The following is a 57,671-nucleotide window of genomic DNA, read 5'->3' as shown; positions in this document are numbered from 1 at the left end:
GTCGTCGGCGGGGGACTGCTGCTGCAGATCGCGGTCAGCGTGTCGGCGTCGTACTCGCTGGCCCGCAAGACGTTCCCGCTGATGAAGCTGGTGTTCCTGCTGGTGCTCTCCACGATGATGCTGCCCGAGGAGGTGCTGGCGATCCCGCTGTCGCTGGTGCTGTCGCGGGTCAACCTCACCGGCACCCTGCTCGGCATGATCATCCCGGTCGGCGCGTGGGCGTTCTCCATCCTGGTCATGACCGAGTTCATGAAGGAGATCCCGGTCGAGCTGGAGGAGGCGGCGCGCCTGGACGGCGCGGGCGACCTGCGCGTGTTCTGGTCGGTGGTGCTGCCGCTGTGCCGTCCCGCACTCGGGGTCGTCGGCATCTTCGGCTTCACCATGATCTGGGACCAGTACCTGCTCCCGCTGCTGGTCGCCACCGACGCCCAGCAGTTCACCCTGCCGCTGGCCCTGCGCACGCTGCGCTCCGACGAGCAGGTCGGCATCGGCGTCCTGCTCGCCGCCGCGCTGCTGGCCCTGCTGCCCAGCGTGCTCGCGTTCATCGCCATGCAGCGCCAGTTCATGCGCGGCCTCACCTCCGGCGCCGTCAAGGGCTGAGGCCGCCACCCGAAAGTCCGCACCGCCACCACCGAGGAGAACCACCATGCGCCTGCAGGGGCTGCTCTCGTTTCCGCTCACCCCGTTCACCGGCGACGACAAGGTAGACCTGGCGGTCTTCGCCGAGCACGTCGAACGCCAGATCGCCGCCGCCCCCACCGCGCTGTTCGTCGCCTGCGGCACCGGCGAGTTCACCGCCCTGTCCGCCGACGAGTACCGCGACGTCGTGGCCACCGCGGTGCGGGTGTCCGACGGCCGCCTGCCGATCTTCGCGGGCTGCGGCGGCGGGCCCCAGCAGGCCCGCGAGTTCGCGCAGATCGCCGCCGCGTGCGGCGCGGCCGGGCTGCTGCTGCTCCCGCCGTACCTGGTCTCCTCGACCCCGGCCGGGCTGGTCGAGCACGTGCGCTACGTCGCCTCGGCCACCGCGCTGCCGATCACCGTCTACCAGCGCGCCAACGCGGTGCTCGACCCGGCCGCGGCCGTGGCGCTGCTGGACATCCCGACCGTAGCCGGGATCAAGGACGGGCGCGGCGACGTCGACGCGATGCTGCGCCTGGTCACCGCCGTACGCCAGTCCGGCCACCCGCGCGCGGCCGGGTTCGGGTTCCTCAACGGACTGCCCACCGCCGAGATGTCGGTCCAGGCGTACGAGGCGATCGGCGTCGACAGCTACTCCTCGGCCGTGCTCTGCTTCGCCCCCGACATCGCGACCGCGTTCTACCGTGCCGTACGCGCCGGGGACCAGGCCCTCGTCGCCCGCCTTATCGCCGCGTTCTACCTCCCGCTGGTGACCCTGCGCGACCGGGTCCCCGGCTACGCCGTCGCGCTGGTCAAGGCCGGGGCGCGGCTGGACGGCCAGCCGATGGGGCCCGTGCGCCCGCCGCTGGTCGACGTCACCCCCGAGCACGAGGCCGAGCTCGCCGCGATCATCGCGCGCGGCCGCGCGGTGCTGGCCGAGGCCGCCGCATGAGGATCCGCGAGGTCGTGCTCACGCCGGTGGCGTTCCCGGACCCGCCGCTGCTCAACTCCGCCGGGGTGCACCAGCCGTGGGCGCTGCGCGCCGTCGTCGAGCTGCGCTGCGGCGACGGCCTGATCGGGCTGGGGGAGACCTACGGCGACGCCCCGCACCTGGAACTGCTGCGCGCCGCCGGGCCGACCCTGGTCGGGCTGGACCCGTTCGACACCAACGGGCTGTGGCGGCGGGTGTGCCAGGCGCTGGGCGGCGCCGACTCGCCCGACCGGCACGGGCTGACCGGCGGCTCCAGCCCGCAGAAGACGGCGCTGCGGGTGTTCGCCCCGTTCGAGGTCGCCTGCCTGGACCTGCAGGGTCACCTGACCGGGCGGCCGGTCGCGGACCTGCTCGGCGGGAGGGTGCGTGAGCGGGTGCCGTTCTCGGCGTACCTGTTCTACAAGTGGGCCGCCCACCCGGCCGCCGACGGGCCCCCGTCGCTGGTCGGCGGGCTGCCGCCGGTCGACGACCCGTATCCGGCCGCACTCGACCCGGCCGGGATCGTCGCCCAGGCCCGGCAGCTGATCGACGCGTACGGCTTCGGCTCGATCAAGCTCAAGGGCGGCGTCTTCCCGCCCGACGAGGAGATCGCCGCGATCCGCGCCCTGCGCGAGGCGTTCCCCGACCTGCCGCTGCGGCTGGACCCCAACGCGGCCTGGAGCGTCGAGACCTCGATCCGCGTCGCGCGGGAGACCGAAGGCCTGCTGGAATACCTGGAGGACCCGACGCCCGGCATCCCCGGCATGGCCGAGGTCGCGCGGGCCGCGCCGATGCCGCTGGCCACCAACATGTGCGTGGTCAGCCCCGCCGACATCCCGCCCGGGTTCACCCAGGGCGCCGTCGGCGTGGTGCTGGCCGACCACCACTACTGGGGCGGGCTGCGCCGCAGCGCCGAACTCGCCGCGATCTGCCGCACCTGGGGCGTCGGGGTGTCCATGCACTCCAACAGCCACCTGGGCATCAGCCTGGCCGCGATGACGCAGCTCGGCGCGGCCCTGCCGGAGCTGACCTACGCCGCCGACACGCACACGCCGTGGCAGTGCGGCGTGGACGTGCTCGAACGTCCGCTGCCGATCACCGGCGGCGCGGTCACCGTGCCCGACACCCCCGGCCTCGGCGTCAGCCTGGACCGCGACGCCCTCGCCCGGCTGCACGAGGACTACCTGCGCTGCGCCGTCCGGGAACGCGACGACACGTCGTACCGGCAGCTCTTCGAGCCGGAGTACACCAAGCGGAGGCCGCGATGGTGACCAGCGTGCACGCCTTCCCCTGGGACGTGCTCGGCGACCCGGGGTTCACCGACCGGTTCGAACAGACCGGGGCGGACGCGGTGACGCTGGCGGTGACGTACCACTCGACCCGGGCGGCGACCCCGCTGCACCCGTCGCGCCGGCTGGTCGACGCCCGGTATGCCGCGCTCTACCGGCCCGTACGCGAGCAGGCGTGGGCCGGGCGGCGGCTGGTGCCGCAGGCGCCGGACTGGCTGCCCGGCCACGAGGACCCGGCCGCCGAGGCCGTCGCCGTGCTGCGGGCGGCCGGGATCGCGGTCAACGCGTGGATCGTGCTGGCCCACAGCACCCGGCTGGGCCTGGCCCACCCCGACCTGACCGTGCGCAACTGCTTCGGCGAGCGTTACTCCTACGCCCTGTGCCCGGCGCAGCCGCAGGTCCGCGAGCACTGCGCGGTGCTGGCGGCCGAGGCGCTGCGCGGGCTGCCGGTCGGCGGCGTGTCGCTGGAGTCGGCCGGGCAGATGGGCGTGGCACATGTCGGCTGCCACGAGAAGACCGACGGCGCGTTCCCGCCGCTGGTCCAGCGGGCGCTGAGCGTCTGCTGCTGCGACGCCTGCGCGACGGCCTGGACCCTGCGCGGCCTCGATCCGGCCCGCGTGGCGGCCGCGCTGCGCGAGTCGATCCAGACCGGGTCCTGGCTGCCCGACGACCTGGGCGCCGAGCTGCTCGCGGTCCGCCGGTCGGCGACGGCCGAGCTGATCGACGGCGTCCTCGCGGCGGTACGGGAGCAGGCCCCGAACGCCGCGATCACCCTGCACGGCCACCCCGACCCGTGGGCGGCCGGGCCCTCGCCGGGCCTGGCGCCGGAGCTGCTGTCCAAGGTGGACAACGTGCTGGTGCCGTGCTGGCCGACCGACCCGGCCACCGCCGGGCTGGTGTCGGCGCTGGCCGGGCAGACCACGGTCGACGCCTACGTCACCGTGCTCCCGCCCGCCCACCCCGACCACCTCGCCGACCACGTGGCCCGGTTGCGCGACGCCGGAGCGGCCCGGCTCAGCCTGTACCACCTCGGCCTGGCCCCCGCGGACCGCCAACCCCACCTCGCCACCCTGACCAGGCACTTCCGCCCCTGACCCCCACCCGTCCCGCCGCCGCTGCCGCCCGCCCTGGCACGGAGGGTGCAGTTTCGGGGAAAGTGCGTGAATTCGCGGTCCGATTCCTGCACTTTCCCTGAAACTGCACGCAAGGCGGCCGGGTCGGGATCGCGATAGGAGATTCCGATGAATGTCATGGACGTTATGAAGGCGGTGGCGCGGGCCGTGCAGGCTGCGCCGACGATGGCGGCGACGGGTGCGGGCGCGCGGCGGGACATGCTGCACGCGTGCGCCGATGCGGTGCTGGCCGCCGGGGACGAGGTCGTCGCGACCGCGCTGGCCGAGACGGGGCTGACCGAGGCGCGGCTGCGCGGCGAGCTGGACCGCACCGCCAACCAGTTCCGGCTGCTCGGCGACCACGCGGCCAAGCCATGGCGGCGGGTGTCGGCCGGGGTCGCGGCGGGCGGGGCGGACTTGGTGACCGTGCCGGTGCCGGTCGGCCCGGTCGCGGTGTTCGCCGCGTCGAACTTCCCGCTCGCGTTCGGGGTGAGCGGCGGGGACACCGCGTCGGCGCTGGCGGCGGGCTGCCCGGTGGTGGTCAAGGCCCATCCGGCGCAGCCGCGTACGGGGCGGCTGCTGGGCCGGTTGCTGGCCGCCGCCCTGCCCGATGGCGCGTTCTCGCTGGTGGCGGGCGGGCCCGAGGTGTCGCTGGAGCTGGTGCGCGCACCGGGGGTGAAGGCGGTCGGGTTCACCGGCTCGTTGCGGGGCGGCCGGGCGCTGATGGACGCGGCGTCGGCCCGCCCCGACCCGATCCCGGTGTACGCCGAGATGGGTTCGCTGAACCCGGTGCTGGTGCTGCCGGGGGCGAGCGGCGACGCGACCGTCGCCGCGCTGGCGGCCGCCGTGACCGGTTCGGCCGGGCAGCTGTGCACCAAGCCGGGGCTGGTGCTGGCCGGGTCGGCGGCGTTCGCCGACGCGCTCGCGGCAGCGGTGGCGGCCGCCCCGGTGCACCGGATGCTGACCGAGCCGATGGGCCAGGCACATCAGGGCTGGCTGGCGGCCGCGTCGGCCCGGCACCGGGTGGTCGCCGGCGCGGGCGAGCCCGTCCCGTTCGCGGTCGTCGTCGACGTCGCAGAACTGGCGGGGGAGCTGCTGGAGGAGCACTTCGGACCATCGGTGGTGATCGGCGTCGGCGCGCCCGAGCAGGCATTGGACAGGTTGGACGGATCGCTGACCGCGTCGGTGTACGCCGCCGACGGTGACCGCGACGCGGCCGCCGCGCTGCTGCCGGGGCTGCTGGCCCGAGCCGGGCGGATCGTCTGGAACGGCGTGCCGACCGGGGTCGCGGTCTGCGACGCGATGCACCACGGCGGCCCCTGGCCCGCCACGTCGGCGCCGTGGTCGACGTCGGTCGGCACGGAGGCGGTCGAGCGGTTCCGCCGCCCCGTCGCGTTGCAGGGACTGCCGCCTGAGCTGCTGCCCTGAGGGTGCTGCCCTGAGCTGCTGATACGTGATCCCTCCAGCACGGCGTCCATATACATGGACGCCGTGCCAGTTTGTAGCAGGCTATTGACCTGTTGGAAACGTGTCAGCAGAATGGGCGATCACAGGAATCCACAGCAGACACCCGTCCCCCTTCGGAGCAGTGATGTCTCGACGTTCCGTCCCCGTACCCCTGCTGGCCGGCCTCACCGTCGCCGCCCTGGCCGCAGGCACCCTGGCCCTGGTCCCGGCCCGCCCCTCGCTCCACCCGGCCGCCGCCCTCACCACCCTCGACCTGTCCGCCGCCAACCGCCGCGCCCCCGTCGCCGGTCTCTACGACTGGTCCAAGGCCGGCTACCGGGGCGGCGCCAACCTGCCCGGCGCCGCCGAGACCAACCCCGACGCCGCCTGCCAGCTCACCCCCGCCGAACTGGCGAGCCAGTACGCCGTCACCCCCGACGACGGCGCCGACGACTCGGCCGGGCTCCAGGCCGCCATCGACGCGATCCGCACCGGCTGCTCGCCCACCGCGAGCTACACCAAGCTGTCCCTGATCACCCTGCCCGCGGGCACCCTCAACGTGTCGCGGCAGCTCGGCGTCGACGCCGACTACCTGATCATCAGAGGTGCGGGCAGCGGCGCGGGCGGCACCAAGCTGGTGTTCCGCCCCGACGCGAACACCCGCTACGACGCGCTCACCGACGACGGCTCGGACTGGGACGAGGACGGGATGACCTCGGGCTCGGCCAAGGGCGGCTGGATCTGGCCCGGCCGCGGCCTGTTCCGGGTCCAGTCGCGGGGCGTGCACTCCAGCTACGCCAGCGAGTACGCCGCAGCGCCCGCCAACCGCAAGGACCTGTTCGAGGGCACCGTCAACGTGCACTGGAAGGCCGGGCTGAAGCTGCGCGGCAAGACCGGCGACACCGGGTTCGCCGCCCGCACCGGCGACACCGTCGTCTACCTGGCGACCAGCGGCTCGATGAGCGCGTTCACGGTCGGCGGCCTGGTCAACGTCCGCGCCGCGAACTCGCTGAACTTCTACGCCCAGCAGGACGTCACGCCCGCCGACGGCACCCTGCAGAACATCCACATGCGCCAGCAGATCTTCACCATCACCGCCGTCGACACCACCAACCGCACCATCACCCTGAACAAGCCGCTGGAGTACGACGTCCCGGTCACCTCGACCTCCGACGGCTCGGCCGCCATCGACGGCGCCGTCTACGACTCCAAGGCCGCGCCGCTGGTGGACCCGGTGGTCGGCGTCGGCTTCGAGAACTTCGCGCTGACCCAGGACATGCCCGGTCTCAACCCGAGCAACGCCGTGCACAACTACGGCAACATGGCCCCGGCCGACGAGATGCACGGCATCGTCTTCAAATGGGCCGCCGACTCCTGGGTGCGCGGCATCAGCGCCACCATGACCGGCTCGCACCCGATCGTCTCCGAGGAGGCGTACCACCTGCAGATCGTCGGCAACAGCTTCGACGGCTCCTGGAACAAGGGCAAGGGCGGCAACGGCTACTTCCGCGGCTCGCGCGTCTGGGACTCCCTCTACGCGGGCAACACCTCCCGCAACCTGCGCCACTTCACGTTCCAGTGGTCGGCGTCGGGCAACGTCGTGATCGGCAACGACTTCGACTCCGACGTCAACCTGCACGGCGGCTGGGAGCGCAACAACCTCATCGAGCTCAACACGGTGACCGTGCCGTACGAGCACCGCTCCGGCAGCTGCTCCGCCAACTGCGGCGAGGAGGGCGGCGGCGGTCCGGACGCCTCGACCTGGTTCCCGATCTGGTGGGCGGCGGGTAAGAAGGCCGTCAAGTGGTCCGGGTCCAGCGGGCCGCGCAACGTCTTCTTCAACAACACGATGAGCAAGCAGGTCACCGCGGGGGCGGCGTACACGCCGTACTACGCCGACCACCAGCGCATCTACCAGTTCGGCTGGAACGGGACCGGGTGGAAGCACCTGGACAGCGGCGGCACGGCGATCCCGGACTGGTCGGGGCGCGAGCAGCTCGACTACACCGGCGGACACGGCGTCGACGCGACGCGTACCGATCCCGGCCCGTCGCTGTTCCTCAAGTCCGTGACCGGCGCACCCAGCCCGTCCGCCTCGGCCAGCACCCCGGCCTCCCCGTCGCCCTCACCCTCCCGCTCGGCGTCCCCGTCTCCGTCTCCGTCCCCGTCTCTGTCCCCCTCCCGCTCGGCGTCCCCGTCGCCGTCGGTCTCGCCGAGCGCCCCGGCCGGGTGCCTGAGCGTCCGGACCGTGCGGACCTCCTCCTGGAGCACCGGGTACGGCATGGACGTGTTCATCAAGAACAACTGCGCCCAGACGACCCTGACCTGGACCGTCGACTTCGACCTGCCCTCGGGCACCACCGTCAGCAGCTCGTGGAGCTCGGTGCGCACCTCCACCGGCCAGCACCACAAGTTCGTCAACGTCTCCTACAACGGCGACATCGCCCCCGGGCAGGAGGAGAGCTTCGGCTTCAACGCCGCCGGCACCGGCCTCCCCCTTAACCTCACAGTCCACCAATAGCTGGCGAGGAAGGGCATCTTCTTATCGCGTTAGGGGTCGACGTGGATCCGCGCAGAACCAAACTGCGGGCACCCTCACGCTCGATGAGGAGGTCACGATCGGCTGGTATCACGGCTTAGCCGGCTGCCAATAGCGTGATTCAGTGATCGTGGTCGGCACCGAACGATTGCGAGTTCTGTGCCGACCACGATAGATCGCTGCTCCTACGGATTGAACGAGTCGGAGGTTGGTTCACATTTGTCCTCGGATTCGGGCTTTGGCCTCCCTGCTTAGTGCGATATCACGTTTCTCCTGGTAGTAGGTGACGCCTGCCGTTCCAACGGCTGCCGTGCTGGGGTCATCTGATCCTGCGTATTTCGTGAATTCATCGACGAGCCGCGCGGCTCGTTCAGAGTCCTCGCCCCAGCTGACGCCGAGCTCGGCAAGGACGGCGATTTCGATGGGTTCGACACCTCTGGGAATGAGCAGCTGTGCCATTTCGGTGAGGGTTGGCTCAGGGCCGATCAATCCGTCACGCGCTTTGAGTGCGTCTGCCGTGGTCATCAGGCCGGCATCGAGCATCTCGCCAAGCCAGGTCACGTCGTTGCCAGCGATGGAGCGGGCGAGGAACCAACCTTGATTCGTTGGGCGGTATGTCTGCCACACCCTTGTCTTGTGCGCGCGGGTCAGGTGGCGGATCCCGTTGGTGAGCAGCTCGTTGGGAGACCACCACTCATCGCGGGACGCGGCGGCGTCCAAACAGTCGATGACGTAGGAGTAGAGGGTGTCAGGAAAGCGTTGGCCGAGAAACCTTGCTAGGCGGTCGAGATCGTGCGAGGCGGCTTCCGGAACGGTCCCGGGGTCGAAGTGCCTGATGGCCTCAAGCCAATGCTCCTCGATCTCGGGCGGCGGCCAGTTGTCGTCGTCTTCGTGGACAGGCCGGGCCATCGCGAACGTTGCCATGCCTCGGGCGGCGTCGGGCGTGGCGGTAAGCAGCAGGTGTAGGCACTCGGACGTCAGTTGCCGCCGAAACGCCATGGCCTCCAGAGTCCGGTAGTCGGAGGGTCGTAGCGTGGCAAGGACCAGCATGAGGTGCTCGCTGCCAGGATCACTCAGCACGGCGTTGATCACAGCCCAGCGCGCAGTCGGCATGTCGAGGCAGCGGGCGATCTGGTTTGCCGCTGCCTCGATGTCGAGGCTTCTACTGACCATTGCGTTGACGAAAGGTTCAGCTTCAGGGAACAACTGCATGTCGAGCGCGACCGCGGTCCACAGAGTCGGATTGTCGACTTCCGCGGCTATGGTGCGGCACGCCCACTCGATGCGGTTTGGCCAGTCCATGCCAGCGTCGTGCAGCTCAGTCTTGAGCTCCCTGAGACGTGCGATAACGACCCACGGCTCTTCGCCGACCCACGGTTGGACGGCTCGCGCGACGCCTGCTTGCGCTACTGACAGGCGGCTGATGACATCGTCGTCACGATCGAGTCCTACGAAGAACTCTACGTGGCCAGTCAGCGGGGCGAGAGTGATCTCGATTCCGAGGCGCGCGGCGGCGTTGTTGACGTAGATGGTCAGACCCGGTCTTCCGTTGACGAAACTGGTTAGGTCACGGAGGAGTGCTTCGCCGAGTTCCCTGGCTGCGGTGATGCTGTCGTGCGGGTGCTCGGCGTTGAAGGGGCGGTCATATCCATGGCCAATGCGTAGCCAGTCCAGGGCCACATCAACGACGTTCTTCACGACGTTGGAGGGTGCCGCCGCAAGCCGCTCCTTGATCTGTGGCCACGTGTCGATGTACACGACGCGAGCTTCGTCGGGTGTCAGAACAGTCTCGACCATGTGTAGCTGACGACGGTGCACGTGGTCGAGATAGCGGCTGCTTACGTGAAGTGACAGCACATAGCGGATAGTGGCGCCATACACTGCCCAGGCGGTGTTATCGCCGATGCGCTGGGCGATCCACACGCCTGCTGTGTCGGCGATGACGTTGCGAGGGTTCACCGACTTAATAATGTCTGGGTGTTCGTGGCCGATCAGATCCTCAAGCTTGCGCAGGGGGTGGTCGGAGTGCTGATGGGGGGTCCGGGAGTCGATATACGCTGCGTCAAGTAGCAGCTTCACTGCGTCGCGGTTGAGGTACCTGCCAGCGACGATCGTAGCGATCTCAACCACTCCGGCTAAGCCGGAAGTAGCTGATGCGCTGAACGCGGAGTCGGCCTCCTGGCGGGCCCAGCTGAGCATTTCGGCCCCAGTGTGACGGTCAATGCAGGCGTAGCGGGCCGCGAGCGCTTTAAGAGGCCGCTCGTTCAAGCTGTTGGCGCGGAAACGGTGGATGAAGTGCGAGGCTACGGGTTTGGCCTCGTCGGCGCCGAGCAAGGCGCTGTTGATCGCGGCGAGGGCAATGTACGTCACCGGTCCTGTCCACCGGTCCGCGAGGTCGAGCAGGTCAAGCGAGGGCACAGGGGTGCGAAAGGCTTGCTGGGCAACGAGCGCATCGGCCAGCATCGGTGGCCGTACTGTGTAGCAGCGCTGGCGTACGTCGCCTTCGGCCCATACGGACTCTACGTCGATGAGGCCGCTGTGGGCGGCGATCTCAATCGATCTTCGCACCGCGGTGGGCGACAGGGCTAGGATGCTGGCCAGCATGTTCATCTGGTCGTGACGAATACCCCCCAGGGCCGCGATGGTGGCAATGACGTCCTGGGTCTCAGCAGCGATACTGGAGCGTTGCAGGTATCGCTGCGCCTCCGCGATCAGAACGGTTCCGCTGAACAGGGAATCCCAGCGGTTGGTCTGCGTGAGCATAGAGGCCAGCGCTACCGCCCAGCCGGGCCTTCCTTCGGCCTGGTCGAGGATCTCGCTGCGGGCGAGTCGGTTACGAACGCCCATTTCAACGATGATCCTGTCCATGCTGGCGCGGTCGAGCAGGCCGACCTCGACGGGTTGTGCCTTGGCCAGCAGATGGCAGAGTTCGGTGGTCTCGTCGGGCCAGCCGATGGCGATGATCCGATAGCTGAGCAGCTCATTTTCGTGCCGCCGGAGCTTGACCAGCGTACGTAGCAGGGCCAGGTGTTGGCCGGCGTCGTCGACGACCACGGTGCGTGGCTGGATCCAGCGCAGGTCGTCGGCGAGGGAGCCCGTTTCGGCGAAGTCGGGGTCGACGAAGACGACGTCTTCAAGTTCGGCGACCAGCCGGGTCTTACCCACCCCAGGCGGCCCTGCGACGACAACGTCGCACGTCAGCGAGTTCAGCACCTGTAGTTCCGCCTCGCGTCCTATGGAACTTAGCTGTGTCCAGGGTCGCTCGGCCAAGTCTGCCGGTATACGGGTGAGGCTGATCGGATTACCCGGGATGCCGAGCAGAGCGGCCCGCCAGGCACCGTCTCGACGAAGACGGCTGGCGAAAAAGCCGTGGTCGTAGAACGCGGTGATCGTCGCATTGAAATCCTGCGCCTTTATGCGAAGGCTCGCCCGCTGCCGTTCGTTGAGGGTGGCCCGGTTGGCCAGGATGATTCGATCGTAGGCAACAGAGTGCTCCGTCATGCTTTTTAGGCTCTTGACCATATTCGCCTGTACCCCCTTTGGGGTACAGGCGGTGGTGATCATGATGCGTGTGGGAACCGTCTCACCTGGCACGTACAAGTCGGCATCACGGCCGTGGTCGGTCCCCTCGGGAACTGGCGACAGCCCCGGGTACTGATCGGCCAGTATGTCGGTGACACACCGTTCGAACAAGGCTGGGTCGAGCCGCTTGGTCGCCAGCGCGAGTTCGATACGGTCCAGCTCTCCCATGGCAGTTTGCATGGGTTTTTGTGTGCCTGCATCGGCCATCCACGGATGGTAACGATCTGCTGCGACATCCTCCGTGGGTTCGACGCTTGGAATGGCGGGACGTACGACGTGCGGTGAGTCGCGGCCTCGATCCACCGACGCAAGGTGCCCGGCGGCGAGCTGGGGCGTCGGGTGATGGTCGAACGCGGCGTCCTATGCAGTTGCGGTTCAGATCATGGCGGAGGGTGCGAGTCGCTTGAAGCGCTCCGACGATACGAAGTCGAGCAGGACGGGTCGGGCGTTGTCGGCCAGTGCAATGCTGGCCACCTTGTCGGCGGGCACGAATTCCATAGCGCGTCCCTCGCCAACCACGATCTCCTCCTGGCTGGCGTCCGTGGCGGCGCAGTAGACATGGGCGGTGAGCCTTTTGTCGGCGGTGGCGCCTGTCCAGAAGAGGGTCAGCTCTGTGTTGATGACGAGGCCAGTTTCTTCGAGCAGCTCCCGACGTGCGGCGGCTTCTGGTGTCTCGCCTGGGTTGACGAGTCCGCCGGGGATGCCCCAGCGGTTGGCGTCGGTTGGCGCGTGGTCGTCGCGTAGCTGTAGTAGCACGGAGCCGTCGGGGCGCACGAGCAAAATACCTGCGGCCTGCATACCTCGATCTTTCCAGGCCGTACAGGGAATTGTGCGCCGGGGCACTTCCCGAGCATGCCGGGTGTCCGTTCAGGGTGGTTTAGATGACCGTGAATGTGGTGCGGAGCCTGTAGGTCGTCGCCATCGAAGCCAGACGTCAGGGCCTGTTCGGCCCGCACCGTTGCCATGTGCTGGATCTTGACCGAGGGGGCAAGCCGTGCGCTATGCGGCGCCCGCGACCCTGTTCGCGGGCACGGAAGAGGATTACTCGACCTATCGTCCACCGCATCCTGCGGTGTTCGTCAATCATGTTGCCGGTCTCCATCCGGGTGGAGCCGTGCTGGATCTGGGGACAGGTCCCGGTTCGCTCGCGCTGGGCCTGGCCACGCGGGACCGTCACGTCGTCGGCATCGACGCTAGCCCGAAAATGATCGAGATTGCCCGGAATCGGGCGGCCGAGGAGGGGTTCGGTGATGAGGTCGAGTTCCGTGTCGGTGACGTGCACGAATTGATTGGGCTACCGAAGGTTGCGGGCGTCGTGATCGGCGACGCGTTTCACTGGTTCGATCGTGCGAGCGTCGTGCGCCAGCTTGACGAGTTGGTGGTGCCGGGTGGCTTCGTCGCGATCATGATGTCGTTCGCGGCAGGCTCGGCCAAGCCATGGTGGTATCCGCTGGCCGATCGAGTCATCCATCGCCACCTCGGCATTGTTCGCCGCGCGGGGCCGGACGCCCTGCATCACGAGCAGCCCGGAGGCGACCACGAGACGGTCCTTCGATCCTCGGCATTCAATGCGCTGACCGTGATGCGCACCGACGTGAGGCTGTCGATGAGCCTCGACCAGGTCATGGGTCTGCAGTACACGCAGGCCTACAGCTCGCCGGCCGTGCTGGGCGACCGGCTGGCCGAGTTCGATGCCGACCTTCGCCGCCTGCTGCTGGCAGCCGAGCCAGGCGGCATGTTCACCGCCACCATCCAGCCGGCAATGATCATCGCGCGTCGCGGGGAGGACTGAATGAAGATCACTGTCATCGGGTGCGGGAGGCTCGGTGCACCCTACGCTGCTGGGCTCGCCGCGCTTGGCCATCAGGTGCTGGGGGTGGACACCAACACCGAGACCGCCGCCCTGCTGCACGCCGGAAAGCCGCCGTTCGCCGAGCCGGGCCTGGCCGAGGCGATCACAGACGGCGCGGCGACGGGGCGGCTGACGTTCACCTCGTCGTACGCCAACGCCGCAGCTCACGCGGACCTCCACTTCATCGCGGTGCCGACACCGCAGGCGGCCGGTTCGGCGCATCACGATCTCGGTGATGTGTTCGCCGCCGCCGAGTCGCTGGCCCGCGAGATCACCAGGGACACACTGGTGGTGGTCAAGTCATCGGTCCCGGCGGGCACCACCGCGAAGGTGAAGGCCCGGGTGATGGAGCTGGTCCCGGCGGGTGTCTCGGTCGAGGTGGCCGCGTCGCCGGACTTCATGCGCGAGGCGCACTCGATCGCCGACGTGCGCCGCCCGACGCGGATCGTGCTGGGCGTGGAGCCCGGTGGCCAGGCGGAGACGATGCTGCGCCGGGTGTGGGCGGAGTGCCTGGCCGATGGGGTTCCCCTGGTCGTCACGGACCTGGTCACGGCGGAGCTGTGCAAGCTGGCGGCGAACGCGTTCCTGGCCACGCGGGTGTCGTTCGTCAACGCGCTGGCCGAGTTCTGCGACGCCGCTGGGGCCAGCGTCGAGGACCTGGCCGCGGTGATGGGCCACGACGCGCGCATCGGCAGCACGTACCTGCAGCCCGGCCTGGGCTACGGCGGGTCGTGCCTGACCAAGGACACGCGGGGGTTCGTGGCGTTGGCCGAGTCGCTGGGGGTCGGGCGCTCGCTGGCCTTCCTGACCCACGTGGACGAGATCAACCAGCGGCGCCGTCAGCGGGCGGTCGAGCTGGCAGTCCAGGCTGTCGGCGGTGACGCGACCGGAGCCCGGGTCGGGATTTGGGGAGCGTCGTTCAAAGCCGGGATCGACGACATCCGCGACTCCCCGGCCCTGGATGTGGCTTCCCGCCTGCACCGGGCCGGGGCGGTGGTCACCGTCTACGACCCGCAGGCCATGGACGGCGCGCAGGCCGAGTTTCCCGAGCTGGCGTACGCGGCTGATCCGGAGGCTGTGGCCGAGGGTGCCGCTGTGCTGCTGCACCTGACGAACTGGCCCGAGTTCGGTCGCGTCATCCCGGCGCAGCTCGCACCCGGCCGGCGGCCCACGCTGATCGACGCGCGGCGAGGCCTGCTGCTGCACACCGATTGGCGGGTGGCGGGTTGGTCGGTGCAGGTGCTCTGAACTGATGGCAGGCGAAGGGGCGGCCCGCTTAGGCCGCCCCTTCGCCTGTTCGTGAACACCTGTCAGGACTGGTAGCCCAGGCCGTGGACGGTCCACCCCGCGGCGCGCCAGCGCTGGCCGGAGATCACGCCGCGGGTGTCGAGCAGGTTCCGGGCGGCGACGCTGTTGGCGATGGCGTACGGGTCGAGCGCGCCGAACTCTGGCCATCCGGTGCCGACCACGATCAGCTCGGCGTCGGTGGCGGCCTCGGTCGCGCTGGCGGAGTACGTGAGCTGCGGCGCTGCCTGGCGGGCCATCGCCAGCCCTTGCGGGTCGTAGACCGTGACCGTAGCGCCCGCGTCGTGCAACCGCACCGCGACGTCCAGGGCCGGGGAGTCGCGTACGTCGTCGATGCCGGGCTTGAACGCCGCACCCCACATGGCGATGCGCCGCCCGGCCAGGTCGCCCCCGAGGGCGGTGGCGGCCACCTCGACCGCGCGGGAGCGCATGTGCAGGTTCAGAGCGTCCACGCCTCTCAGGAACCCGGCTGCGGCGGTGACGCCGCTGCGCTCGGCCTGGCGGGTGAAGGCGTGCAGGTCCTTGGGCAGGCAGCCGCCGCCGAAGCCGAGGCCGGGATGGAAGTAGTGGTGTCCGATGCGCGCGTCGTGGCCGATCGCGTCGGCGAGCTCGGCGACGTTGGCGCCCACTGCGGCGCACATCTCCGCGACGGCGTTGACGAACGAGATCCGGGTGGCCAGGTAGGCGTTCGCGGTCGCCTTCACCATCTCGGCGGTGATGCGGTCGGTGACCACCAGGGGGCAGTCGTGGCTGCTGGTGATCGGCTCGTACAGCAGGCGCAGGGTCTTCTCCGCCTCGGTGGAGGCCACCCCGAGGACGATGCGGTCGGGGGTCAGGGTGTCGGCGACAGCGGTGCCTTCGCGCAGGAACTCGGGGTTCCACGCCACCTCGACCGAGTCGCCTGCGGGGGCGAGCTTGCGGGCCAGGGTTTCGACCATCGAGGCGGTTCCGGGTGTCACGGTGGACTTGCCGACGATCAAGCACGGGCGGTTGAGATGCGGGGCCAGCAGCTCGATCGCTCCGGTGATCTGGGCCAGGTCGTATGTGCCGTCCGGGCCGGACGGGGTGCCGACGGCGAGGAAGTGCACGTCGCCGAAGTCTGCGGCAGCCGCGAAGTCGGTGGTGAAGCGGAGCCTGCCGGTGCCGATGTTGCGGGCCAGCAGCACGTCCAGCTCGGGTTCGTGGAACCAGCCCCGCCCGGCGTTCAGCGTCTCGATCTTCGCCTGGTCGATGTCGACACCGATGACCTCGTGCCCGATGTCGGCCATGCCGGCGGCGTGCGTAGCGCCTAGGTGGCCCGATCCGATGACAGTGATCTTCAACAGCCTGCAACCCTTCGCGAGTGATCATCATCCGTCGATGACCAGCGGACTGTAACCCTTCGTGTGGCATGATTCGTGCCGGAAAGTGGCTGCTGAGCGCATTTCCCAGCGCCACGGGGAAGGATCGGCAACCATACGCACGTAGGGTCGTGGCATGACCGACGTGACGTACACCCGCCTCAACGACGAGGCTGCCGCTGGCGTGATGGATCAGCTGTGCGAGGTCTACGCTGACGCGTACGGCGAGGTCCCCGGAGAGGACACCACCGTCAAGAGCAGCGCTTTCCGTGACCGTGCGACCAGCGCCCTGAGTGCCCGCAACTACCAGCTGGTCACCGCGTCGGTGGACGGCGAGCTGGTGGGGTTCGTCTTCGGGTACAGCCTGCGGCAGGACCGCGACTGGTTCGTGGGTCTCGCCCCGGCTCCCGAGCCGGGGTTCACCGACGAGCGCGGCGGCGAGCGTACGGTGGTCCTGGCTGAGATCGAGGTGCGCAAAGCCTGGCAGGGCAAGGGCGTCGGGCGCGGCCTACACGATACGTTCCTCAGCGGCCGGCACGAAGAGCGTGCGACCCTGTCCGCGAACCCGGTCGCGACCGCCACCCACGCGCTCTACGAGGGGTGGGGATGGCAGCGAGTCGGTTCCAAACCTGGACGGCCCGGCGCGTACTACCGTGAGTACGCCGTGTTCATGCACCCGCTTCCGCTAGCTGGCCGGAACTGATCCGGTAGGCGCGGATCGCCTGGTCGAGCTCCTTGACGGCCCGGGTACGCCGCCACGGGTCAAGCCCACGACGCAACTGCTGCACCCGCTGCTCGATGCGGCGGGTGGAGTTCACCGCCGTCAGCTCCACCACTTCGGTGATGGTCTGGCAGGCCAACCCGATGCTCTGCTGGCGCGCGAACGCCTCAGCCCGGTATAGCAGCCGGAATGACCGGTTGTGCAGGTTGGTCTGGTCGCTGAGGCCCAGTGCCTTGTCCGTGGCCGCGATCACCTGGTCGGCGCCGCGGAACTTCAACGCGTTCTGGGCGCTGGTGCTCCAGAAGAACGACTCGTCGTAGAAGTACCACCACGACTGGCGGGGGCCTCGTCCGCTCAGAGCCGTCTGCAGGGCGTCGTACTCTCGGTCGAGCGCCTCCCTCGACCGGTCGGCTTGACCGTCGGCGGTCAGCGCCCGTACGGCCACGTCGGCGGCATAGGCACGGGCGTACGGGCTGCCACTCTGCTCGGCCCACGCAGCAGCGGCGACAGCGTGATCGATACCGACCCGGGGCTGGCCCTGCCAGGTCGCCAGGTGGCTCATCGTGCACAGGATGTAGGTCACCAGCTCCACGGCCCGCGCTTCATGGGCGGCGGCCCGCGCGTCGTCGTAGAGCCGCTGCGCCGAGCCATAGTCGCCCATGTTGAAGCACAGCCAGCCCGACAGCTGGGTCAACTCGGCGTACACGGCGACCGCGCGGTCACGCGCAGCACCGGTCGGGGCGGCTTTGGCCTGCTGTTCGGCTATGCGCCGGTACTCCAACGCGCTGGGCAGCGTCGAACTCGCCCCGAGCACATCGCCCTGCTTACGCAGGTTCGGCATCATGGCCTCGCAATGTGCCAGCGTGGCCGGGTCGAATCTGCCGGAGTCCGGGACCGGTGCGGTACCAGCCCGCCCGGCCGTGCCTGCCAGTTCGGCCAATGGCGCCGACGCGGCGACAGCAAGCGCGGTCGTCAGCTTGCCCAGCATGTCCCTGCGGGCCTTGGAATGCGGTAGCTGCTGAATCCACTTCACGATGACCTGCGCCAAATCTCCGAAGTCGACCTCCCCGGGCAGGCGGCACAGGCTGGTGACGTCCGCCGGTGGCGGAGCAGTCGCCTCGGCACCAGGGCGCCGGCCGAGCAGGTCGCGAAGCAGGGACTCCGCCTCGCTCCGCACCATGATTTCACCCTCAAGAGCAATTGCCGTACCCCGAGGCACCACCAAAGTCGCCCCAGAGGCGGAGTCCAGGTGGCGGAAGCTGGGTAAGTCGGCCAGCAGGTCAGCCACGCTGCACTCGTAGATCTCGGCCAGCCGAACCAGGTTGTCCTGCGAAGGCGAATAGCCGCCCCTGCCCGGCCAGATCTCCCAATAGGAGAAGCTTTTGAAGGTCTTGGGCTCGTTGGGCCAGCGCCGGTTCCACTCCTCGGCGGCATGTGCCTGGCTCCATCCCCTCACCGACCGCAGCGCCACCCGTGGGTTGAGCCGGAACCTCGTCTGGAAGGCCTCCGCTGCCTCCACCCAGGTCTTGCCGCCGGCCCGCAACTCGGCCGACAGCCGGGCCTGCTGCCGTCGCAGGCTCTCCGGCCGACCCTCGCCCATGTCATCCCCCACAAGATCAGTCACGCGCGTCGATCAATTGTCTAGACGGTACGCAACCGACCCCACCAGGGGAACTTCCCCGCGACACGAGGAGATGACGCCACGAAACATCCATATGACACCGGGTAGTGAATGAACATACTGTCGATCATCGTGGATGAATGACAAGCGCGCCGCCATGGCTGAATCGCTCACCAGCCACACCATCTTCGGTCGGTAGCGCGGCGGACTGCCCGGCCGGACGTGACAACGACTCCGTCCGGTCGGGCGCACCCGCAACGACCGCCCGCGCACGTGGCGTCGTCCGGCTGCCAGCGACCGTTGCCGAGGCGCAGGATCTAATCGACGCCCACATCGACAGCGATATGACCGGGCGCTGCCGTACATGTCGCGAATTCGCGCCATGCCGCTTCCGTGAACTGGCACATGCGGCGTTTCGGCAGCTCGCCGGGCTACCGCAGCGTCAGCGCCGCTGAGACCGGGGCGGCGGCACCGCACCGCCGCCGCCTCAACCCAGTCCACATGCCCGGGGTCCAACCTCGCTGCGAAATTTCTGCCGGATGTCGATGTGCGCGGCGCTCGTTCGACCAATAGTCAGAGGGGCCGCAGCGGCCCCGTGTTGACCGGGGAGTGATGACGATGAGCAAGGTGACCTGCGACATGGCGGTGTCGGTGGACGGCTACACGGCCGGGCTGAACCAGCGCCTGGACGCGCCGTTCGGCGACGTCGACGACGTGCTGACCCGGTGGATGTTCGAGGCGCCCGAGGAGAACGCCGAGGAGCGGGCCGCGATCGTCGCCGCGGGTGCGTTCATCATGGGCCGCAACATGTTCAGCCCCGATCGGGGCGCCTGGGACCTGGACTGGACGGGCTGGTGGGGCGACGAGCCGCCGTACCACGCGCCGGTGTTCGTCCTCACCCACCACGAGCGGGAGCCGATCACGATGCAGGGCGGCACCGTCTTCCACTTCGTCACCGGGGGCGTCCACGAGGCGATGCGGCTGGCCCGCGCCGCCGCCGGGGACCGCGACGTCGCCATCGCGGGCGGCGCCGCCACCGTCAACCAGTTCCTCGCCGCCGGGCTCATCGACGAGCTGCGCCTGCACGTGGCCCCGGTGCTGCTGGGGCGCGGCGAGCGGCTGTTCGAGGGCATCGACCGCATCGACCTGGTCCCGGCCGGCGTACGCCGCACCGACCTGGTCACCCACCTGCGCTACCAGGTGGCCCGCGCCTGACCGGCCGCGGAATCGCCTGAATCTGCGCTGGCCGGCGCCGGTCGGTGGGATTCTGAGGTGTCCGCTCCACGCCAGTGGCCGCAGCGCCGGTTCGGCGACTGATCGCGCTCCGGAGATACCGATGAAAACCACCCGAACGACGACACGGACCCCATCGGTGCAGGACGAGTACTTCGTCGACGTCCTGACCGTGGTCAACGGCAGCCCGCACCAGTGGCGGGTCGACACCCGCACGACGCTGCTGGAGGCCCTGCGCGACACCGCGGGGCTCACCGGCACCAAACGCGGCTGCGACCAGGGCGCCTGCGGCGCGTGCACGGTCCACGTCGACGGCGTGCGCGTGCTGGCCTGCCTGATGCTCGCCGCGCAGGTCGACGGCTGCTCGGTCACCACGGTCGAGGGCCTGTCCGACGGGCCCGACCTGCACCCGCTCCAGGAGGCGTTCCTGCGCCACGACGCGTTCCAGTGCGGCTTCTGCACCCCGGGCCAGCTCATGTCGGCCGCGTGCCTGCTCCGGGAGGGCCGGGCGGGCAGCGACGCCGACATCCGCGAGTTCATGGCGGGCAATCTGTGCCGCTGCGGGGCGTACGACAACATCGTCGCCGCGGTCCGCGAGGTGGCCGCGCAGAGTGAGGGCGGTGCGTGATGCGCGCGTTCGCCTACGACCGGCCCACGCAGGTCGAGCAGGCGGTCGCCGCGGTGACCGCCGACCCGCAGGCGGCGTTCCTGGCCGGGGGCACGACCCAGCTCGACCTGATGAAGGACGGGGTGTGGACCCCGGACCGGCTGGTCGACATCACCCGGCTGCCTTTGCGCGGTGTCATGGCCGAGGGGCAGCTGTTGCGGGTCGGCGCGCTGACGACGATGGAGCAGCTCGCCGCCGAGCCGGTGGTCGCCCAGCGGCTGCTGTTCGTACGCGAGGCGCTGCTGGCGGGTGCGTCGACGCAGTTGCGCAACATGGCCACGATCGGTGGGAACCTGCTCCAGCGCACCCGCTGCCGCTACTTCCGCGACCCGTCGGTGTCGGCGTGCAACCGGCGCAGCCCCGACTCCGGCTGCGCCGCCGTGGCCAACACCGCGCGCATGCACGCCGTGCTCGGCGTGGACGAGCGGTGCGTGGCCCTGCACGCCTCCGACGTCGCCGTGCCGCTGGTCGCCCTGGACGCGTCGGTGACGGTCACCGGGGCCAAGGGGCAGCGCGACATCCCGCTGACCGCGTTCTGGGTACGCGCCGACGAGGGCCCGTCGATCGAGAACGTGCTCGGCCACGGCGAGCTGATCACCGAGGTCCGGATCCCGCTGCTGCCCGAGCGGTGGGTCTCGGGCTACCTGAAGGTCCGCGACCGGGCCTCGTACGAGTTCGCGCTGACCAGCGCGGCCGTCGCGGTGCGGATGGACAGCGGCGTCATCGGCGACTGCCGCATCGCGCTGGGCGGCGTCGGCTCGGTGCCGTGGCGGGCCCGGGAGGCCGAGGAGCTGCTGCGCGGCACCCGCCCCGACCCGGCGCTGTTCGACCGGGCCGGGCGGGCGGTCATGGCAGGTGCCTACACCCTGCCCGGGACCGCGTTCAAGGTCGAGCTGGCCGTGCGCACGCTGACCCGGCAGCTGACCGTGCTGATGACGGAGGCGACGCGATGACCGCCACGCATTCGCGGCCGGGCTCGCGCGGCCCGTGGGTGGGCCAGGGCCTGGACCGGGTCGACGGCCCGCACAAGGTCACCGGCAGTGCGCCGTACTCCAGTGACGTCACGCTGCCCGGGATGCTGCACGCGATCGTGGTCACCGCGACGATCCCGGCCGGGACCGTCACGAAGATCGACACGAGCGCGCTGCTGACCCTGCCCGGCGTGCGCGCGGTGTTCACGCACGAGAACTTCCCGCGCCTGCACCAGCCGCCCGTCGTGATGTTCGGCGACGCCCCGGCGATCCCGTTGCAGGACGCCCGGGTCAGCTTCCACGGACAGGAGATCGCGCTGGTCGTGGCGGACACCGCGCAGGAGGCGGTGGAGGCGGCCCGGCTGATCGAGGTCGTGTACGCGCCGGAGCCGGCCCGGCTCGACTGGTCCGACGGGGCGGAGGAGCCGCTGCCGTACCTGCCCGACGTGCACCGCGGCGACACCGCCGCCGCCTGGGCGCAGGCGGAGGTGCGGGTCAGCGGCACCTACACCACGGCCGAGAACGTCAACAACCCGCTGGGGCTGATGGGGGCGGTGGCCGCGTGGGACGGCGACCACCTCGACTTCCACGACTCCACCCAGTGGCCGGTGGCGGTGCGCCGCATCCTGGCCGGGATGTTCGGGGTGCCCGAATCGGGGGTACGGGTGCGCGTGCCGTACCTCGGGGGCGGGTTCGGGGCGGGGCTCAACACGTGGCCGTACAAGATCCTGTGTGCGGGCGCGGCGCGGGTGCTGGGCCGCCCGGTCAAGCTGATGCTGACCCGGCCGCAGATGTTCAAGCTGGTCGGGCACCGGCCCGACTCCGAGCACCGGGTGCGCCTGGCCGCCCGCCGCGACGGCACGCTCACCGTGATCGAGCACCGGGCCCGGTCGATGGGCGCGCTGGACAAGCCCGCGCTCGGCCTGCTCACCGCCGCCACCAGCCAGCTGTACGCCTGCGACAACGTCACCACCGTCGAGCGCACCGTACGGCTGCACCGCCGCTACCCGGCCGCGATGCGCGGCCCCGGCGAGGCCGAGGGCAACTGGGCGATCGAGACCGCACTCGACGAACTCGCTTACGAACTCGGCATGGACCCGCTGGAGCTGCGGCTGCGCAACATCTCCGCCGACGTGCACCCCGGCTCCGGCCTGCCCTGGTCCAGCAACGCGCTGCTCGACTGCTGCCGCATCGGCGCCGAGGTGTTCGGCTGGTCGCGCCGCGACCCGCGTCCCCGCTCGACGACCGAGGGGGACCTGCTGCTCGGCTGGGGCATGGCCACCGCCTTCTACGGCGCCTACCTGCCCATGTCCACCGCCCGCGTCACCGTGTACGCGGACGGCACCGCCGCGGTGCGCGCCGCCGCGACCGACATCGGCACCGGGACGTACACGGTCATCACGCAGCTGGCCGCCGACCAGCTCGGCCTGCGCCCACCGCAGGTCGACTTCCAGCTCGGCGACAGCGACCTGCCCGACTCCGCCCAGTCCGGCGGCTCGGGCCTGGCCTCGTCGCTGTCGGCCGCCGTCATCGACGCGGTGGCGAACCTGCGGCGCGGCCTGCTCGACCTGGCCGGCGACGCCATGCACGGCGCCACGGCGGACCAGGTCGTCTGCCGGGGCGGCGCGCTGTGCCGCGACGGCGACCCGGCGGCGCGGGTCTCGTTCAGCGATCTGCTCGCCCGCGGCGGTCTGAACCAGCTGTCGGCCGAGGGCCGGGTCCGGCTGCCCGACCCGCGGACGGCGGGGATGCATCAGGCGGGCGGGTTCGGGGCCCGGTTCGTCGAGGTGGCGATCGATCCGCTGATCGGGCGGCTGCGGGTGCGCCGCGTCGTCAGCGTCAGCGACGCCGGCCGGATCCTGAACCCGAAACTGGCCCGCAGCCAGATCCTCGGCGGCACGGTCGGCGGCATCGGCATGGCGCTGTTCGAGGAGACGGTGACCGATCCGGACACCGGTCGCGTCGCCAACGGGACGTTCGGCGACTACCTGATCGCCTCGTGCGCCGACGTCCCCGACGTCGAGGTGCTGTTCGCGGGCGGCCCGGACCGGTTCAGCCCGGCGGGCACGAAGGGTGTGGGCGAGATCGGCCTCGTCGGGGTGGCGGCGGCCATCGGCAACGCGGTCTTCCATGCCACCGCCCGCCGCCTCCGCTCCCTCCCCATGACCATCGACCACCTCCTCCTCTGACCCGCCCCGCCACCTCTGGGCGAGTTGCCGGGCAATCGGGGCGATGAACGGCGTTCATGCGCCCGATTGCCCGGCAACTCGGTGGAGCTGTTACCGCGTGGGCGTCACGGGGTCCAGGGGGCGGTGACGACCCAGCTCACGTCGTCGGACCACAGGCCGGTGGCGTCGAAGGCGTTCGAGCCGCCGTTGCTGGCGATGTAGACCAGGTTGTTGTAGTGGCGGATGTAGCGGGTCGAGAAGTTGACCGAGGCGAGCGAGATGCCCTGGCCGTTCATGCCGGCCTGCGGGCAGAACGTCGCGTCCGAGGCGAACAGCGAGCTGCCGTCGTTGGCCTGCAGGTAGACCTGGTAGTTCTGGTGCCGTAGGTAGCTGCCCGCGGTGTTCTTGGACTCGAACGAGACGCACGAGCTGTTGGCCAGGCCGTTGCGGACGATCCAGGACGCGTTGGCCTTCTCGGTCGACGTGCTGGACGCGCTGACCACCGCGGTGGAGACGCTGCTGCCGGAGTGGTTGATGTAGCGGGTGGTGCAGCAGGCGGTGGTGGCGCGCAGCGAGACGGTCGCGCCGGGCGTCAGCCCGGTGCCGCCGGACGCGCCGGGGGCGTAACCCGCGGCGACGATGTTGGCCTGGACCGCGTTCTCGGTGGCGTCGGACGGGTAACCGGAGGTCATGACGCCCTCGTAGAAGGTTCCGGCGGCACCGACGCTGTTGTCGCCGCCGATGCCGAGGATGATGGCGCCCTCCTTCTTCATCGGGTTGTACCCGGCGACGTTGGGCCGGGCGCCGTTGTAGAAGGTCGACAGGCTGCCCGACTGCGCGTTGCCGCCCCGGATCGACCAGTGGTTCGGTTCGCCCTTGACGATCGCGGTCAGGAACCGGTGGTTGATGGTCGGGTCGTTGGCGTTGTAGCCGGCGTTCACGCCGGAGAACAGGCCGTTCTCCAGGTCAGCCATGATCCACGGGCCGTTGCCGGTGCCGTAGCCCCAGACCTTGATGTTGCCGAAGTAGATGGCCTCCATGGTGCCGTTGCCGTTGTCGCGGCTGTTGGTCTCGGCGTTGCCGTAGTCGAAGCAGCAGCCGCCGTTGTAGTGCGTGCCGTCGAAGATGGCGTACATCCCCTCCGGCTGGTCGCCCTTGGCCACGCCGTTGGTGTTGTTGTTGCGGTAGCCGGTGCCGGGGGCGACGAAGACGCCGTACGCCTTGTTGCCGTTGACCGTGATCGGAGCGGCGGTCGCGTTGGCGAGGTTGTCGTAGCCGCCCGCGGCCGGGCCGTTGAACCCGCCGGGCGGGGCCTGGGTGAGGTGGTTGCCGCGGCCGGACTGGTCGTAGATGACCGTGATCAGGCAGCTGGTGCCGGCGCAGAACGAGTCCTGCGTGGCGGCGTTGGCGTAGCCGCCCGCGCTGAGCAGCCCGATGTCGCGCGTGGTGTTGTCCGATGCGCGCCGGACCTGGTAGAGCGCGCCGTTGTAGGCGCCGTACAGCGCCCGGGTGGTGCTGTGCGCGGCGACGCACGGGGTGCCGCCGGAGGCGTAGATGTCGCAGGGCTGCGTGGTCGCGGCCTGCGAGGTGCCCGCGCCTGTGAGAACGCCCGCGACGAGCGCCACCGTGCCGGCCAGCGCCAGGGCGGCGGTGCGCAGGGGGTGGCGCTTTACGTGCAGTGTCATTGCTACCTCTTCCGATGCGGTGGGACCGGGACCGTCGCCAGGGCACGGTGCATCGGCGCGCCACCGGGCGGTGCGCGCGAGCGGGCCAGGGCTGGTCCATCAGGACAGGGTTCGCGGCGGCGAGAGCGAAGAGGACGACGGTGGTGCGGCTCGGCTGTCGGCTGACGCTCCTCTCGGGTACGGGGGTACCGGCGCACCACGGCGCGGGCCCGGTTCGGGGCACGGCCATGTGTGAGCGTTAACATAACCGACCCGAAACCCTTTCGCAATGATCAGCTTATGTCGATGTGCAGCGCCCCATCCCGCCGGGTCATCCGCCGTACGCGGCGCAGCGTGAGGTGACGGCTCTCGGCCAAGATTCCTATTACCGCTCACATCATGATTGGTCTGCCGGTCGGAACCTTCGGTGAAGGAGCGGTTCCTCCTGCGCTGGTTCAGCCGAGCGGGGTCAGTCCTCCGCGACCACGATGACGCTGTCGGCGCCGGTGAAGGTGACCAGGTCCGCCTTTGGCGGATTGAGCACGACCCGGTCGCCGGACTCGGTGTCGGCGTGGGCGATGCGGTAGCCGATGGGCGTCTCACCGCGGCGGCGGGCCGCCTCGATCACCGTCGCGTACGTGACCGGGGTGTCCGTGGTGATGTAGTCGGCGGCGGGCTTGAGGTGGATCTCGCAGCCCTCGGGGTCGAACAGGTCGGCGAAGACTGCCTGCAGGTGCGGGTTCTCCGACAGCTGCGTCATCAGCAGGCTGATCAGCCGGGCCGAGACGATGAAGTCGTCGGCGCGGGTCACCTGGGCGACCTCGCGGTTGGAGTCGTCGTTCATCTCGGTCACGATCGAGTACGGATCGCCGAGCTGGATCTCGATGTCGCGCAGGTGCAGCAATGTCACCAGGGTGCGGTCGTCGGCGCGGTCGGGGTCGGCGCCGTCGTCGGCCAGCACCACGATGCGGCTGTAGCTGCCCGGGTCCAGGGTCTCCAGCGAGCGGCGGCTGGCCGGTTCGCACCGCTTGTAGCCGACGGTCAGGTTCTTCAGCTCGCCGAAGGCGTTCTCCGGCGGCTGCGGCGCGGCGATGTCGACGACGGACTCGGCCAGCGCGTTGCGGTCCAGCAGGCTGATGATCTTCGCGGCGCGGTCGTTCCAGCCGACGAACAGGGTGCGGTCGGGCTGGGGGCGGCCGACCGGCTCCGCGACGATCGCCGTGGCGTCGACCGGCACCGGCTCCAGCGCCGGGTCGATCAGCAGGTCGTCCTCGGCGATCACCACGATCTGGTCGCCGGCCTCGATGACGGTGTCCATCGGCGGGTTGAGGGCGACGTCGCCGTCGGCGCGGCACAGGCCGATCGGCGCGCCCAGCGCGAAGTAGTCCAGGCACTCGCCGTAGGCGCGGCCGGTCAGCCGGGGCTCGGCGCGCAGGTAGATCTCGTTGCCGGCGAAGTCGAGCAGGTCGGTGCAGACCGCCGACAACCCCGACTGGCGGTGCGACTGGGCGACCATGCGTACGGCGATGTCGTCGGCGTCGATGATGTGCGCCTGCGGGCCCCCGGCGAGCCGGGCCGCCGCCATGTTGGCCGACTCCTGGACCGCGGCGACGACGTGCGGGCGGGGCCCCAGCCAGCGGCGGTTGTTGAGCAGCAGCAGCGCCTTGATGACGTCGATGTCCGGGTCGCGGCCGGGCGGGGTCAGCACGATCACCGACCGGGCCGTGTCGAGGCTGGTCAGGTCGAGGGCGGCCCGCTTGAGCGGGCTGCCGGACCGGCAGATCACCCGGGTGCGGCCGGTGTCGCCGACCCGCGTGCGGATCTGCTCCTCCATGTCGAGCTTGTCCTGGTCGGCCAGGACCACCACCGCCGACCGGGTGCGCCCGGCGTTGGCCCGCGCCAGCTCGGCGATCACGGTGAACACCTGGTCGGACCAGCCCAGGATGACGGTGTGGCCGCGCTCGATCACCCGCGAGCGGCCGCGCCGCAGCTGGGTGATCTGGTTGTCCAGGCCGGTGGTGAGCACGCCGATCAGCGACGAGACCAGGAAGATGCCGCCGATCGTGACGACCAGCATCAGCGCCAGGAACGGGGCGCTGCCGTCGTCGGCGCCCATCGTCCCGGGGTCGAGGGTGCGCAACAGGCTCATCCACGCCACGGTCAGCCAGCCGCCTTTGGCGGCGACGTCATCGCCGCTGAGCAGCCAGGCCGCGAAGGTGACCACCAGGATCAGGGCCAGCGACGCGATGCCCAGCCAGCCGATCAGCGCCGGGGTGCCGCGGTCCATGGTGGAGTCGAACCACGACCGCAGGCGGTCGCGCCACCGCATCTTCACTTCGCCTCCTGCGCCGCTGGCTCCCGCTGACGACTTCCCAGGAGGATCCAGGCGCGCCACGACCGCAGCAAAACCTATCAACACGGTCCTGTGTGGAAAAGACGAGCAGCTCAGGTTAGGTGTCTGCGCGATGGTAGCCGGGCTTGAGCAGGTCGCGCTGTCGCGGACCCGACTGGACGATCATCGCGGCGGCGCGGGGCCATATCGTGCCTTGACCCCGACGTCTTCGCCGTGAGGAACCACCCATGCCGCACCTTCGCCTGCGCACCGGCCGCCTGCTGGTCGCGTCGGCTCTGCTGCTGAGCCCGCTGGCCGCTTGCAAGAACTCCGAGGAGCCCGCGGCCGCGCCGAGCGCGGTCACCGTGGTGAGCGAGCCGCCCGCGGCCTCGCCGAGCCCGGCGGCGGTGCCCGCCCCGACCTGCGCCGAGGTCCGCGACGCCGTGGTCCGCGGCCTGATCGACCCCTACTACGCTTTCGGCGACGCCGGGGCGCCGCTGCTGGAGGGCATGCACTCGGGAGAGGACGGCCTGGTCCTGGCCGTGCAGAAGCCGTGCGCCACCGGGGACCTCGGCGGGGAGCTCGGCACGGTCACCGTCGGCACCATCATGAGCAGCGTCGTGGACACCACCGGCCGGTTCTGGGCGGTGATGGTGTGCACCAAGCCCGCCGACCGCGCGCAGTGCATGGTGCACTTCATGCTCGACGACCGCGACCCGATCGAGTCCGTCGCCATCGCCGACAAGAAGCTCACCCTGGTCTACCTGACCCGCCCGGCGGACGGGCCGTCGGCGGGCACGTCCGTCAAGCGGACCGCCGTGTACGCCGCGAACGGCGGGAACCTCAAGGAGCTGTCGCACACCGACGAGCCGTACACGCCGTGACGCCCGCGGCCCGGCCCGCCGCGCGGTGGGCCGGGCCGCGGTTCGCGCGCTGCCGCTACGGTGAGCGCATGCCGGTGCGCCATTCACACTGCTCCTTCTGCGGCGACGCGTTCGCCCCCGACCAGCCGTGGCCGCGGCAGTGCGCCGGGTGTGCCCGGTTCACCTACCTGAACCCGACGCCGGTCGCGGTGGCCGTGCTGCCGGTCGGCGGCGGACTGCTCGGCGTGCGCCGCAGCATCCCGCCGGGCGTCGGCGAGGTCGCGCTGCCGGGCGGGTTCGTCGACATCGGCGAGTCCTGGCAGGAGGCGCTGGTGCGGGAGCTGTGGGAGGAGACGGGGGTACGGGCCGACCCGGCCGACGTCCGCCTGTACGACACGCTCAGCGCCCCGGACGGCCACCTGCTCGTGTTCGGCCTGCTGCCCGCACGTGACCTGGCCGAGCTGCCGCCGTCGGTCGCCAACGACGAGTCGGCCGGCTGGGAGGTCGTCACCGCCGCTACGCCGCTGGCGTTCAGCCTGCACACGGCCGTGGCCGAGCGCTACTTCACGAGCGGCGCGGGCGGTCCCGCCGACCGGCAGACCGCCGCGTAGGCCGCGGGCGGCATCCCGACGGCGGCGGTGAAGTCGCGCACCAGGTGCGCCTGGTCGGCATAGCCGAGCTCGTCGGCCAGCCCCGCCCAGTCGACCTGCGGCGCCGCGCGCTCCAGCGCCTCCTGGATCCGGTATCGCAGCAGCACCCACTTCGGGCCGACCCCGACCCGGTCGAGGAACAGCCGTTGCAGCGCCCGTACCGACAGCCCGGCCGCGCGGGCGACCTCGTCGACCCGGCGCAGCGACCGGTCGGTGCGGACGCGGTCGGTCACCGCCGCGGCCAGCAGCGTCGCCTCGTCCGGCAGCGGGCGCAGGTCCAGCAGCAGCCGGTCCAGGGCGCGGGCCGCCGCGTCGTCGGTGGCGGCCCCGGCCACGGCGGGCACCGCCGCCTCGGCGGCCGGGAGCACCCGTGCCAGCGGCAGCCGCCGGTCGGTCAGCGGGGCGGGGGAGCGGCCGGAGAACGGGTGGAACCCGCCCGGACGGAACTGCACCCCGCGCACCCAGCCGCGGCCGGACAGCGTGATCGAGAACGTGGCCCGCGCGATCCCGGCGACCTCGGCGGTCACGGGTGCTCCGGCATCGGCTCGCATGATCACGAGATTGACCGCCGGGTGCCCGAGCACGTGCTGCGCGTACGGCTCGGCCAGGTCCCAGTCGATGAACCAGTAGTGCTCCACCAGGTCGGCCAGGGCCGGGGCCGGGGCGGCGCGCCGGAACGCGACCTGCCGGAGCAGTGTCGCGGGGTCGACGATGCCGCGGGTGTCGCGGCGCGGCTGTCGCATTTCTTCAAGAGCTCCTGCCGGGGCCGGGTTAGCGTGGCCCGTTGACTTCCTCCCCGCCCTGAAGGACGGGGATTCCCTTGGTCGCCCTCGGGTCTTCCTGTTTCGCCGACGACTGCCCTGTCCGAGAGGTTCCTCGTTGAGGTCTTACATCGTCTCCGCAGGCTGTCACCGCCAGTCCGGCGGCCAGGGGGGACGCCGGTCCGCCCCGGCGGCGGATCGGCTTTGCCTGTCCTGCTCCGCATGGGCTCCGTTTCCTCTCCGGCCTGAAGGCCGGAATATCCACGGAAGGAATCTGATGACCATGACCGTAGCGAACCTGCTGCGCCGCAGCGCCGACGCGGCCCTGCCCGTGCTGCGCGGCATCGGCGACGACCAGCTGGATCTGCCGACCCCCTGCACCGAATACCAGGTCGGCGACCTGATCAACCACCTGTTCCTCGTCGTCGTGAACTTCCAGCACCTGGCGCGGCACGAACCGGCTGACTTCTCGGCCACCCCCGACGTGACGGGAACCGACTGGCGGGCCCGGTTCGCGGCCGAGTCCGACGCGCTGGTGGCGGCGTGGTCGCAGCCGTCGGCGCTGGAGGGCGTGTCGGCCGGGATGGGGCTGCCGCAGCCGGTGGTCGGGCAGCTGGTCCTGCTGGACCTGACCGTGCACGCCTGGGATCTCGCGGTGGCCACGGGGCAGCCGTACCGGCCGGACGCCGACGCGGTGGCCCGGCTGGGCGAGCTGGTCGAGATGATGGACGAGCAGGCTCGCGCGATGAAGGTGTTCGGCGACGAGGTCGCGGTGCCCGACGGCGCGGACCCGTTCACCCGGCTGCTGGGCCGCGCCGGTCGCGACCCCGGCTGGTCGCCCGCATAACCCAGCTGCACGGTAGGCGAGGCGAAAAGGCCCAAGATCAGCCGAGTTGCCGGGCAATCGGGCTTATCGTGACCTGCGGAGTGCCCGATTGCCCGGCAACTCGGCTTCTCGGCGGTCGAGCTGGCTTCTCATCGGGTGGCGCAGGCGGTGGCGAGGCGGGGCTGGTGGGGCGGGTCGGCGGGACGGGTGGCGGTGGTCGCGGCGACCAGCGCCGGGATCTCGGCGGCGGGGACGGCGCGCGACAGCAGCCAGCCCTGCATCAGGCCGCAGCCCGCGGTGCGCAGCTGGCGGCGGGTCTGCTCGTCCTCGATACCCTCGGCGACGGTACGCAGCCCCAGCTTGCGGGCCAGCGCGATGACCGAGGTGACGATGGCGTCGTCGTGGCGGTTGCCGGCCATCCCGGCCACGAACGACCGGTCGATCTTGATCTCGTCGAGCGGGATGCGCCGCAGGTGCTGCAGTGACGAGAAGCCGGTGCCGAAGTCGTCCAGGGCCAGGCCGACGCCGACGTCGCGCAGCGCGGTGACGGTCCGCATGGCGCGGGTCGGGTCGGACATGAGCGCGCTCTCGGTGATCTCCAGCTGGACCGCCCCGGCGGGCAGCCGGTGCGCGGCCAGGCTGCGCCGCAGCGACGCGACCAGGTCGTCGCGGAACAGGTCGCGGATGCTGACGTTGACCGAGGTGCGCAGGTCCATGCCGTCGGCGCGCCAGCGCGCCGTCTGCGCGAAGGCGTCGTCGAGGACGCGGTCGGTGAGCTGGTGCATCACCGGGCTGTGCTCGATCATGGCGATCAGCGCGTCCGGCGGCACGGGGCGCCCGTCCGGGCCGGTCCAGCGCAGCAGCGCCTCGACGCCGACGATCCGGCCGGTGGCCAGGTCGGCCTGCGGCTGGTAGTGCAGCGCGACGGCCTGCCGGTCCTTGGTGGTGACCGCGTGCCGGACCTGGTCGAGGACCTCCAGCCGCTGGGCGTGGCGGTCGGTGCCGGGCTGGTACAGCGCGACGCCGGCATGGTCGCGCTTGGCGTCGTACATGGCGATGTCGGCGTGGCGCATGAGGGCGGCGAAGTCGCACCCGTGCTGGGGGCTGACCGCGACGCCGACCGCCGCGGCGACCTCGACCTCCAGGCCGCCGAGCTGCACCGGGCCGTTGACGGCGGCGCTGATCTGCTCGGCGGTCTGCTGGGCGGTCGCGGTGTCGGCCTCGCGCAGCAGCACGCCGAACTCGTCGCCGCCGAGGCGGGCCGCGAGCGCGCCGTCGGGCAGCGCGTCGGTCAGCCGCCTGGCGACGGCGGTGAGCATCTGGTCGCCGGTGTCGTGGCCGAGGGCGTCGTTGACGTACTTGAAGCCGTCGAGGTCCATCAGCAGCAGGGACGGGCCGCGCCGGTGGCGCGGGCGCTCGGCGCGGGTGCTGGCGAACGCGGCCTGGAGGCTGGCCCGGTTGCCGAGGCCGGTGAGGGCGTCGGTATGGGCGGCGCGCTGGCGGTCCTGGGACAGCCGGGCCATCCGCTGCACCGCGTACAGCGGGATGATCACCAGGGGCACGAAGCCGAGGCTGACATGGCCGGTGACGGCGAGCACCGGGCTGAGCATGGTCAGCGCGGTCAGGTGGACCACGGGGTCGCGCAGGCCGGCGAGCCGCTCGCGGATGCCGCCGAGGCCGCCGGCCTGCGGGGCGGTGGCCAGCACGGTCCAGCCGTAGACGGCGGTGAAGACCAGCGAGGCGATGGTGACCGCGGCGGTGTCGTTGGCCAGGTCGGTCAGCGAGCCGCTGTGGAACGGGTCGGGTTCGCCGATGAGCAGCACGACGTATGCCGCGCCGAGCGCGCAGGTGAACCGGGCGGCGCTGAGCACCGCCTCGGGCAGGCTCTGGCGGGCGCGTACGGCGATGATCGCGACGGTGAGGGTCTGCACCGCGATCGCGGGGCCGAGGTCCCAGCACAGCAGTATCGCGAAGGTGAAGCACAGCGACGGGCTGACCACCATGCCGCGCACCGGCCTGGTGGTGGGCAGGTAGGTGACCGCGGCGGCGGCCAGCGCCAGCACCGTCATGACCCAGAACGGAACCTTGTGCAGGGCGGGCTGGATCTGGTCGAACGTGATCGCGGCCAGGATGACCGCGGTCGCGGTGAGGCCCACCGGTATGGCCGCCCGGCGTGCGGCTGTCGTCCGTTGCGTGCGTGGCGTAAGCGCCACAGACAGCGGAGTCACATCGCCTCCTCCGGCGTCGGCTGGTGACACACGAGCCGCCAGCCTATCCGACATAAGCGAGAAAGCGAGCAAATCACGCGTACCGGATATTTATTCCCATGACCGGAAGTTTCCAGTTCAGGGTGCGGCGCGCGGCCCGGCGGCGGGGGCCACCGGGCCGCGCGACCGGTCACGGCAGTGTGTACTGGACCCAGTACTGGCCGCCGTCGCCGACGTAGTGGGCCCACGAGCCGCCCGCCGACGCGCTGCCGGTCGCCGTGGCGACCAGGTCGTCGTTGGTCAGGTACATGTCCGTCGTGGACCGCAGCGTGCTGCGCAGCTCCGACAGCATCGTGGACTGCGACTTCCAGAACGAGATCTGGTACTGGTTGTACATGTTGTTGCCGATGCTGGTGATCTCGGACGCGGTGAGGTCGTTGCCGTCGTCCTCCTCCAGCATCAGCGACACGATGATCCAGCCGCTGCCGACGCCGCTGACGACCGCGCCGTTCGGGTGGTAGATGTCGCCGGTGGCGACCGCGTTGTCCCAGGCGCCGGGGCCCCACTTGCCGAACGCGGTGGCGTTGGGGTTGGTCGTGCTGGCGGCGAAGACCACGAAGTACGGGCTGTCGTCGCCGATCTCGTCGGTCTCCTCGTCGCACTGGACGGTGGCGACCCGCAGGGTGCTGGCGGCGTGCGCGGGCACCGCCGCGGCCAGGCCGCCCGCGACCGCGACGCCGGTGAACGCGCCGAGCAGGCCGATCCGGCGGGTGAGCCGGGTGAGCGTGGACATGGGACTCCGTTCCGCCGCGGCGGGTGGCTGCCGTGGCTGACAGGGGACGGGCCGGTGATCCCGGCCGCGGCCACAGCCAACGCCGCGGTGGCTGTCACGCGGTTGTGGCAGGGTTGTGGCCGACTCGAACGCGCGGCGGCCACCAGGCGGTATCGGGTTTGCGCCCGCGCGCGGCACCCGTACAAGATCGGCGCGTGGAACGGAACCCGTGGCCCTGGCCGTCACTGCTGCTGCTCAGCTCCGCCGTGTTCGTGTCGGTGACCACCGAGCTGGTCCCGACCGGGCTGCTGCTGGGCATGAGCCGGGACCTGGGCGTGTCGCCGTCGCGGCTCGGGCTCCTGGTCACCGGGTACGCGGCGATGGTCGCGCTGTTCGCCGCCCCGCTGGGCACCCTCACCGCCCGGCTGCCCCGGCGTGAACTGCTGGTCGCGGCGCTGGCGGCGTACACGGCCAGCAACGCGGTCATGCTGGTGGCGCCGAACTACCCGGTCGCCTTCGGGGCGCGGCTGCTGGGCGGGATCACCCACGGGCTGTTCTGGGCGGTGGTGGGCGGGTTCGCCGCGCGGCTGGTCAGCCCGGACCGGGTGGGCCGCGCGGTCACCGTGGTGTCGGCCGGGGGCGGCATGGCGGTGCTGATCGGCGTGCCCGCCGGGACTAGCCTCGGCACCGCGCTGGGCTGGCGGGCCGCGTTCGGGCTGCTGACCGCCGTCGCGGTCGGGCTCACGCTGCTGGCGTGGCGACTGCTGCCGCAGGTGCCGGGCAGCACCGCCGCGGTGCGTACGCCAATGCGGGCGGTGCTGCGGCTGCCGAGCTTCCCGCCGGTCGTGGCGATGACCGCGGTGACGATGCTCGGCGCGTACCTGATGATCACCTATACGGCGCCGCTGCTGCACCGCGCGGGCCTGGCCGAGACCCAGCTCGCGCCGGTGCTGCTGGCCAACGGCCTGGCCGGGACGCTGATGCTGCCGGTGGCCGGCTGGGTGGCCGACCGCCGGCTGCGCATCGGGGTCGTGGCCGCGGGCGGCCTGCTGCTGGCGGGGCTGGTGCTGCTGTGGTGGCAGGGGACCGCGATGTGGGCGGCGATCACCGCGGTGGTGCTGTTCGGGTTCGGCATGGGCCTGCTGCCGATCTTCATGCAGGCCCTGACGCTGCGGGTGGCGCCGGAGCACACCGAGCAGGCGTCGGGCATCAACGCCAGCGCGTACAACGTCGGGGTGGCCGGTGGGGCGCTGATCGGGGCGTTCGCGCTGGACACGTGGGGCCTGGGCGGGATCGCGCCGCTCGGGGTGCTGCTGGTCGCGGCCGGGATGGCCGTGTACGTGGTCGGTTCGCGGCGGACCGGGCTCGCCGCCGGGTAGCGCTCAGCCGACCGCGACGACGACCTTGCCGGGCGCGTGCCCCCGCTCGACGAAGTCGACCGCCTCGGGCAGCTCGGCGAACGGGTACCGCCGCGCGATGACCGGGCTGACCTTGCCGCTGTCGCACAGTTCGGTGAGCTCCCGCAGGTCGCGGGCGCTGGCGGCGCCGATGCCGAAGGCGGTGGCGGCCACGGGCCGGCGGGCCAGCCTGCCCATCAGCTGGGCGGCGACGAGGTGGTCGATGGGCCGGACCCAGCGCCCGGCCACGCCGCCGACCACGACGTAGGTGCCGCCGGGCCGCAGCACCCGGCGCGCCGACCACACCGACGGGCTGCCCGCCACGTCCAGCAGCGCGTCGAAGCCGCGGGCGGCGCGGGTGAAGTCCTGGGCGGTGTAGTCGATCACGTGCGTGGCGCCGAGGGAGCGGACCAGGTCGGCGTTGCGGCCGCTGCACACCCCGACCACCTCGGCCCCCATGGCGCACGCCAGCTGCACGGCGAACGTGCCGACCCCGCCGGACGCGCCGTTGACCAGGATCCGGTGCCCGGCGGCGATCTTGGCGTCGCGCAGCGCCACCAGCGCGGTCACCGCCGCCATCGGCAGCGCGGCGGCCTGCTCGAAGCTCAGGCTGCGCGGCCTGGGCGCCAGGTTGGCGGCCGGGACGCGGGCGTACTCGGCGTAGGAGCCGTTGCGGACCAGGGCGTAGACCTCGTCGCCGGGGCGCCACCCGGTGACGCCGGGGCCGACCGCCGCGATCTCGCCCGCGAGGTCGCAGCCGAGGACGGACCGGTTCGGGCGGCGGCCGAGGCCCTTGTCCAGGTATCGCGCGACGACCGGCTCGCCGCGCATGTGGTGCCAGTCGTACGGGTTGACCGAGGTGGCCCGGACCCGCACCAGCACCTCCCCGTCCCCGGGGACGGGCGTCTCGACCTCGGTGAGCCGCAGATTCTCCGCCGGCCCGAACTCGCTGAGCACATACGCCTTCATCGATCACTCCAAACCTTACGCCGTAAGTCTCCCTTACGCCGTAAGGTAGCCTTACAGCGTAAGGGAGTCAAGCGGGTGCTTGAGGGGTGAGCGAGGTGACCGGAAGCCGTGATCTTCGTGGGGAACCGGTGGGTGATCGCGGTTTGCGGTCAGAACATGGCCTCAAACGCGATGATCGGACCGCAAACCGCGATCATGTCCCCACGCGCCCAGGCCGACCCGCGCCGACCCGCGCCGACCCGCGCCGATCCAGGCCGACCCGCGCTCAGCGGCGGCGGTCGAGGCCCTCCAGGAGCAGGTCGAGGCCGAATTCGAACTCGCTCTGGTCGTCGCACCAGCCCAGCGTCGAATCAGGATCGTCGTGGGCGACCTCGGCCAGCATCCCCATCAGGTTCGGCAGCCGGGGCGCCATGCCGACCACGACCGGGTCCGGCTCACCGTCGGCCGGCCCGTCGTTCGGGCTGAACAGCTCCTGGCTGAAGCCCAGCGCACGGCTGCCCAGCGCGTGCATGGCGTGGTGGGCCAGGTCGTTGGAGAAGCCCCCGGCGCGCATGATGCCGATCAGGCCGTCGAAGTACAGCAGCACCTGCGGGCTGGTCGCCGTACGCGATGCGAACACCGCCGGGGCCCATCGGTGGCGCAGCAGCACCTGCCGCGCGGTGAGGATGCGCCGGCGCGCCGCGCTCTTCCAGGCCGCGCCGTCCACCGGTGCGTCGACCCGGTCCACGGCGGCGTTGATGTCGGCGGTGATCACGTCGACCACGCCGTCGAGGACCTGATCCTTGTTGGCCACGTGGTGGTAGAGGGACATCGCCTCGGCGCCGAGCTCCTCGGCCAGCCGCCGCATCGTCACGGCGGCGATGCCGCCCTCGTCGGCGAGCTTGATCGCGGCCCGCAGCACCAGGTCCCGGCTCAGCGGGGCCCGCGCCTCCACGCCCCTGCCACGGCCAGCCACCGGCATCAGACCCTTCGCTCCCAGGTCGCAGGCCGCGCGGCCGAACCCGACTACGCGACCTTACCGGCTCGGGCCGCGACCGAGGCGGCCGCGGGGCGCACCACATGCTGCGCGGGTTACACCTCCTGCGGTGTGACGACACCACAGGAGGTGTAACCCGCGGCATGGCATGCCGGCCGAGCCGGGCTGTCCGGCTCAGCCGGCGGTGCAGCGTACGGCGGGGATCTCGTTGGCGGTGTTGTTCCAGTTCGCGAGGAACCCGAAGGTGGTCGACGCGCCCGCGGCCAGGGTGCCGTTGTAGGTCACGTTGCGGGCGGTGACGGCTGCTCCGCTCTGGACCAGCGTGGTGTTCCACGACTGGGTCACCTGCTGGCCGTTGGCGTACGAGAAGGCGACCGTCCATGCCGAGATGCCGCTCGTGCCGGAGTTGCGCACGCTCACCTCGCCCTGGAACGCCCCGCCCCACTGCGACGTGATCTGGTAGGTCGCGGCGCAGGCGCCGCCCGCCGACGGGCTGGGGCTGGCCGACGGCGAGCTGCTGGGCTTCGGTGAGGGGCTGGGCGACGCGCTCGGCGACGCGGACGGGCTGGGCGAGGCCGACCGGCTGGGGGAGGCGCTGGCCGAGGGCGAGGGCGGCACCCCGCCGTCGAGCACGCGCGCCAGTGCCGGATACCACCGGGCGGCCATCTTCTGGAAGCCGCCGGTGTTGGGGTGCACGCCGTCGCCGGTGTCGGCGGCGGCGTCGAAGCCGGTCCACTGGTCCACGACCGTGATCGGCGACTGGGCCGTGGTCAGCCCGGCGGCCCAGCCCGGGATCGCGCTGTCGAACTCGACGATGTCGGCCGGGCAGGTGGAGCAGGCGGCGGCGGTCATCGGGATGATCTGCGCGACCAGGATCTTGACGTTCGCGTTGGCGGCCCGCATCTGGCCGACCAGTTTCGTGAACGCGGTCAGCTTCGTCGCGGTCGGGATGTAGTGGCCCCACATGTCGTTGGTGCCCAGGTGCACCAGGACGATGTCCGGCCGGGCCGCGGCCAGCCAGGGCGGGAGCTGGTTGTTGTCGGCGATGCCGGTGGCCGAGTAGCCGCCGTGGCCCTCGTGGTCGAAGTCGTAGGAGTAGCCCGGGTTGCAACCGCCGCCGTCGGACACGCCGCCGACGAAGTCGATGTTGGTGTATCCGGCGGTCTGGAGCTGGTGCCAGAGCATGGCCCGCCAGCAGCCGGGCCCGGCGGTGATCGAGTCGCCCAGCGGCATGATCCGCACCGGCGCCGGGGCGGCCGACAGCGCGGGGTGGGCGACGGTGACGGCGACCGCGGCGAGCACCGCGGCCAGGATCGCGTACAGGAAGGATCTGCGGAACATGACAGCTCCTCAGCGAAGTGGTCGGGACGGCGCGGGCGGGCCGGGCACTGCGCCCCGGCCCGCCCGCGGTCGTGGTTCAGCTGGCGGTGCAGGTCACCGCGGGGACGCTGTTGGTGCCGGTGGATGACCCGAGGAAGCCGAAGCTGGTGCTCGTGCCCGCCGCGAGGCTGCCGTTGTAGCTGACGTTGCGCGCGGTCACCGCCGCTCCGCTGCTGGTCACCGTCGCGCTCCAGAACTGCGTGACGGCCTGCCCGTTGGCGTAGGTCCAGTTCGCGGTCCAGCCGGTGATCGCCGATGCTCCGGCGGTCACCTTGACCTCGGCCTGGAACCCGCCCGGCCACGAGTTGGTGATCGTGTACACGGCGGTGCAGGTGCGCCCGCCCGGCGACGGGCTGGCCGACCGGGACGGGCTGGCCGACGGCGACGGGCTGGCCGACCGCGACGGGCTGGCCGACGGCGACGGGCTGGCCGAGCGCGACGGGCTGGCCGACGCCGACGGGCTCGGCGAGGAGGTGCCGCCGTAGATCGTGGCCTCCTTCGCGGTGGCCGTGATGCCGTTGGGCCCGTTGAAGATCCGCAGGCCCCAGGTGGTGAGCTGGCTGGCGTCGAAGTTGTTGGTCATGTCCAGGTACGGGTCGTTGTTGCCCGCCCAGGACCAGCCCAGGTAGCCCAGGCCCCGGGCGTTCGCCTCGGCGATCAGGGTCTGGTCGTCGACGTTGCTGGACGAGCGCTGCCAGCCGAACTCACCGATCACCAGGGGCCAGCCGTTGGTCTGGAACCGGTTGAGGTAGTCGGTGATCGCGGTGGCGGTGTTGAAGACGTCGTACATGTGGATCGACAGCACGGTGTTGTGCTTGCTGTCGGCGTCCAGCACGGTCTGGGCGTTGTCGCGCATCACGTACTGCCAGTCCTGGCCCCAGTTCGGGGCGTCGACCATCAGCAGGTGCTCGAAGCCGTTGGTGCGCAGCTTCTGGATCGCGGCGACGGTCGCGGCGGTCCACTGGCCCGGGTTGGTGTTGCCGATCGGCTCGTTGCCGATGTTGATGACGACGTAGCTCTCCTGGCCGACCAGGTTCGCCTTCTGGCTGATCCAGTAGTTGACGGCCTCGTCGAGGGTGGCGGCGGCGCCGTCCTCGCCGTACCCGGTGGTGTCGTGCACCTCCAGGACGCAGATCAGCTTGTTCTGCTTGCACAGGGTGATGATGTTCGGGACGTCGGTGGACGGTCCCCACCGCTTGCCGCTGCCGAGCACGACGCGGACGGTGTTGGCGCCCTTGGCCTTGATGTTGGCGAACGAGCCGGTCTGGCCGGTGAACCACACGTGCTCGTGGTTGACCCCGCGCATGATGAACTTCTGGCCGTTGGCCTCGACGATGTCGCGGCCGCTGATGTGCAGGCCGACGGCGGCGTTGGCGGGACTGGCCGATACGAGTACGGCGGCGACGAAGGCCACGATGGCCGTGACGATCGCGGTGAGCAGTCTTCTCATGACCTACCTCAGGCAGGAAGGCCCCAGGACAGGGGCGGTGACGATGACGGTTCGAAGGCGTGAACGCCTGACCGCTGGTCGCTGCCCAACTCACCCGCGCGGAAGCCAGCCTAGGTGTATTCGTTTAGACATGCAACTATAACCATCGAGCGGTGTCTCAGCCCTGGCCGGGCTGCCGCACGTCGCGGCTCAGGTCGTCGGCGGGTCCTGCGGCGCGGGCTTGCGCAGGAGGAAGCCCAGGCCGTTGCGCACCGCGTCGACCGCGACCGCCCCGGCCACCCCCAGCACCAGCCAGCGGCCCAGCTCGCTGGCGGTCACCGCGTTCCACAGCGCCAGGCCCGGCCGCGCGAGCAGCCCGGCCAGCCGGGCGAACAGGCCGCTGACCGCGTCATCGCCGAAGAAGTCGCCCAGGTGCGCGGCCAGGGCGTCCGCCGACAGCCGGGCGCCGGAGTCCCACCATGCGCCGAGGTCGTCATCGCCGGGCCGCCCGAATCCGAACGCGACGACCAGCGACGCCAGCATCGCCAGTGCCAGCACGCGCAGCACGGCCCGGGAACGGGGGGTCATCGCCATGGCCACGAGTATGGCGTCCCCGCCACACCGGGGCAGGCCCCGGTGTCCACCCGACCGTTCGGCCACCGGTCGGATCGCAACGGTGTGGGGCACCGGGCCGAACGGCTGCTGGAAGCGCCCGCAGAGGCGAATAAGATTCGCGATCACTATGGCCGCACTCACCTCCCCGCGCCCCGCCTCCGGGCGCACGCCGTTGCCCCACCGCCCCGAGCTGCGCGCCTGCGCCGCAGCAGTCCTGGCCGTCCTCGCCGTCGTCGCGGCGGCCGCCGTATGGGATCCGAGCGGACTGCTCGCGCCCGTCGGCGGCAGCGGGCTGCCCCTGGCCGGGACGGGAGGCGTCTACCGCTGGGCGCCGCTGGCCGTAGGGCTGCCGGTCCTGCTCCTGGGCACGGGCCTGCCGATCGCGGTGCTCGGCCGCGCGTCCCGCCGGGTCTTCCTGGTCGCATGGACGGCCGTGGTGGGCGCCGCCGCGACGGCCGCCGCCGCGACCGGCACGGCAGCCGTGATCCCGCTGCTGGACCAGCACCTGCCGGTCGGCGCCGCGCTGCGGTTCACGTTCGCCACCAGCGGCTTCGCGGCCATGAAGTTCCTGCTCGCCGGACCGCTGGTCGCCGCCGCGGCCGCGCTGGCGCACCGCGTCGGCCCGCGCCCCGCCCCGGACGGCCCGGCCGCGACCGGCCCGGCCGTGGCGACCGGCCCGGCCGTGGCGACCGGCCCGGCCGTGGCGACCGGCCCGGCCGTGGCCACCATGTTCGCCGTGGTGACACTGGTCGCGGCCGGGTTCGGGGCACGCTGGTGGCGGGGCGGGCCCGTCGGCTACGCCTTCACCGGGCCCCTGATCGCGCCCACCGCGAGCGCCGGGATCGCCGGGTTCCTCGCCGGAACCGCGCTGTTCCTGGGCGCCTTCGCCCTGGCCGTACGCGCGCTGCACCGCAGGGTCGCGCACCCGGCCGCGCCGCTGCCCGCCGCCGCGGCCACCTGGCTGGCCGCGATCGTCGCCGGGCTGGTCCTCGGTCTCGTCGACGCCGCCATGGCCGCGCTGCCGGTCTCGGCCCGGCTCGACCACGCGGGCGCCGACGACTGGTGGATCGCGACCACCCTGCTCAGCATCGGCACCGGCCTCGGCTACGGCGCCACCGTCGGCCTGCTGGCCGCGACCGCCACCGGCCTGCTGCGGCGGCGGGGCCGCGTACCGGCGCAGCCGCGCCGCACGCCGCGCCACCGCCTCGCCGACGCCGTGCTCGCCGTGGTGCTCGTGGCGGTCGCGCTGGCCACCGGCACCGCCGCCGCGCCCGGCCCTGACGCGGGCGCCCCGGTGGCGGCCGCCGGCGGCATGGCGCGCCTGCGGCTGCTGCCCGCCCCCGACCAGGCGCAGCCGCCGGTCATCGGGGACGAGACCGGCCGCCAGGTGATCCTGCGCGGCGTCAACGTGAACCAGTTGATCGACTACTACCTGCGCGATCCGGCCGTCCCGGCGGTCGCGCCGCTGACCGACGCCGACTTCGCCCAGATGGCGGCGATGGGCTTCAACGTCGTACGGCTGGGCATGTCCTGGTCGCGGCTCGAACCGCAGCGCGGCGTGCTCGACCAGGCGTACCTGGACCAGATCGCGGCAGCGGTCGCCTCGGCCAAGGCGCACGGCCTGTACACCGTGCTCGACATGCACTCCGACGCCTGGGGCAACGCGCTGGCCGCGCCCGGCGAGCAGTGCGGGGGCGGCACCTCGCCGACCACCGGCTGGGACGGCGCGCCCGCCTGGGCCACCGTCACCGACGGCACGCTGCACTGCCAGTTCATGGCCCGGGACCTGGCCCCGGCGGTCGCCACGGCGTACGGGAACTTCTACACCGACCGCGACGGCATCCAGAGCGAACTGGTGCGCACCTGGGCGTTCGTGGCCCGCCGGTTCGCCGGGGAGTCCGCCGTGGCCGGCTTCGACCTGCTGAACGAACCCGGCATCGGGGCGAATCCGCCGGTCAGCTCCGGACTGCTGCTCGGCCGGTACTACGACGCCGCCATCACGGCTATCCGCGAGGCCGAGCGCGCCGGTGGGGGATACCCCCACCTGGTCTTCTTCGAACCGAGCGTGCTCTGGTCCGGGCTGGCCTTCGACGTGACCCCGCCGCCCGGCTTCACCGCCGACCGCGACCTCGTCTTCGCGCCCCACCCCTACAGCGAGTCGATCACGATGGACCAGGGCCTCGGGTTCACCATCGCCTCCATCGAGCGCAACCTCGCCGTCTCCGCCCGCGCCGCCGCCGCCTACGGCGCCGCGCTGTGGGCCGGGGAGTGGGGCTGGTTCGGCGATCCGGACGTGGACGGGGCGAAGGTGCGGCGGTTCGCCGCCGCCCAGGACCGGCTCGGCATCGGCGGCGCGTTCTGGGTGTGGCGGCAGGGCTGCGGCTCGCCGGAGACCGGCCCCGACGCAGAGGCCTCGGGCAACCTGGTCCGCGTCGACTGCCACGGGTCCACCGTGTACGCCCCGCGGCCGGGGTTCGCCCGGCCGCTGTCGCGGGCTTACCCGCGCGCGTTCCCGGGCCGGCTGGACCGGCTGGAGTCCGACCCGGCCGGGGCCGGGCTGGTGTTCACCGCGACCGCCGCCGACGGCGGCGACTGCCACCTGGACGTGTGGGTGCCCGGCGACGCGAAGCCGCACCTGAGCGCCGACGGCGTACGCGACGCGGCGATGGTGCAGGTCCCGGGCGGCTGGCAGGTCACCGGGTGCGCCACCGGCACGTACACGGTCACGGTCGTGCCCTGACCCCGGCGGCGGGCGGCGTCCCCGGCGCCGCCCGCCGCCGATGGCCAGATTCGCCTTCAAGGTCCACCATGGACCGATGAGCGAACCCACCCCCGCCCCGTTCTCCCCGCCGTGGCCGCCGCCGCCCGTCGCGCCGGTGCGCTCGCCCGGCCGCCGGGCGCTGCTCGCGCACGGCGTCTGGGAGGCGCTGCTGGCCGTCGCCGCCCTCGGCGTGACCGCGTACGTGGCGATCGGCTACCCCTCCAGCCTCGCCCTGACCAATCTGCTGGCGATCGCCGGCACCGCCGGGCTGGCCGCCTCGGCGATGTCGCTGTCGCTGCGCACCGGCACCCCGAACCTGTCGCTCGGCGCGCTGGTGGTCGTCGCGAGCACCATCACGGCGCAGGCGATGACCGACGACACCCCGATCGTGGTGGCCGCGCTGCTGGGGGTCGCCGCCGCCACCGTCATCGGGCTGGTGAGCGGGCTGGTGGTCGCGTTGCTGTCGGTGCCGTCCTGGGCGGCGACGCTCGGCGTCGGCGCGGCGGCCGACGCGATCGTGCTCGCCACGACCGAGGGCCAGATGGTGCCCGCCACCGCGTTCGACCTGCGCGAGGGCTGGGTGTGGTTCGTGCTGTTCGTGCTGGTCACGTTGGTCGGCGGGGCGCTGTGGCTGATCCCGGGGGTGCGGTCGCGGCTGAGTGCCGACCGGGGTCCGGCCCGGATCACGGGCGGCTGGGCCGGGTTCGGCCCCGGCCTGGGCGCCGTGGTCGGGCTGACCGGGTCCGGGCTGCTCGCCGGGATCGTCGGGGTGGCGATGACCGCCCGGCTCAACAGCAGCTTCCCGGTGGGCAGCGGCGCCACGCTGACCCTGGGCGCGCTGGGGGTGGCGCTGCTGGGCGGGGTCAGCCTGTTCGGGCGGCGCGGCGGGGTCACCGGCACGCTGTTCGCCGCGCTGCTGGTCACCGGTGTCGGGCAGATCCTGCTCCTGGAGGGTGCGGCGTTCTGGCTCCAGCTGCTGCTGTACGCCGTGGCCGTCCTGCTGGGCGCCGCCGTCACCCGCGCGATCGAGTCCATCACCGGCCCCCCGCCCCAGCCCCCGTCCCTGCCCGCCCCGGCCGACCCGTTCAAGGTCGGCCAAGTTGCCGGGCAATCGGGCGAATAAGTCCCCAAGATACGGCCGACTGCCCGGCAACTTGCGCGATCTTGAACGGGTCGCCCGGGACGGTGGGGAAACGGCGACGGCGCGGTGCGCGGCTCAGGGGCCGTGCGCCGCGCCGTCGGCGCGTGGTGCGTGACGCGGGTCAGTCGGTGCCGGACTCCATCGCCGAGACGCCGAGCAGGCCCTCGTCGCTGGCCTCCTGGCCCCGGTCGGCGATCGCCTCGGCGCCGCCCTCGGGCAGCACGCCGATCAGCTCGGTGGTGCCCTGCGGGGGTCCGGCGGTCAGGGCCGCGTGCTGGCTGCTGCCGACGATCCCGAGGCGGGCGTACTGCTCCAGCTTGGCGCGCGAGTCGGCGATGTCGAGGTTGCGCATGGTCAGCTGGCCGATCCGGTCGACCGGGCCGAACGCGGCGTCCTCGGTGCGCTCCATGGACAGCTTGTCCGGGTGGTAGCTCAGCGCCGGGCCGGTGGTGTCCAGGATGGAGTAGTCCTCGCCCCGGCGCAGCCGCAGCGTCACCTCGCCGGTGACGGCCGAGCCGACCCAGCGCTGGAGCGACTCGCGCAGCATGAGCGCCTGCGGGTCCAGCCAGCGGCCCTCGTACAGCAGGCGGCCCAGGCGGCGGCCCTCGGCGTGGTACGCCGCGATGGTGTCCTCGTTGTGGATCGCGTTGACCAGCCGCTCGTACGCGGCGTGCAGCAGGGCCATGCCCGGGGCCTCGTAGATGCCCCGGCTCTTGGCCTCGATGATCCGGTTCTCGATCTGGTCGGACATGCCCAGGCCGTGGCGGCCGCCGATGGCGTTGGCCTCCAGCACCAGCTCGACGGCGGTGCCGAACTCCTTGCCGTTGATGGTGACCGGGCGGCCCTGCTCGAAGCCGATGACGACGTCCTCGGGCAGGATCTCCACGGACTGGTCCCAGTGCCGCACGCCCATGATCGGATCGACGATCTCGATGCCGGTGTCGAGCAGTTCGAGGGACTTGGCCTCGTGGGTGGCGCCCCAGATGTTGGCGTCGGTGGAGTATGCCTTCTCGGTGCTGTCGCGGTAGGGCAGCCCGTGGGCCAGCAGCCACTCCGACATCTCCTTGCGGCCGCCGAGCTCGGCGACGAACTGCGCGTCCAGCCACGGCTTGTAGATGCGCAGCGACGGGTTGGCCAGCAGGCCGTAGCGGTAGAACCGCTCGATGTCGTTGCCCTTGAAGGTGGAGCCGTCGCCCCAGATCTGCACGCCGTCCTCGAGCATCGCGCGCACCAGCAGGGTGCCGGTGACGGCGCGGCCCAGCGGCGTGGTGTTGAAGTAGGCGCGGCCGCCGGAGCGGATGTGGAACGCGCCGCAGGCCAGGGCCGCCAGGCCCTCCTCGACGAGGGCGGTCTTGCAGTCGACCAGCCGGGCGAGCTCGGCACCGTACGCGGCGGCGCGTCCCGGGACGGACTCGATGTCGGGTTCGTCGGCCTGCCCGATGTCTGCGGTGTAGGTGCAGGGCACCGCTCCCTTCTCGCGCATCCACGCGACAGCTACGGAGGTATCGAGGCCGCCGGAGAAGGCGATTCCGACGTGTTCGCCGACAGGAAGGGAGGTGAGTACCTTGGACACGCAGGAAGTATATGCATGGCGAGGCATTGTTATGCAACCCGCCGTGCCCTGCCTCACCCGATCGGGGTCGGAGCGCCCGACGGGCGCTGCCGGCGGGCGGCGGGTGGCGGGCGGCGGAAAAGGGTTGGCCAGCGGCGGCGGCGGGGCCATAGCATCGGCGGGCCGGGTCGGCTCCCAGGTGCGCTTCCTTCTCGTACTCTTCTGACGAATTAGCGTTCCGACTCACCGACCCGGCCTTTCCTTGCCGGTCATCCGGCGCCCGTCCGCAGGTCACGGAGGAACTGCCATGGACGCGCTCGCCACGGTCCTGCTGCGCCGCGCCGGCGCGGTCGCCCTGCCGCAGGACGCCGCCGGGCAGCCGCCCGCCGACGGCGACCAGTGGGTACGGGCGTTCGAGGCGGATCTGGCCGCCCGGGGCTGGCTGCTGGACCCCGCCCTGCGCCGGCGCTTCGCCGCGCTGGCCGCCCCGACCCGGCTGAGCTGGGCGGACTGGATGTCCGCGGTGGCCGACGAGGCCGTCGGCGCCGACCGGGAGCACGCCCCGCTGTTCCGCGACTTCCCCGACATCCCGGTCTCGCCGGACAGCCTCTACGTCCAGCGCCTGCTGGCGCACCTGTTCCAGGCCGCCGGGGCGCCGTGCGCGCTGTGCGGGATCACCGGCGCGGTCCGGCCGATGGACCCGTGCGGGCACCTCGCGTGCACCGAGTGCTTCGACCCCGCCGCATACTCCGGGTGCCCGATCTGCGGGCAGCGGCTCACCGCCGACAGCCCGTACCTGGTGTTGGCCGAGCCCGCCGAACCGGCGCCGCCGGGTCCGGCGCTGCGCCTGCGGCGGATCACCCTGGACGAGGCGCCCGCCGCGAGCGCGGTCCGGCTGCGCGACGAACTCGTCGGCCGCACCGCCGCGCTCGGCGCCGCCGACCGTGCCGACCTGGAGATCCTGGTCGCGGCCACCGCACCGGGCCGCCTCGACTGGCTGCCGCCGACCGTGCCCGCCCGCGAGACGCTCGCGCTGCTGGTGGCGTGGGCGCTGCACGCGACCGCCCTCACTGACGGGTACGGCCCGGTCCTGCGCGAGGCCGCGGGCCGGTGGTCGACGGCCACCGACGCCGCCCGCGCGCTGTGGGCGTACTCCGGGGGCGACCCGGGCCTGATCCTGCCCCGCAAGCCGGTGACCGGTGGACCGATGGAAGGGTTCCGGCCGGTCGGCGAGCCCCGGCTGACCGTGGCCGTGCCCCGGGTGCGGGCGCTGCCCCGCGTGCTGCGCCGTGCCGTGCTCGCCTTCGTCGACGGGCTCGACCCGGCCACGGCCGCCGAGGACGTGGCCCGGCACCCGGTGGTGTGGAAGCGGCTGGGCGAGCGCCTGCACCCGTACGAGGCGGTCGGGGCGCACCCCCGCGCGGCCGTGGTGTTCGCGACCCTGCGCGGCACCCGCACCCCCGTGGACGGGCCGCTCGGACTGGCCATGGCCGAGGCGGCCGCGCGGCGCCCGGAGCGGCTGATCGTCTCCTACCACCGCGGCACCGCCTCGGTGCGGGTGCGCAGCTTCGCGGCCCTGGTCGAGGAGGCGATCGCGTACGGCGACGCGTTCACCGCCGCCGCGCTGCTCGCCCACCGGCCGGGCGACCTCTGGCGGCGCGCCGACCACCTGCTGCGGCTGGCCGCCGACGACCCGGACGCGCCGGCTGTCGTCGCCGACGCGATCGCGCAGGCCGCGGCCCGGGTGTCGCCGAACGTCCTGGCGGTCGCCGCCGCCGCGCTGACCGGCCGGGACGGCGACCGCGCCCGCCCGGCCACGGCCGCGGCGTCGGTGCCCGTCGGCGCGTCCGTCACCGAGGCCGTCGGCGCGGCCGGGTCGGCGCCGGTCGGCGCGCTCGGCGCCGCCCTGCGCCGCGCGGCGGGCCTGAACATCCGCGTCGCGACGCCGACGGGCTATGCCGTGCAGGTGCCCGGCACCCCGCGGCGCACGTTCTTCCCCAAGGGCGACGTCGTGCGCGCCTGGACCGCCCCCGAGCAGCGCGCCCCGCTGCCGGCCGAGCTGACCGCCCGGGTGCGGGCCGTCGCCGACGCCGAGCTGACCGCGCGCGCCGCGCGGCTGGAGCGGTTCGACCTGGCCGTGCTCGATGCCGCGCTGGCGCAGGTGCCCGCGCCGGGCCGGGACCGCGCCGGGTCCGCGCAGCTGGCGGGCTGGCCGCGCGGCAGCGTACGGCCGCTGCCGGATGCGGCGACGGTGCGCCTGTTCCTGCACTGGGTCGACAGCGGCAGCCACCGCGTCGACCTGGACCTGTCCTGCGGCTTCTACGACGAGGGCTGGAACCCGGTCGGCCACTGCGACTTCACCCAGCTCCGGTTCCGGCACGACGCCGCGGTCCACTCCGGCGACCTCACCTCCGCCCCGGCGCCGTTGGGGGCCACCGAGTTCCTCGACCTGAACCGGTCGGCGCTGCTCACGGCAGGGGTGCGCTGGGCGGTGCCGGTCGTGCTCAGCTACAACGACGTGCCGTTCGAGCTGCTCGACGCGGCCTTCGCCGGGTTCTCGCTGCCGGGGCCGCGCAGCCGCGGCCTCGACGCGGGCCGGGTCATGCAGAAGTTCGGGCTGCGCGGCGACGCCAAGTCGCTGGCCCCGCTGGTCCTGGACGTGGCCGCCGGGTCGGTGATGTGGGTCGACGCCAGCATGTCCACCAAGGGGTACGGCCACAGCATCGGCGCCCACGGCGCCCGCCTCGGCCGCCTGGCCGCCGATCTGTGGGACCACTTCCAGGACGGGCACCGGCCGACCCTGCTCGACGTCGCCGCCTGGCACGCCGCGGCCCGCGCCGACCGCGTGCTGGTCGTCCACGCCGACGGCACCGCGACCGAGATCGTCGCGGCCGACCCGGCTGCCACCGTCGCCGCGGTCCGTGCCGCAGCCGTCGCGCCGACCGGCGACCCCGCTCCCGAGCGGGCAGGCCGGATTCTGGCGGCCGCGGTCGACCCGACTCGGCTGGCGCAGCTCGCGGGAGCTGAGGTCACCGCAGGCAGCACGGCGATCCTGGTGGATGGTGAGGCGGCGCCGCCGTGGACGGCGGTGACGGCGGCCGACCTCATGGCCGCGCTGATTCCGGCGCCCGAGGACGACTGACTGCGGTGCCTTACACCTGTGGTGGTGTATCCACACCACCACAGGTGTAAGCCGCGCAGGGACAAGGCCTGGCAGGTAAAGCCGATCTTGTCCGTATGGAATCGGGCCTCCTGCCCGGCAATGCCGTTCCCCTTGTCGAGCCGAACGGACATCTTGTTTCCATAACGACATCCTTGGCAGGATGCGTCCGTGTCAATACTCGAAGTCGTTGATGCTTCGTCGGCTGTGCTGTCTGCTTTGGCCTCGGTGATTGCGACAGTTCTGGCAGTGCTGGCATTCAGGCGCCAGACCCCGCAGCAGCCTGAGGCCGGCCGTATTGCGGAGCCAGCGGTTTCGAGTGATTTCTGGCGCCGGTTGATTTCGCGTATGGCCCCGTTGTTTCGAGCGCCCACTGGCGGCGATGTCGAAGTGCAACGCCGGTGGCGGCTCCGCGCGGGTCTGGGCCTTCTGCTCGGTGGCGTACTGGTCGCAGCAATGGGCGTGCTTCTGGCCGTCGGTCTCGGTCTGTTCGTCGGGCCTCTGCTTCTGGCCGTGGTGGGCTGGGGGTCCATAGCCACCGGCCTGGTCCGGCTCGGTTCCATCATCTACAGGTCACGCGCAGCTGGGCGGCGATACCGTCTTCGCCGGACCCGCCTGACGCTCGGAACGCTCCTTGCGGTGGTTGTGCTTCTCTACGCTGTCGGCGGCACGGTGGCCGCGTTGGTGCAGGGCCATAACACGCAGCTGCCAGACGAATGCGTCGCCGGCGACTGGGAGATCGCGTCACATATTTTCGAGGGCACCGAGCCGTCGACGACATTCGTGGGAGGCGGCGGCTCACTCCACCTTGGTTCCGACGGAACCGGGGCATTCACCGGCAGAGAGGTCGAGTATCTGGGTACGGCGACCGTCAGCGGGGTGAGTCGGTCCTTCAACCGGCGGGCGACCTTCGCGTTCACGTTCAGATACTCGGCTAGTAGCGGAGAACTCGCGCTGCGGGAGGTGTCGAAATCGGGAGCGGCTGAACAACGGGAAGATGACGGACCGTGGAAGAAGACCAAGGTAGACGACCTTCTTCCGTCGCGCGGGTACTCCTACCTGCCCGACTGGGTGGCAGGTTATACGTGTAGTGAGAAGTCCATGTCCGTGTCTGGGGACGGTGTCGGTTTCGACCTGCGCAGACAGTAGTCAGTGCTTGAGATCGCGCAGGGTGTGGCCGGTGGCCTGCTTGAACAGGTATTCGGCGCGCTCGTAGGACAGGCGGCCGCGGCCGGTGTCGGGGCAGCGGTCGGCGGCGGCGGGGGTGCGGGCCGGTCCGGGCCGCCGGTCGGCGAGGAAGACCGGTCCGCGCGTACGGCCCGCGAGCAGCTGCGGCAGTAGCGCGGCCGTGCGGGCGCGCCAGCCGATCCACCGGCCGCCGACGCGGGCCCGGCGGTCGTCGAGGTCCAGGTCCGCCACGTCGAGGGCCAGTGCCGTGCGGGCCGAGACGCCGGACTCGTGCAGCAGCCGCCACAGGGTGTGCTCGCGCAGCGGCAGGTCACGGGCCCACAGCGGGTCCAGGTCGAGGACCGGCCTCGGGGAGGGCTCCGGCGTGCGCAGGTCGAGCCGCGCGGCCGGGTCGGCGAGCCCGGCCCAGGTGCCGAAGGAGCGGACCGCGGCGCGGTGCCGGTTCCAGGTGCGGGCCGCCGCGTCACCCCAGGACGCGGTGAACACGCCGCCCACCCGCTCCGGTGTCAGCGCGGACAGCGGGAGGCTGTCGCCGAGGTCGAGGCACAGGCGGCGCAGCGTCTGGGCGTACGAGCGGATGGTCTGCGCATCGAGGTCGGTGCGCAGCAGGAACTCCCGGGCCGACTGCCCGAGGGTCGGCCCGGTCGCCGGGGCTTCGGGCAGTGCCGCCGCGCGGCGCAGCAGGAACTCGCGTTCGGCGGCGTTGCGGGCGGCCGCCGCGGCCCGCTCGAACTCCCGCCGGGCCTGCGCGGGCCGGTCCAGCCTGGCCAGCAGGTCGGCGCGGACGGCGGGCAGCAGGTGGTAGTCGCGCAGTGCCGGGTCGCCGGTGAGCGAGTCGACCAGGTCGAGCCCGGCCTGCGGGCCGCGCGCCATGCCGATCGCGACGGCCCGGTTGAGCTGCACGACCGGGGTCGGCAGCAGCCGGACCAGGACGTCGTACAGGGAGGCGATCTGGGCCCAGTCGGTGTCCTGCGCGGTGCGGGCCTGGGCGTGGCACACCGCGATCGCGGCCTGCACCACGTAAGGGCCGGGCGGGGCGCCCAGGTCGCGGGCGCGCAGCATGGCGGTGAAGCCGCGCCGGATGAGCAGCTGGTCCCAGCGGGCCCGGTTCTGCTCGGGCAGCGGCACGGGTTCGCCGTCGGGGCCGGTCCGGGCCGCGGCGCGCGACGCCTGGATCTCCATCAGCGCGACCAGGCCGTGCACCTCGGGTTCGGCGGGCGCCAGCTCGGCCAGCAGGCGGCCCAGCCGCAGGGCCTCCAGGCAGAGATCGGCGCGGATCAGGTCGTCGCCCGCACTGGCCGAGTAGCCCTCGTTGAAGACCAGGTAGACCACTTCGAGCACCGACGACAGCCGGTCGGCCAGTTCCGCCCCGGCGGGCAGCTCGAACGGCACCCGCCGGTCGGCGAGGGTCTGCTTGGCGTCGGCGATCCGAGCAGTGATCTTCGATTCGGTGGTGAGGAAGGCCCGGCCGATCTCGGCGGCACTCAGGCCCGCGATCAGCCGCAGCGTGAGCGCGACCCGGGCGGGGGTGGGCAGCACCGGATGGCAGGAGATGAACATCAGCCGCAGCACGTCGTCGGGCTCGCGCTCGGGCTGCTGCTCGGCCTCGCGGGCCAGCTCCTCCTGCTTGCGTTCAAGCAGCTGCGACCGCCGGATGTGGTCCACCGCCCGGCGCCTGGCGACAGTCGTCAGCCAGGCGCCGGGGTTGTCGGGCACGCCTGCGACCGGCCACTGTTCGAGGGCCGCGACCAGGGCGTCCTGGGCGATTTCCTCGGCGAGTCCGACGTCGTGGACGAGACGGGTCAGCCCGGCGATGAGCCGGGCCGACTCGAGTCTCCAGACCGCGTCGACGGTGCGGTGGATGGCGGTGGACATGCCGGACTACGGCCCGAAGACCTGCTGGATCATGCTCACGCCGTCGCCGACGATGCTGCGGAAGCGGCGACCGAGCTCGATCGCCTCCTCCCGGGACCGGACCTCGATCAGGGCGAACCCGGCCACGGCCTCCTTGGCCTCGGCGAACGGCCCGTCGGTCACGGTGATCTCGTCGCCGGACGAGGTCAGCCGCACGCCGCCGCGCTCCAGCCCGCCGGTGGCCAGCAGCACGCCCGCGGCGGTCATCTCGTCGATGAACTTCGCCATCTCGGCGAACAGCTTCTCGTCGGGGGCCTGGTCGGTGGCCATGGACGTCATCAGGAAGCGCATGTCTGTCTCCTTCGTGGAGTTGTCGGGACGCCCATACGTCGGCTCGGCGATGTGACAGGGAACGAGTCTATTCCCTGTCAGATCGCCGAGCCGACGTACCGGCGGACACACACTTCGAACACAGGAGCCCGGACATGACCGCCGTCGCCACCACGACCGCCCGCCCGACCGTCACCCCCGCCCCCGCCGCCGCCGGCACCCGTACGCTGCTGGCCTGCGCGGCCGTCGCCGCCCCGCTCTGGGCGGTCGTCAGCCTGGTCCAGGCGGCAACCCGTGCGGGCTTCGACCTGACCCGCCACCCGCTCAGCATGCTGAGCACCGGCTCGCTGGGCTGGCTCCAGATCACCAACTTCCTCGTCTGCGGCCTGCTCACCGTCATCGGGGCCACGGGCCTGGCCCGGGTCATGCCCAGCCGGTGGGCGCCGCGGCTGGTCCGTGTCAACGGGCTCGGCATGATCGCCGCCGGGGTCTTCTCGATGGACGCGGCCGACGGCTTCCCGGCCGGCACGCCCGCCGGGGTGCCCGCGTCGCTCAGCTGGCACAGCTACGCTCACTTCGCCTCCGGGACCGTCGCCTTCGCCGCTCTGATCGCCGCCTGCTACGTGCTGGCCCGCCGGTACAGCCGCGCCGGTGACCGCGCCGTCGCCGTCACCTCCCGGATCGCCGGGACCGCCGCGCTGGTGGGCAACCTGTGGGCGATGTCCGGCGGCAAGGGCGGCTCGCTCACGCTGGCCGTCGGTGTCATCAGCGCGATGCTGTGGATCTCGGTGGTGGCCGCCCGCCACCTGCGCGCCCGCTGACCCCTTCGCACCACATCGGACATATGCGGCCCCGCCCTCTCCGGGCGGGGCCTCGCCGCGTTCCGCTCCGATCACGACAGCGTGGCGCGCATCGGCTCCGCTTGACGCCGGGTAGGATCTGCCGTCATGCGCGACGCCCCGCGCTTCATCGGCCGTGAACCGCAACTGGACGTGCTGCACCGCGCCTGGACTGCGGCCCGTCAGGGACAGACCCGGGTCGTCGCCGTCGAGGGCGAGGCCGGGATCGGCAAGACCGCCCTGCTGCGCCACTTCCGTACGCTCGCCGCGCCGCACGCCCACCGGTGGGTGTCCGGCGACCCGGACGAGACCGCGCTGCCCTGGGCGGTGCTGGGCCGGCTCGTCCCGGGCGTCGAGGCCGCCGACGTCGCCTACGCCGGCCGCGCCGTGGCCCGCGAGCTGGGCCAGGCCGGGGAGCTGCTGATCGTCGTCGACGACGCGCACTGGGCCGACCAGCCGTCGCTGACCGCGCTGCGGCTGGCCCTGCGGTCGATGACCGCCGACCCGGTGCTGGTCGTGCTCGCCAGCCAGGCCGACACCGGGGTCGCCGCGGACGACGGCTGGCGCCGGATCGTCGACGGCGACCGCGGCGAGCGCCTGGTCCTGCGCGGCCTGGACGCCGCCGAGCTGACCCGGTTCGCGCTGGCCGGCGGGCATCCGCTGTCGCCCGCGGGCGCCGCGCGCCTGCACGAGCACACCGCCGGGCACCCGCTGCACGCCCAGCACGTGCTCGACCGGGTGCCGCCCCGGGTGCTGGCCCACGGCGACGGCCCGCTGCCCGCCCCGGCGGGCGTGTCGGCGGTCATCGCCGACCGGGTCGCCGCGCTCAGCCCGGCGGCGCGGCGCCTGGTCGAGGCCGGTGCCGTGCTCGGTACGGAGTTCCCGCTGCGCCAGGCCCGGGAACTGGCCGACCTCGCCCCAGCGGCCGGCGCCGTCGCCGAGGCGGTCGCGGCCCGGCTGCTCAGCGAGGTGCCGGGCGCGGGCGGGCACGAGCTCGCGTTCACGGCGACCCTGTCCCGGTCGGTCGTCTACCACGGACTCGACCCGAGCCGCCGCCGGGAGCTGCACCGCCGCGCCGCCGAGGTCGACCATGCCCGTGCCGTCGCGCACCTGGTCGCGGGCGCCGACGGCCCCGACGAAGAGCTCGCGCAGCGGGTCGCCGCCGAGGCGGCGGCGCTGGCCGGGCAGCAGGCGCCCGGACGGCAGGCGCACCAGGCGGCGGCATACCTGCGGCACAGCGCCGACCTCACCCCGCCCGGCCCGGCCCGGACCGTGCGGCTGTTCGCCGCGTGCGAGGCGCTGCTGGTCGCGGGCGACCTGCGCGCCGCCGACGGGTACGCCGCCGAGATCAGCGCCCTGCCGCCCGCACCGTGGCGGGACTACCTGTGCGGATACCACGCCATGGTCAGCGGCCGCACGGCCGAGGCCAGGCAGCTGCTGGAACGGGCGCTGGCCGGGGCGGACGGCGAGCTGACGGCCCGGGTCGCGGTCCAGCTGGCGGTCATCGCGATCGTGGACACCGACTACGACGCGATGATCGGCCACGGCCGGACCGCGCTGTCGGCGGCCCGCGAGCCGTCGGTGGCGTCGTTCGCGTGGTTCGCCCGGTCGGTCGGGCTGACCCTGACCGGCGCCGGGCAGCAGGCGCTGGCCGAGCTGCCGGCGCAGCCGCCGGGGCTGGACGGGCTGGTGGCCCGGGGCATGATCCGGCTGTGGACCGACGACCTCGCCGGGGCGTACGCGGACCTGTCCGGCGCGGTCGCCCGCGCGGTGCGGGGCGAGGCGCTGCGCGTCGGCCAGGCGCCGGCATACCTGGGGGAGACCGAGTTCCGGCGCGGCAACATCGCCGAGGCGGTGCTGCACACCACCCTCGCGGTCGGCGACGCCGAGGCCAACGGGCGGGTGTGGGACTTCTCGCTCGTGCACGCGCTGGCCGCGTACCCGCTGGCGGCGCAGGGCGACCCGGCCGCGGTGGAGCACGCCGAGCAGGCCCGGACCTGGGCCCGGCGGATCGGTTCGCGGGCCGCGCAGACGTACGCGGCGCTGGCCCAGGCCGCCGTCAGCGACGCCGCCGGGGACCTGGACGGGCTGCTGGCGGCTGCGACCGCGTTCGAGCGCGTCTACGACTCCCGCGAACCGGGCACCCACCTGTTCGGACCGCTGCTGGCCGACGCGCTGGCCCGGACCGGCCGGGCCGAGGCCGCGCAGGCGGCGCTCGACCGCTTCACCGCCCGGCCGGTCGTGCGAGTGTCGGCCCGTGCCGCCGTCGCCCGGGTCCAGGCCCGGCTCCTCGCCGCCCGGGGCGATCTGGCCGGTGCGGTGGCGCGCTGCGCCGCGGCCCAGGCCTTCGCCGAGACGGCCGGGCTGCCGCTGGAGGCGGCGCGCGCCGCGGCGCTGAGCGCGGGCTACCTGGTCGGGGCGGGCCGCCGCGCCGCGGCCGAACGGGCCTGGCGGTTCGCCCACGACCGGTACGCCGACCGGGGCGCGCACGCCTACGCCGACCGGGTCCGGGCCGACGCCGACGCCGCCGGGCTGCCGCTGACCGGCGGCGCGGTGTGGCAGAACCTGACCCCGGCCGAGCGGGCGGTGGTGAACCTGGTCTGCGAAGGACTGTCCAACCGGGAGATCGCCGCCCGGCTGGTGCTCAGCCCCAAGACCGTCGAAACGCATCTGAGCAGCGCTTTCCGGCGGCTGGACGTCACCGGGCGGGCCGAGCTGCGGTCGCTGGCCGCCGCCGGGCCGGGGTGGTCGCCGCCGAACTCCGGGGTCGCGCCCTGAGGCACGGCATCGGCGGCCGTCCCTACGCTGCCGGGCATGCAGATCTCAGCCAGAGTACTGCCGTCGCTGGTCGCCGCCGTGGTCCTGGTGGCGGGCACGGTGGTGGTAACGCCCACTCCGGCCGCCGCCGGGCACCGCCCGGCGCCCGTCAACGGATTCGCACGGTCAGGGCCGTGGAACACGAAACTGCCCCGCGACGTGCCGCTCGATCCGCGCTCGGCGCAGATCGTGCACAACATCGAACTGGACAAGGAGAACAACTACGGGACCTGGGCGATCAACACCGACACCTACTCGACGCCGATCTTCACCGTCGACCGGCGTACGCCGCGGACCCGGTGGACGTTCTCGGACTGCCTGAACCTGCCCGAGGGCGGGCCGGTGATCGCCGACAGCCTGGCGGCGGTGCCGACCCCGCCGGACCTGTTCGCCTCGCTGGGCACCGACGCCGCCGTCACCATCTACGAGCCCGACACCGACACGTACTGGGACTTCTGGCGTGCCGAGAAGGACGCGGCGGGCCACTGGTCCGCCTGCTGGGGCGGAAAGATCGACCACTACTCGCGCAACCCGGGGATCTTCCCCAACCCGCTCGGGGCCACGGCCACGGGCCTGCCGATGGGTGCGTTCACGATCCGGATCGACGAGCTGCGGCGCGGCCGCATCGACCACGCGATCAACATCGCCACGGTACGGACGAAGGCGGGCTGCCACTCGTGGCCCGCGACCCGCGACGACGGCAACACCGCCGGCGACGACCTGCCCTGCGAGGGGCAGCGGTTCCGGCTCGACCCGGCGTTCGACGTGAACACGCTGCTCAGCCCGGCGGCCCGGACCATCGCCCGCGCCATGCAGGAATACGGCGTGATCATGACCGACAAGGCCGGGGCGGTCGTCACGTACGCCGAGGACCCGCGGATCGAGATGGCCCGTAACGGTGGGGTGGACCCGTACTCCCTGCTCATCGACCCGCACGACATCGTGCCGGACGGGTCGGAGAAGTACCTGCTCTTCTACGACCTGCCGCTGGAACGACTGCAGGCCCTGCCGCTGGACTACGGCAAGCCCTGCCCCTGACCGGCACCACCGGTACGCGCCGGTCCACCCGGCGCGTACCGGCCCGGTAGGACCCGCCTGACAACTGCCGTCCCGAGCCAGGGGGCGGCAGGCTCGGGAGATGTCCCTGCCGCTGCATGAGTTCATCGCGCCGCAGTCGCTGGCGGTCCCGTTCGCCGTCGACACGTTCGCCGCGTACGGGCCGATGTCGCACGCGCCGTTCGCCCACCGGCACACCTTCTACGAGGTCGCCGTGGTCCGGGCGGGCACCGGCAGCCACGTGGTGGACCTGGCGGCGTATCCGCTGCGGCCGCCGCAGCTGGCGGTGGTGCTGCCGGGCCGCAGCCACCACTGGCAGGACGTGTCCGGGCTGGACGGCTGGCTGGTGCTGTTCGACGAGCCGTTCCTGGCCGGGTGCCCGCAGGTGCGCGAACTGCTGCACCAGCTCGGCCGCCGCCCGTGCGTGGCACTGGACCCGCAGGACGCCGACGAGGCGCTGGCGGTCTTGGCGCGGATGCGCCGGGAGTACGTCGCACCCGCCGCGGGTTCGCTCGGGGTGCTCCAGGCGTACCTGCACATCCTGCTGGCCAAGGCGGCCCGCACTGGCGGTGCGGCGCCCGTGGCGGCCGTGGCGGGGCAGCGGGCGGAACTGGCCGCGCGCTTCCTGGACCTGCTGGCCAGGCCCGGCGCGGGGCGCTGCTCGGTGCGCGAGTGCGCGGCGGCGCTCGGGGTGTCGA

42 protein-coding genes (2 of these 42 cut by a window edge) are annotated in these 57,671 nt (G+C 72.2%); 25 read left to right on the top strand and 17 right to left on the bottom strand.

Features of this window, described 5'->3' with window-relative positions:
- The 6 genes from Cs7R123_RS05020 to Cs7R123_RS04995 all read left to right on the top strand — a co-directional run.
- On the top strand, window positions 1-600 hold the 3' portion of the coding sequence (locus Cs7R123_RS05020) for a carbohydrate ABC transporter permease (RefSeq protein ID WP_212823767.1). It extends 249 nt beyond the left edge of the window; the window shows 600 of its 849 coding nt (coding positions 250-849); the start codon falls outside the window, past its left edge; it ends in the stop codon at window positions 598-600.
- 46 nt (window positions 601-646) lie between these two features.
- Entirely contained in the window at window positions 647-1,570 is a 924-nt protein-coding gene (locus tag Cs7R123_RS05015; RefSeq protein WP_212823765.1) for a 5-dehydro-4-deoxyglucarate dehydratase, read from the top strand.
- Window positions 1,567-2,859, top strand: a complete 1,293-nt coding sequence (locus Cs7R123_RS05010; RefSeq protein WP_212823764.1) for a glucarate dehydratase family protein — start codon at window positions 1,567-1,569, stop codon at window positions 2,857-2,859. The genes Cs7R123_RS05015 and Cs7R123_RS05010 overlap by 4 nt, the downstream gene beginning before the upstream one ends.
- Window positions 2,853-3,971, top strand: a complete 1,119-nt coding sequence (locus Cs7R123_RS05005; RefSeq protein ID WP_212823763.1) for a hypothetical protein — start codon at window positions 2,853-2,855, stop codon at window positions 3,969-3,971. Before Cs7R123_RS05010 ends, Cs7R123_RS05005 begins: the two co-directional genes overlap by 7 nt.
- Before the next feature lie 147 nt (window positions 3,972-4,118).
- Window positions 4,119-5,417, top strand: coding sequence for an aldehyde dehydrogenase family protein (locus Cs7R123_RS05000; RefSeq protein WP_244871617.1), 1,299 nt, complete (start codon window positions 4,119-4,121; stop codon window positions 5,415-5,417).
- A 163-nt stretch (window positions 5,418-5,580) separates the two neighbouring features.
- Window positions 5,581-7,956, top strand: a complete 2,376-nt coding sequence (locus tag Cs7R123_RS04995; RefSeq protein ID WP_212823762.1) for a cellulose binding domain-containing protein — start codon at window positions 5,581-5,583, stop codon at window positions 7,954-7,956.
- 231 nt (window positions 7,957-8,187) lie between these two features.
- Here Cs7R123_RS04995 and Cs7R123_RS04990 read toward each other — a convergent pair whose 3' ends face one another.
- Window positions 8,188-11,763, bottom strand: a complete 3,576-nt coding sequence (locus Cs7R123_RS04990; protein ID WP_212823761.1) for an ATP-binding protein — start codon at window positions 11,761-11,763, stop codon at window positions 8,188-8,190.
- A gap of 168 nt (window positions 11,764-11,931) precedes the next feature.
- The gene (locus Cs7R123_RS04985; protein ID WP_212823760.1) at window positions 11,932-12,354 is read right to left on the bottom strand and encodes an NUDIX domain-containing protein; all 423 of its coding nucleotides are present in this window, start codon (window positions 12,352-12,354) and stop codon (window positions 11,932-11,934) included.
- Between the two features lie 196 nt (window positions 12,355-12,550).
- Here Cs7R123_RS04985 and Cs7R123_RS04980 point away from each other — a divergent pair, with 196 nt between their 5' ends.
- Entirely contained in the window at window positions 12,551-13,348 is a 798-nt protein-coding gene (locus tag Cs7R123_RS04980) for a class I SAM-dependent methyltransferase (protein WP_212823759.1), read from the top strand.
- A complete protein-coding gene (locus Cs7R123_RS04975) occupies window positions 13,349-14,656 on the top strand; it encodes a UDP-glucose/GDP-mannose dehydrogenase family protein (protein ID WP_212823758.1) in 1,308 nt (435 codons plus the stop codon). It abuts the gene before it with no gap.
- 62 nt (window positions 14,657-14,718) lie between these two features.
- On the opposite strand, the gene Cs7R123_RS04970 is transcribed toward Cs7R123_RS04975, so the two are convergent.
- Complete coding sequence (locus Cs7R123_RS04970) at window positions 14,719-16,035, bottom strand: UDP-glucose/GDP-mannose dehydrogenase family protein (RefSeq protein ID WP_212823757.1); 1,317 nt, start codon at window positions 16,033-16,035, stop codon at window positions 14,719-14,721.
- Window positions 16,036-16,189: 154 nt separating this feature from the next.
- On the opposite strand from Cs7R123_RS04970, the gene Cs7R123_RS04965 reads away from it, so the two are divergent.
- Window positions 16,190-16,756, top strand: coding sequence for a GNAT family N-acetyltransferase (locus Cs7R123_RS04965; protein ID WP_212823756.1), 567 nt, complete (start codon window positions 16,190-16,192; stop codon window positions 16,754-16,756).
- On the opposite strand, the gene Cs7R123_RS04960 is transcribed toward Cs7R123_RS04965, so the two are convergent.
- The gene (locus Cs7R123_RS04960) at window positions 16,722-18,398 is read right to left on the bottom strand and encodes a helix-turn-helix transcriptional regulator (protein ID WP_212823755.1); all 1,677 of its coding nucleotides are present in this window, start codon (window positions 18,396-18,398) and stop codon (window positions 16,722-16,724) included. The two genes, Cs7R123_RS04965 and Cs7R123_RS04960, sit on opposite strands and share 35 nt — an antisense overlap.
- 615 nt (window positions 18,399-19,013) lie before the next feature.
- On the opposite strand from Cs7R123_RS04960, the gene Cs7R123_RS04955 reads away from it, so the two are divergent.
- The 4 genes from Cs7R123_RS04955 (at window position 19,014) to Cs7R123_RS04940 (ending at window position 23,455) form a co-directional block, all read left to right on the top strand.
- Window positions 19,014-19,610, top strand: a complete 597-nt coding sequence (locus Cs7R123_RS04955) for a dihydrofolate reductase family protein (RefSeq protein ID WP_212823754.1) — start codon at window positions 19,014-19,016, stop codon at window positions 19,608-19,610.
- Window positions 19,611-19,731: 121 nt separating this feature from the next.
- Window positions 19,732-20,256, top strand: coding sequence for a (2Fe-2S)-binding protein (locus Cs7R123_RS04950; protein WP_212823753.1), 525 nt, complete (start codon window positions 19,732-19,734; stop codon window positions 20,254-20,256).
- Window positions 20,256-21,248 (top strand): xanthine dehydrogenase family protein subunit M, encoded by a 993-nt coding sequence (locus Cs7R123_RS04945; protein WP_212823752.1) that lies wholly within the window; start codon window positions 20,256-20,258, stop codon window positions 21,246-21,248. Before Cs7R123_RS04950 ends, Cs7R123_RS04945 begins: the two co-directional genes overlap by 1 nt.
- On the top strand, window positions 21,245-23,455 hold the full coding sequence (locus Cs7R123_RS04940) for a xanthine dehydrogenase family protein molybdopterin-binding subunit (protein ID WP_212823750.1): 2,211 nt from the start codon (window positions 21,245-21,247) through the stop codon (window positions 23,453-23,455). The genes Cs7R123_RS04945 and Cs7R123_RS04940 overlap by 4 nt, the downstream gene beginning before the upstream one ends.
- A gap of 104 nt (window positions 23,456-23,559) precedes the next feature.
- On the opposite strand, the gene Cs7R123_RS04935 is transcribed toward Cs7R123_RS04940, so the two are convergent.
- The gene (locus Cs7R123_RS04935; protein WP_212823747.1) at window positions 23,560-25,119 is read right to left on the bottom strand and encodes an alpha-L-arabinofuranosidase B; all 1,560 of its coding nucleotides are present in this window, start codon (window positions 25,117-25,119) and stop codon (window positions 23,560-23,562) included.
- Window positions 25,120-25,567: 448 nt separating this feature from the next.
- Entirely contained in the window at window positions 25,568-27,427 is a 1,860-nt protein-coding gene (locus Cs7R123_RS04930) for a hypothetical protein (RefSeq protein ID WP_244871954.1), read from the bottom strand.
- A 251-nt stretch (window positions 27,428-27,678) separates the two neighbouring features.
- On the opposite strand from Cs7R123_RS04930, the gene Cs7R123_RS04925 reads away from it, so the two are divergent.
- Together Cs7R123_RS04925 and Cs7R123_RS04920 are read left to right on the top strand one after the other, a co-directional pair.
- Window positions 27,679-28,314 (top strand): hypothetical protein, encoded by a 636-nt coding sequence (locus Cs7R123_RS04925; RefSeq protein WP_212823743.1) that lies wholly within the window; start codon window positions 27,679-27,681, stop codon window positions 28,312-28,314.
- Between the two features lie 68 nt (window positions 28,315-28,382).
- Window positions 28,383-28,904 carry an NUDIX domain-containing protein gene (locus Cs7R123_RS04920; RefSeq protein ID WP_212823741.1) on the top strand — a complete coding sequence of 174 codons (522 nt, stop codon included), beginning with the start codon at window positions 28,383-28,385 and terminating at the stop codon, window positions 28,902-28,904.
- Here the strand turns inward: Cs7R123_RS04920 and Cs7R123_RS04915 are convergent.
- Window positions 28,853-29,686, bottom strand: a complete 834-nt coding sequence (locus Cs7R123_RS04915) for an AraC family transcriptional regulator (protein ID WP_212823739.1) — start codon at window positions 29,684-29,686, stop codon at window positions 28,853-28,855. The genes Cs7R123_RS04920 and Cs7R123_RS04915 overlap by 52 nt on opposite strands.
- A gap of 295 nt (window positions 29,687-29,981) precedes the next feature.
- Between Cs7R123_RS04915 and Cs7R123_RS04910 the strand changes: the two genes are divergently transcribed.
- Window positions 29,982-30,551, top strand: a complete 570-nt coding sequence (locus tag Cs7R123_RS04910; RefSeq protein ID WP_212823737.1) for a TIGR03086 family metal-binding protein — start codon at window positions 29,982-29,984, stop codon at window positions 30,549-30,551.
- A 128-nt stretch (window positions 30,552-30,679) separates the two neighbouring features.
- Here Cs7R123_RS04910 and Cs7R123_RS04905 read toward each other — a convergent pair whose 3' ends face one another.
- A complete protein-coding gene (locus Cs7R123_RS04905) occupies window positions 30,680-32,686 on the bottom strand; it encodes a bifunctional diguanylate cyclase/phosphodiesterase (RefSeq protein ID WP_212823735.1) in 2,007 nt (668 codons plus the stop codon).
- Between the two features lie 241 nt (window positions 32,687-32,927).
- Window positions 32,928-33,530 carry a hypothetical protein gene (locus Cs7R123_RS04900; protein ID WP_212823734.1) on the bottom strand — a complete coding sequence of 201 codons (603 nt, stop codon included), beginning with the start codon at window positions 33,528-33,530 and terminating at the stop codon, window positions 32,928-32,930.
- Between the two features lie 194 nt (window positions 33,531-33,724).
- Between Cs7R123_RS04900 and Cs7R123_RS04895 the strand changes: the two genes are divergently transcribed.
- A complete protein-coding gene (locus tag Cs7R123_RS04895) occupies window positions 33,725-34,888 on the top strand; it encodes an MFS transporter (protein WP_212823732.1) in 1,164 nt (387 codons plus the stop codon).
- 3 nt (window positions 34,889-34,891) lie between these two features.
- On the opposite strand, the gene Cs7R123_RS04890 is transcribed toward Cs7R123_RS04895, so the two are convergent.
- The 5 genes from Cs7R123_RS04890 to Cs7R123_RS04870 all read right to left on the bottom strand — a co-directional run bounded on the left by Cs7R123_RS04890 (window position 34,892) and on the right by Cs7R123_RS04870 (window position 40,254).
- Window positions 34,892-35,875, bottom strand: coding sequence for an NAD(P)-dependent alcohol dehydrogenase (locus Cs7R123_RS04890; RefSeq protein ID WP_212823730.1), 984 nt, complete (start codon window positions 35,873-35,875; stop codon window positions 34,892-34,894).
- A 265-nt stretch (window positions 35,876-36,140) separates the two neighbouring features.
- A complete protein-coding gene (locus Cs7R123_RS04885) occupies window positions 36,141-36,836 on the bottom strand; it encodes a TetR/AcrR family transcriptional regulator C-terminal domain-containing protein (RefSeq protein WP_212823729.1) in 696 nt (231 codons plus the stop codon).
- Window positions 36,837-37,025: 189 nt separating this feature from the next.
- Entirely contained in the window at window positions 37,026-38,192 is a 1,167-nt protein-coding gene (locus tag Cs7R123_RS04880; RefSeq protein WP_212823728.1) for a cellulose binding domain-containing protein, read from the bottom strand.
- Between the two features lie 76 nt (window positions 38,193-38,268).
- Entirely contained in the window at window positions 38,269-39,681 is a 1,413-nt protein-coding gene (locus tag Cs7R123_RS04875) for a cellulase family glycosylhydrolase (RefSeq protein WP_212823727.1), read from the bottom strand.
- A gap of 189 nt (window positions 39,682-39,870) precedes the next feature.
- A complete protein-coding gene (locus Cs7R123_RS04870) occupies window positions 39,871-40,254 on the bottom strand; it encodes a hypothetical protein (RefSeq protein WP_212823726.1) in 384 nt (127 codons plus the stop codon).
- A 148-nt stretch (window positions 40,255-40,402) separates the two neighbouring features.
- Here Cs7R123_RS04870 and Cs7R123_RS04865 point away from each other — a divergent pair, with 148 nt between their 5' ends.
- The gene (locus tag Cs7R123_RS04865; RefSeq protein ID WP_212823725.1) at window positions 40,403-43,015 is read left to right on the top strand and encodes a cellulase family glycosylhydrolase; all 2,613 of its coding nucleotides are present in this window, start codon (window positions 40,403-40,405) and stop codon (window positions 43,013-43,015) included.
- 76 nt (window positions 43,016-43,091) lie between these two features.
- Window positions 43,092-44,159, top strand: coding sequence for a hypothetical protein (locus Cs7R123_RS04860; protein WP_212823723.1), 1,068 nt, complete (start codon window positions 43,092-43,094; stop codon window positions 44,157-44,159).
- 139 nt (window positions 44,160-44,298) lie between these two features.
- Here the strand turns inward: Cs7R123_RS04860 and argG are convergent, their stop codons facing one another.
- The gene (argG, locus tag Cs7R123_RS04855; protein ID WP_212823721.1) at window positions 44,299-45,750 is read right to left on the bottom strand and encodes an argininosuccinate synthase; all 1,452 of its coding nucleotides are present in this window, start codon (window positions 45,748-45,750) and stop codon (window positions 44,299-44,301) included.
- Between the two features lie 286 nt (window positions 45,751-46,036).
- On the opposite strand from argG, the gene Cs7R123_RS04850 reads away from it, so the two are divergent.
- Both Cs7R123_RS04850 and Cs7R123_RS04845 read left to right on the top strand, forming a co-directional pair.
- Complete coding sequence (locus Cs7R123_RS04850; RefSeq protein ID WP_212823720.1) at window positions 46,037-48,871, top strand: MXAN_6230/SCO0854 family RING domain-containing protein; 2,835 nt, start codon at window positions 46,037-46,039, stop codon at window positions 48,869-48,871.
- Window positions 48,872-49,060: 189 nt separating this feature from the next.
- Window positions 49,061-50,038 carry a hypothetical protein gene (locus Cs7R123_RS04845; protein ID WP_212823719.1) on the top strand — a complete coding sequence of 326 codons (978 nt, stop codon included), beginning with the start codon at window positions 49,061-49,063 and terminating at the stop codon, window positions 50,036-50,038.
- Here the strand turns inward: Cs7R123_RS04845 and Cs7R123_RS04840 are convergent, their stop codons facing one another.
- Both Cs7R123_RS04840 and Cs7R123_RS04835 read right to left on the bottom strand, forming a co-directional pair.
- Window positions 50,039-51,952, bottom strand: a complete 1,914-nt coding sequence (locus Cs7R123_RS04840) for an RNA polymerase sigma factor (RefSeq protein WP_212823718.1) — start codon at window positions 51,950-51,952, stop codon at window positions 50,039-50,041.
- A 6-nt stretch (window positions 51,953-51,958) separates the two neighbouring features.
- Complete coding sequence (locus Cs7R123_RS04835) at window positions 51,959-52,282, bottom strand: YciI family protein (protein WP_212823717.1); 324 nt, start codon at window positions 52,280-52,282, stop codon at window positions 51,959-51,961.
- A 134-nt stretch (window positions 52,283-52,416) separates the two neighbouring features.
- Between Cs7R123_RS04835 and Cs7R123_RS04830 the strand changes: the two genes are divergently transcribed.
- The 4 genes from Cs7R123_RS04830 to Cs7R123_RS04815 form a co-directional block, all read left to right on the top strand.
- Window positions 52,417-53,082 carry a DUF998 domain-containing protein gene (locus tag Cs7R123_RS04830; RefSeq protein WP_212823716.1) on the top strand — a complete coding sequence of 222 codons (666 nt, stop codon included), beginning with the start codon at window positions 52,417-52,419 and terminating at the stop codon, window positions 53,080-53,082.
- 126 nt (window positions 53,083-53,208) lie between these two features.
- Window positions 53,209-55,878: an AAA family ATPase gene (locus Cs7R123_RS04825; RefSeq protein WP_212823715.1), complete on the top strand. Its 2,670-nt coding sequence runs from the start codon at window positions 53,209-53,211 to the stop codon at window positions 55,876-55,878.
- Window positions 55,879-55,914: 36 nt separating this feature from the next.
- Window positions 55,915-56,955: a hypothetical protein gene (locus Cs7R123_RS04820; protein WP_212823714.1), complete on the top strand. Its 1,041-nt coding sequence runs from the start codon at window positions 55,915-55,917 to the stop codon at window positions 56,953-56,955.
- Window positions 56,956-57,055: 100 nt separating this feature from the next.
- Window positions 57,056-57,671: the 5' portion of an AraC family transcriptional regulator gene (locus Cs7R123_RS04815; protein WP_212823713.1), read on the top strand. It continues 263 nt past the right edge of the window; only the first 616 of its 879 coding nucleotides appear in the window; its start codon is at window positions 57,056-57,058; its stop codon lies beyond the right edge, outside the window.

The organism is Catellatospora sp. TT07R-123 (assembly GCF_018327705.1).
In the GTDB taxonomy this organism is placed as follows: domain Bacteria; phylum Actinomycetota; class Actinomycetes; order Mycobacteriales; family Micromonosporaceae; genus Catellatospora.
The sequence above is the reverse complement of the archived record's forward strand: the minus strand, read 5'-3'. Positions and strand labels throughout refer to the sequence as shown.

Excerpts from the sequence above, each read along its gene's own strand:
- Cs7R123_RS04890 (WP_212823730.1), bottom strand. The coding sequence starts at position 35,875 with ATGAAGGCGTATGTGCTCAGCGAGTTCGGGCCGGCGGAGAATCTGCGG.
- Cs7R123_RS04945 (WP_212823752.1), top strand. The coding sequence starts at position 20,256 with ATGCGCGCGTTCGCCTACGACCGGCCCACGCAGGTCGAGCAGGCGGTC.
- Cs7R123_RS04920 (WP_212823741.1), top strand. The coding sequence starts at position 28,383 with ATGCCGGTGCGCCATTCACACTGCTCCTTCTGCGGCGACGCGTTCGCC.
- Cs7R123_RS05015 (WP_212823765.1), top strand. The coding sequence starts at position 647 with ATGCGCCTGCAGGGGCTGCTCTCGTTTCCGCTCACCCCGTTCACCGGC.
- Cs7R123_RS04965 (WP_212823756.1), top strand. The coding sequence starts at position 16,190 with ATGACCGACGTGACGTACACCCGCCTCAACGACGAGGCTGCCGCTGGC.
- Cs7R123_RS04935 (WP_212823747.1), bottom strand. The coding sequence starts at position 25,119 with ATGACACTGCACGTAAAGCGCCACCCCCTGCGCACCGCCGCCCTGGCG.
- Cs7R123_RS04915 (WP_212823739.1), bottom strand. The coding sequence starts at position 29,686 with ATGCGACAGCCGCGCCGCGACACCCGCGGCATCGTCGACCCCGCGACA.
- Cs7R123_RS04860 (WP_212823723.1), top strand. The coding sequence starts at position 43,092 with ATGAGCGAACCCACCCCCGCCCCGTTCTCCCCGCCGTGGCCGCCGCCG.
- Cs7R123_RS04885 (WP_212823729.1), bottom strand. The coding sequence starts at position 36,836 with ATGCCGGTGGCTGGCCGTGGCAGGGGCGTGGAGGCGCGGGCCCCGCTG.
- Cs7R123_RS04870 (WP_212823726.1), bottom strand. The coding sequence starts at position 40,254 with ATGGCGATGACCCCCCGTTCCCGGGCCGTGCTGCGCGTGCTGGCACTG.
- Cs7R123_RS04940 (WP_212823750.1), top strand. The coding sequence starts at position 21,245 with ATGACCGCCACGCATTCGCGGCCGGGCTCGCGCGGCCCGTGGGTGGGC.
- Cs7R123_RS04995 (WP_212823762.1), top strand. The coding sequence starts at position 5,581 with ATGTCTCGACGTTCCGTCCCCGTACCCCTGCTGGCCGGCCTCACCGTC.
- Cs7R123_RS04825 (WP_212823715.1), top strand. The coding sequence starts at position 53,209 with ATGCGCGACGCCCCGCGCTTCATCGGCCGTGAACCGCAACTGGACGTG.
- Cs7R123_RS04975 (WP_212823758.1), top strand. The coding sequence starts at position 13,349 with ATGAAGATCACTGTCATCGGGTGCGGGAGGCTCGGTGCACCCTACGCT.
- Cs7R123_RS04840 (WP_212823718.1), bottom strand. The coding sequence starts at position 51,952 with ATGTCCACCGCCATCCACCGCACCGTCGACGCGGTCTGGAGACTCGAG.
- Cs7R123_RS04955 (WP_212823754.1), top strand. The coding sequence starts at position 19,014 with ATGAGCAAGGTGACCTGCGACATGGCGGTGTCGGTGGACGGCTACACG.
- Cs7R123_RS04875 (WP_212823727.1), bottom strand. The coding sequence starts at position 39,681 with ATGAGAAGACTGCTCACCGCGATCGTCACGGCCATCGTGGCCTTCGTC.
- Cs7R123_RS04910 (WP_212823737.1), top strand. The coding sequence starts at position 29,982 with ATGACCATGACCGTAGCGAACCTGCTGCGCCGCAGCGCCGACGCGGCC.
- Cs7R123_RS04925 (WP_212823743.1), top strand. The coding sequence starts at position 27,679 with ATGCCGCACCTTCGCCTGCGCACCGGCCGCCTGCTGGTCGCGTCGGCT.
- Cs7R123_RS04990 (WP_212823761.1), bottom strand. The coding sequence starts at position 11,763 with ATGGCCGATGCAGGCACACAAAAACCCATGCAAACTGCCATGGGAGAG.
- Cs7R123_RS04820 (WP_212823714.1), top strand. The coding sequence starts at position 55,915 with ATGCAGATCTCAGCCAGAGTACTGCCGTCGCTGGTCGCCGCCGTGGTC.
- Cs7R123_RS04900 (WP_212823734.1), bottom strand. The coding sequence starts at position 33,530 with ATGTCCACGCTCACCCGGCTCACCCGCCGGATCGGCCTGCTCGGCGCG.
- Cs7R123_RS04880 (WP_212823728.1), bottom strand. The coding sequence starts at position 38,192 with ATGTTCCGCAGATCCTTCCTGTACGCGATCCTGGCCGCGGTGCTCGCC.
- Cs7R123_RS04835 (WP_212823717.1), bottom strand. The coding sequence starts at position 52,282 with ATGCGCTTCCTGATGACGTCCATGGCCACCGACCAGGCCCCCGACGAG.
- Cs7R123_RS05005 (WP_212823763.1), top strand. The coding sequence starts at position 2,853 with ATGGTGACCAGCGTGCACGCCTTCCCCTGGGACGTGCTCGGCGACCCG.
- Cs7R123_RS04830 (WP_212823716.1), top strand. The coding sequence starts at position 52,417 with ATGACCGCCGTCGCCACCACGACCGCCCGCCCGACCGTCACCCCCGCC.
- Cs7R123_RS05000 (WP_244871617.1), top strand. The coding sequence starts at position 4,119 with ATGAATGTCATGGACGTTATGAAGGCGGTGGCGCGGGCCGTGCAGGCT.
- Cs7R123_RS04930 (WP_244871954.1), bottom strand. The coding sequence starts at position 27,427 with ATGCGGTGGCGCGACCGCCTGCGGTCGTGGTTCGACTCCACCATGGAC.
- Cs7R123_RS04865 (WP_212823725.1), top strand. The coding sequence starts at position 40,403 with ATGGCCGCACTCACCTCCCCGCGCCCCGCCTCCGGGCGCACGCCGTTG.
- Cs7R123_RS04985 (WP_212823760.1), bottom strand. The coding sequence starts at position 12,354 with ATGCAGGCCGCAGGTATTTTGCTCGTGCGCCCCGACGGCTCCGTGCTA.
- Cs7R123_RS04850 (WP_212823720.1), top strand. The coding sequence starts at position 46,037 with ATGGACGCGCTCGCCACGGTCCTGCTGCGCCGCGCCGGCGCGGTCGCC.
- Cs7R123_RS04950 (WP_212823753.1), top strand. The coding sequence starts at position 19,732 with ATGAAAACCACCCGAACGACGACACGGACCCCATCGGTGCAGGACGAG.
- Cs7R123_RS05010 (WP_212823764.1), top strand. The coding sequence starts at position 1,567 with ATGAGGATCCGCGAGGTCGTGCTCACGCCGGTGGCGTTCCCGGACCCG.